The organism is Micrococcales bacterium, from assembly GCA_009784895.1.
Classification (GTDB): Bacteria; Actinomycetota; Actinomycetes; order Actinomycetales; family WQXJ01; genus WQXJ01.
Map to the genome: position 1 here is coordinate 1 of WQXJ01000009.1, position 55,099 is coordinate 55,099.

A 55,099-nucleotide genomic window follows, 5' to 3' on the forward strand; every position below is an offset into this window, starting at 1 on the left:
CCGCCATCGGGCCCATACTTCGCTCCCCGGTCAATGTAGACCTCTGAACAAGGCCCGGCCGGCCCGGCTTGTCCGGTTGACCAGTAGTTGTCCTTGATGCCGCGCCGCTGAATCCGTTCCGGGGCCAGGCCGGCAATTTCGCGCCAAAGCCGGGCGGCTTCGTCGTCGTCCTGAAATACCGTCACCCAGATCTTGTCTGGGTCGAAGCCCAAAAAGCCGTCGCTCTGGCTGCCTGTAACCAACTCCCAGGCGTACTCGATGGCGCCGGCTTTGAAGTAGTCGCCAAAAGAGAAGTTGCCGTTCATCTGGAAGAAGGTGACGTGGCGGGTGGTTTTGCCAACCTCTTCAATATCCCCTGTGCGGACACACTTTTGCACCGAGGTGGCCCTGGGCCACGGCGCTGGCACCTGGCCCAACATATACGGGATGAACGGCACCATGCCCGCCACGGTAAACAGCAGGGACTTGTCTTCGCTGATAAGTGAGGCGGAAGGTACTAGGGCGTGGTCGTGGGCGGCAAAATAGTCCAAGAAGCGCGAACGGATCTGGCTGGTCTGCACGTTATTCCTCCGTTTGGCCGGTTAGCAGAGCGGCCCGCAGCTCAGCCTCCCGCCGCTTGGCCGCCTGGCGAACTTCGCCAACCAAACCGGTGGCGGCTTGGGTCGCCTGGCCCAGGCTTTGGCCCAAACCCTCAGGGCTCAGCGCCTGGGTGGCGCGGCGGACTTGACTGGCTATCAGCACAGCCAGACCGGCGCCAAGACCCAGACCTAGAGCAATCCAAAGGCCGCGGCGCATTTAGCTGTCCTTCTTCCCGCGTTTGGTGAAAGTGGACCGGACCGCATAGGTGAAGGCGGCCAGGCGGATCAGCGGGCCACCAACCGTGGCGCTAAACAGCGCCATCATGGCCGAGACGTTTTGTGTGACTTCGGCTGTGGCTGTGGTGATGGTGTCGACCTTTTCGAGTTGTGAATTGGTCGCCTCAACTGTGGTGGCGGCTTCATCCAAGATTGGCACAGTGTGTTCGGTTAGCTCTTTGACCGATTTGGTGGCCTGTTTGAAGACGCCCCCTAACCGCATTACTGGCACCGCCAGGAAGCCAACTAGGGCCACAAAAGCAATCGCCGCGATCAAACCGGCCACGTCGCCAACGCTCATTGCATCCTCCTTAGCGGGAGTAGTGCTCCACCACTAGTTGCACATCGCAGGTGATTGGAACCTCAGCCCGCTTGGGCCGGCGCACCAGCTGGGTGCGTAAACGCTCAAGGTTGACCTCCAAGTATGGCGGCACCTCGGGAAGGACATCACGGTGGGCGCCAGCGGCGGCCACCATGAAAGGCGTCATCGTCTGCGACTTGGGTTTGATCATCAAGACCTGACCGGGCTTGACCCGAAGGGAGGGACGGTCGACCAGCTTGCCGTCTACCAGCACGTGGCGGTGGGTGACAACCTGGCGGGCTTGGAAGATGGTACGGGCAAAACCGCTGCGCAGCACCAAGGAGTCCAGCCGCATTTCTAGCAGTTCGACCAGGGCTTCACCGGTCAGCCCTGACTCTCTTTTGGCGTCATTGAAGGCCCGTTGGATCTGCTTCTCGCGCAGACCATATTGGGCCCGCAGGCGTTGCTTTTCCCGCAGCCGGACGGCGTAGTCAGACTCGGTCCGGCGCCGGCCGCGACCGTGTTCGCCTGGTGGGTAGGGGCGCTTTTCAAAATACTTGACCGCCTTGGGGGTCAAAGCCAGGCCCAAGGCCCTCGATTGGCGCACTTGGCGGCGGGCTTTGCGCACTGATGTCATCAGGTTCTCCTGTTCGTGTCTCTACGAAGAACATGCGGATATCCGCAAGTTGGGCCAACACTGTTTGGCTAAGGCCCCAGGTGTGCCGTTTGGGCACAACCGGCGGAAATACTACCAGGTGGCAGGCCAGGCTAATTCGTGGCTGGACCGGGCGGCATAGTCGGCACTGAGCGCAGGTGGCCATAGCGGGCGCCAAGGTTGGCGACCTGGGGCGAGGCTGACTGGTTGGCCACCAACCGGCCGCGTTCGCGAACTTGGCTGGCCAAAGCGTCGATTTGCTCTTGGCTGGGCGGAGCGGCCTGCCTATCTGGTGACAGCCTGATGACCTCCCAACCGCGGGGGGCTTTGAGCCGCTCGGCGTGTGCGGCGCAAAGGTCGTAGGCGAAAGGCTCGTCTTTGACGGCTAAAGGGCCAAGCACGGCTGTGGAATCTTGATAGACAAAGGTCAAAGTGGCCACCGGTTCGTTCTGGCACCTCAACCGCTCACATTTGCGCGCCCAATTCACCTGACCAAGATAGCTGGCCTGGTCTGCATTCCCGCGCCAACACGCGGCGGTGGGGTGTTGGTCAATAATCGGCGCCGATGCCGGGACTCGCCCTGGAACCGAACCGGCTATCGAGGCGCAATGCTCCTAGGCTGGCCTTGTGCCAACTGCCGAACCGATCGACCCAGCCGCTGGCCACGGCGAGGCGTCCTTGGGGCGGTCTTCCGCCTTGGGTGATGCTTCAGCCCCACCGCCCCTGCCTGTGCGTCGGGGCCGGCGGCGTGACCGCCGCGGTCGCGGCATCAGAGGACCGCTCCTGGCCCCGGCTCTGCCGGCCGCCAGGAGTCGAACTCAGATCTTTGACGACTACGTCAGGGCAGCGGTGGCTCGTCTGGCTCACCGCTGGGAAAGGCAGCTGCGGGCCATCGAAGTGGCGGTGGAAGAAGTGCCGGCCTCTGGCGGGGCGCCTTGGGAGACCGGCGTAGTTCTGGGGCGGGCCTTTCCAGCGGCCAATGCCATGCCGGCACGTATTGTGCTCTATCGCCGCCCAATTGAGGCCCGCGCCTCAAGTGGCGAAATGGGCGTCGCCGTTTTGGATGTGTTGGTCGAGGAACTGGCCCATTTACTGGGCCGCGACCCAAGCGAAATTGACCCTGGTTATCACCGCGACTAATCCTGCCAAAGCTCAACCTCGCGAACCGAGCGGCTGCGCCAGGCCCGCCAACGCTCTCTGAGGGGCGGGGCCAGGGTTGTTGCCAGGGATTGGCTCCGGGCATTTTTCTTTGACAATGCGCCAGCATTGTCCCAAGAAAAGGCGCGAGACAACGAGCCTGGTCCCAACCCGACCTTTTTTGGCCAGAGCTCAACTTCGCGGCTGTTGGTGCTGATTGGAGGGCGGCTAGTGGGCCGGGTAAACGTCGATATTGACGCCGGCCTCGCGGGTGCCGACCGGCACCAGGACAGTGATCAGTTCGCCGCCCGCGTCCGCCAGAGACATGACCATGGCAATGGCCACTTCGCCGGCGCCTTCGACGGTGTACTCAATCGCTTCGATCTCTTCTGCCGGTCCCAAGCTGGCCGGGTCGACCACCGCCATAGTGCCGGCTTCGAGCTCGATTGTCTTGGCCTGGCCGACAGGGCCATTGGCCCCGACAGCCTCGAGCTTGACCTTTGAGGCTTGTTCGGTGGCCACCGACACCCGGGCTTTGACTCCTGCCATCGGCATAGTCAAATAACCATGGCTACCGCCGGCCTGGGCCGGTGACCAAGCGAACTCTCGAGGTTTGTCTGGCCCGGTGTGGCGCACGGCCAAAGCGCTGGCCACGATTGGTTGGTCAGAAGTGATGGTGACGGCATAGACACCGGCCTCCAGGCCAGCCAGTGAAAGATCGGTTACAGTACCGGCCGCGATCCGGGCTTCGTCCAGGCCGGGTAGCGAGACCGGGCCTTTGGCTCCCCAGAGCACTACCGACACCACCGCCGCCGTTTTGTCCGGGTTCAGCACCCTGACTACGGCCGTGTCGGGATCGGTGTATTTCGACTCGCTGACGCTTACACCGGGCACCACCTGTTGTAGAGCTGGCGCGCTACCGGGCACCACCATGTCTACCCCGGCCGGCGTCAGGGCTTCAATCCGCGAGTGCTGCATCGACACCGCCAGCTCACCGCCGGTGGCGGTGACGCGGACGGCCAGGCGGGAGGCGTCTGGCACTATGCCTTCAAGCAGCACCGCCCGTTGTGACTGTGGCGGCACCACCAGGCCGGAGGTGCCAACGGCGTCGACTGGGCCGGCCCCGTCCCACAAGGCAATATCGGCCGCCACGGCGGTCAGACCCGGGTTGGTTAGTAGCAATCTGGTCGATGAACCGGTCTGGGTTGATCCGCCCACCAGGTAGACCTGAGCCTCGGGCAGGACACAACTCGAACCGGCCAGGGACCGCAGATCCTTGTCGTTGGCATGGATGACGACACCACCAGTGGCATAGGCCAACTCGTCTTCAGCCGAGCGGGCCGTGACCAGAACCGGGTCGGCGCCGGCTGAGTTGCTCAACAGGCCCAGTGGGCCGGCGATACTGTCAGTCTTGGTGCCGTCTATCGTGGACAGCTCACCCCCGGCCGGCCCGGAAACCACGACTCGCAGCACCGAGGTCATTTCAGAAGGGTAGGGGTCAAAGCGAGGGTCATAGGAAACCTCATCAGCCCCCTCGCCTGGCACTTTCAGCTCCGATGGGCAAACAACCATGGCAGCGCCAGGTGGTACGGCCACTGTCGTGGGAACAGGCGCGGCGCTGTCTAGAGCTGGCGCTCGGCGCTGGCCAAAGACCAACAGGCCAACGACTGAGGCCACCAACACCAGCGAGATCAGGGCCGCCAGCCCCACCCGTAGAGCTTTCACGGCGACTCCTGATCGTCTTGGGACTGCCGCCGTAGCGGCAACGCCAGAACCACGGCCAGCGCCAGTGCCAGGCCCTGGATCAGCCACCATGGCACTGCGCTTTGGTGCCAGACCTCGATTGAGCCACTGGCCCCAAGGGGCAATTCAAATGATTGCTGCCAAGCCTTGTCTTCGGCAGGCTGTAGAGCTTTGCCGTTTAGTGTGGCCCGCCAGCCGGCATCACGCCGCTCGGCCAAAACCAAGCGCAAATCGGCGCCGGTGCCGCCGCCTTTGGCCGCCGCCACCTGATCGGCTTGCAGCTCGGCTCTGAGGTGGTCACCGGGGCCGGTCGACAGCCCGACCGACTGATTGGGGCCGGCCACATGCAGTACCGCCACCTGATCGACACCGACTCCTTCTAACGGCAGGTTGCCTGGCGCCACCCGCCACAGGACGACGCTTTCAGTTTCAGTGATGCGGGCCAGCCCTGGAGTCGAATCGACCGCCGCCAGTAGCGCTGGATCGGATTGGACCCGTTCGACCAAAACGAAGCCGATCCCTGACATCGCCAATTGACGAGCCGCCGCACCGGGGTTGCGTGCCACAATCGCGGCTACCAGCTGGTTCAGGCTTTCGGTGGCGGCGTCATCTGGCCTGACAGTGCCCGGGATTGACTCCAGGCGGCGCCCGCCCAGCTGCCCCATGGGGGCGGCCATGTCGATACTGGCACCGCGCACCACCGACCAACTGAAACCCTGTTGGCTCAGGGCCAGAACTAGTGTGCGGGTGGCGTACTCACCCTCGGCTTCGCTGGCCGCAATAGCCGGCAAGGTGGCGTCGCGGCTGCGGTGAACCTCAAATGTGTCACCGCCAAACCAGGCCCAAACCACTACGGCCGAGCCGGCCAGTGGGCCCGCCAGCAGTGCGGCCAAGCCAACTGTGGCCAAGGCCCGGCGCAGGCGGTGGGATTTGGCCCCGGGTTCGCCAACCGCGCCGCTCAAAGCGGCCGCCGCCGCCATCAGCAGACCGAGCAAAACCAACGAGGCCGCGCCGCCACCCCAGGCCATGACAGTCTCTAAGCCCGTCACCGACACCGCCAACTGTTGGCCGGCCACTATCAAACCCAGACCAACTACCACCAGCAGCCAACCGATTCGGCCCGCCCGCCCGGCGGCCCCGGGCCTAACCAGCCCGGCCAAGGCCGCCACCACCACCAGCCCAACCAGCCCCACCGCCAAAGTGGTGACTAGGCCGGATGGGACAAAGCCGGGCAGGGTTGGTTCGGTGATGTAACCCAGCGCTCTAAGGCCCAGATGGCTGGGCTGATACGACACAGCCGCACCTGGATCAGCCAGCAGGCCACGCCATTGGCCTGCGGTGATGGCCTCAAGCAGGAGTGGTCCAAACAGGGCCAGCGCCGGCACCGGCACAAAGACCATCCGCCAATGCCTACCCTTTGGTGCAAATATGGCTACTACCAGAGCTAAGACCGTGCCGGGCAGAAGCAGCATGGGCGTGCCGGCGGCCGCCACGGCAAAGGCCAGGCCCGCCCCGGCCGCAGCCGCCACTGAGCCTGAACCCCAGGCCAACTCAGCCCGCTGGCCCAAGGAGACCTGCCCAGGTAAAGCCGGGCTGGCGGCATCGGACTGCTCGTCAACCACCGGCGGGCGAACGTCTAGGCGGTTGGCGCCCACTGCCCGGGCCACGCCAAGGGCCACATAAGGTAGGGCCGCATGCGTCAGAACCGCGCCCAACCGGCCAGCCTCCAGGCCCTGCCACAGCGCCGGCGAGGCAAAGTAAAACAGCGTCACCATGGCCCTGACCCAGGTCGAACGGCTGACGGCGCCGGCCGCCAACCAGGCACCAAAGGCCGCCACTAACGGCGCCAGCAGGCAGAGCACTTTGATCATCGTGTTACCGTCGCCCAAAGGCAGGCGGAAAATGGCCAAGACTGCGCTCAAAGGGTCGCCCGGCCCGCCCTGACCCAATTCGAATTGAAGCCAACCGCCGCCGGCCATGGACCACAGCTGGCCCGATCCGATCAACTGGGGCCCGGCCGCGCCGCCAACCAGAGTGCCTGGGCCCAGCCAGTGACCCAAGCTAAGCGAAGTCACCAGAACCACTACTAGAGCTAAAGCCGCCCCCATGCGGCGACGTTGGCCGGCCAAATGGCGCAACTCAGCGGCCTCAATATCGGTTGGGGCCAGACGTTGGCGACGCAAATCGGCCTGACTGAGGCGGCGATCACGCCGCTGGCGGCGGGCCTCACCCGAACTGATTTGCAGGTCACGCAGGGCCTCGCGACCGACTTGGCGTTCACGGGCGGCCACCCGCCGGGCCCTGATGACACGAGCCGGGCGGGCGAACACAGACGCCAGGGCCGTCAGTTCGTCTAGAGCCAGACCAAATTCCTTGGCGGCCAGGCGCCAAATCGAGCGCCCAAGGGCGGCCAGCAACCCCGCCAAGGCAATCACTGGCACCGCCCATAACGGCTGGTCGACCAGCTGGGTGTAGATCAGGGCGCGGCGCCGTCCACGGAAGGATCCACGCTGGTCCTTGACCGCGCTCGATTTGTCTCGCTCAGCCCAATAGGAAGCCTGTTCATGCAGCACTACGGCATTGGGAGCCACCACCACCCGTTTGCCGGCCAGGCGGGCCCGGCGGCACAGGTCAAGCCCGTCCCGAAACGGGCCCAGGGCGGGGTCGAAACCTGACAGGCGGACCCATTCCTCTAAGCGCATCAACATGCCGGCTGTGCCAACTCCGAGCACATCCTCGCGGCTGTCGTATTGACCTTGGTCAAGCTCCCCACTTTGACCTGCCGCCACCCGGCGGCCAAAAGGCGTGGTGGTTACCCCAACTTCAATCAAGCGGGTTGGGTCATCCGCCCTGACCTGCTTGGGACCGGCAATGGCCACTGAAGGCGCCCGCTCAAGAGCCCGGACCAGCTCTTGCAGGGCCTCCGGTTCGGGGTAGACATCGTCGTGCAGCAGCCAAACCAATCCGTCAGCCGGCCGGCCCTGCAAGCCGGCCGCTACGGCCTGGCCAAAAGTCCGGGCCTTGGAGGAATGCACCACCGTTAAGACCTTCGGTGGGATACCACAGCGCAGCGCCATTTCGCGTACCGCCGTGTCAGCTTGGGGGCCCGAATCGACCAGCACTACAGCGTCTGGTCGTGCCACCTGTCCGGCCAAAGCCACCAGAACTCGCGGCAGGTATGGCGAACGCCCGCGCGTGACAATGACGGCGGTGATGTTTGGCCGAGCGCGTCTGGCCGCGCTGGCGGCAGGTGCTACCACTTACCTACGAGCGGCGCTGCTTCAGGCGGCGGCGCTCACGTTCGGAATAGCCGCCCCAAATGCCGAAACGCTCGTCGTTGGCCAAGGCATAGTCAAGGCATTCAACGGCCACGTCGCAGCCGGCGCAGACCTTTTTGGCCTCGCGCGTTGACCCGCCCTTTTCAGGGAAAAAGGCCTCCGGATCGGTTTGCGCGCACAGGGCTCGTTGCTGCCATTCCAGCGGCCCTCCGTCACCCTCTTTCAGCAGCACTAGCGGCATGGCCGCTCTTGGATCGATGACGCCTGACTCGAGTGTCAGACTTCCCTCACCTAGCACGTTCCACACGATATTGCTCCTAGCTCGACCCATCGATGCGGGGAATCACACCTATGAAATTACACGCGTGTCATACCCCCCCGTCAAGCCCGTGACGGAATCTGCTTAGGAAAACTGGGTGCGGCCATGACCACACGGCCCTTGCCGCGAAGCTCAATAGGACCGTCGCTAGCCAAGGCAAACAGCGATTGACCTCTAGAAACATGCATGGAACCGGATTTGGTGAAGGCTGTCACGCGGCCAAAGAGGGTCAAAACAATCCGTGGTCCAATTAGGGGACATTGGTAGGTGCCATCCAGCCGGATATCCGCCAGGATGAAGCCTCCACCGGGCGGGTAGAGCATTCGGGCTGGCCCGTCGCGGCTGACTGATGGCCTACATAACCCGCGCCCGGTGATGTCTATAGTCTCGATCACCCCTGAAACATCAACTGGTTTCGAGGTTAATCCAGCCCTCAGGGTGTTGTCGGAGGTGGCCATTAGCTCAATCGCCAAGCCGCGCAAATAGGCGTGGAGGGTCCCAGGGGTGATGCATAGCGCCTCGCCTGGGGCCAAGGAGACGTGGTTCATCAACAAAGCCGCCGCTACTCCCCGATTGCCACCAAATCGCTTGGCCAGTGAACCCACCAGCGCGTAGGCGCCCGGGTCAGTGGCGCCTTGGACCAAATGGTGGCGACAAACCTCGGCCAAGTTCTCAACCAACTCGGCTTTGGTTCCCGCGCCCTTTAGGGCGACCGACAAGGCCGCTGCCAGTCCGGAGCGACCTGGCGCTTGAAGGGCTTTGGCCATGGCGCCCGCCAACGGTGAGGCCTCGGCCAACGGCGCCAGCACGGCCCGCGCCTGTTCCGGTGGCCGCAGCCCGCAAAGAGCCTCAAAGCTGGTCAGGGCGTAAACCATCTCCGGTTTGCCGTTGGGATCCCGGTAGGCCCGCTCAGGCGCATCCAGGGGCACGCCGGCGGCTTGCTCCCGGGCATAGCCGGCCCTGGCTTGTTCGGCCGTGGGATGGACTTGGAGCGAAAGCGGCTTGGCTACCCCTAGGACCTTGAGCAAATAGGGCAGCTCGGTTTGGTCGCTTTGCCCGATGGCGGAAACTGGGTCGCGCGCAATCATGTCGCTGAGAGAGACGCCTTGGTCGTCTTCACCTGCCGCCACCCTGGCCGGGGCCAGCTTATGAGCCCCCAACCAAACCTCGGCCAGCGGCGCGTCACCGGCCGGCAGCCCAAGCAAATCCGGGATGGCCTTGACCGAGCCCCAGTCGTATCTCCTGACGGCGTGGTCTAGCCTCAACACACCCCCAGCCTAGTTGACCAGTTCAAGCCCCAGCTCAGCCTCCGCGCCAGGCCCGGTCACCACCTGGAAGGCGCCAAGGTGAAGCCGGCGGCTAGGCGCTATGCTCACGGGGATGGAACCGGTCCCTACTAGGCCCACGGCGCTGAGCCAAGCCGAGGCAAAAGCGCTGGCAGAGCGCTACAACCTGCGTAAGCTCGGCGCCCGCCCGGCCCTGGGAACCTACTTGCGTCAGCTCTGGCAGCGACGTGATTTCACTTGGGCTCTGGCCACCTCTGATGCCGTTGGAAAAAACCAGGGCTCCTATTTGGGCCAGCTGTGGGGTGTGCTCAAACCGCTGCTACAAGTGGCCGTCTTTTATGTCGTATTCGGTGTTCTGATGCCCAAAGCCACCCGGACCGGCATCGAGGACTTCTTGTCCTACCTGGTGATTGGGACATTCCTATTCGAGTTCGTCGCCTCAGGGCTAAACAACGGCGGGCGGGCCATCGCCTCGAAGACCAAGCTGGTCAGGGCGCTGGAGTTCCCCCGGGCGGTTTTGCCCATCTCGGTCACTATCACCGAACTGATAATGATGTGGCCGGCCATGGCCATCATGGTGGTCATCGTGCTGATTCGTGGTGTCACGCCAAGCTGGAGCTGGTTCGCTTTGATTCCGGCCATCGCCCTGACCTACATTTTTGTCCAAGGCTGCGGTTTCTTCCTGGCCCGGGTGGTCAGCGCGACACCAGATCTGCGCAACCTGGTGCCGATTATCACCCAGTTGCTGCGCTTCGTTTCAGGGGTTTTCTTTTCGATCGAAGGCTTGGCCGCCTCCTTTGGCTTGTGGGGCCAGATCGCCATCCTGCAGCCGTTTGCGCTTTATCTACGACTGGCTCGCTCGGCCATGATGCCATCGGTCAGCGCCACAGCTGGCGAGTGGCTGCTTGGCCTGGCCTACGCCGTGGTCGCCCTGGTTGGCGGTTTCATCTACTTCTGGTTGGCGGAGGCGCGTTATGGCCGAGACTGACCAGGTTAACTTCTCCGAAGACGACGCCGCCTTCGCCGGGGTATCAAGATCCCAGCCAAAGGATCTGGGCCAACCGACCATGGTGGTGGATCACGTCTGCGTGTCATATCGGGTTTTTGGTGGCAAACGTCTAGGCGCCTCGACCGGCTACAAACCGTCGATCTACCGCCGCCTATTCGACCGGGCATCGCGAGCCGTGGGCACGGTCAACCAGATCGAAGCCGTGCGCGGGGTCTCCTTTGTCGCCCGCCAAGGCGAATCGATTGGCATTGTTGGACGCAACGGCGCCGGCAAGTCAACGCTGCTGCGGGCCATGGCCGGCCTAATGCCGTATTCCGATGGCGCGGTCTATGCCAACGGCCAATGTGCCTTACTCGGTGTCAACGCCGCTTTGCTGACCGCCCTGACCGGGGAGCGCAATATCATGCTTGGCGGCCTGGCCCTTGGCCTAAGCCGAGCCCAGGTCAAAGCCAGGATGGATGCCATAGTCGAGTTTGCCGGCATCGGCGAATTCGTTGGCCTGCCCATGAACGCCTACTCTTCGGGCATGGCCGCCCGGCTGCGCTTCGCCATCTCTACGGCCAAAGTGCCAGATATCTTGATGATCGACGAAGCCCTGTCAACAGGCGACGCCGCCTTTCAACGGCGATCACGCGACAAAATCCTTGAAGTCAAGGACCAGGCCGGAACGGTCTTTTTGGTGTCGCATTCGGCCAAGGCCGTCACCTCGATGTGCGAGCGGGCGTTGTGGCTGGACAAAGGCGAACTGGTGATGGACGGACCGGCTGAAGCGGTGGTCGAGGCCTACAGCGAAGGCCAGCTGCCTCCCCCGGCCTGAGCAGCCAAGCGGCCCCTGCTCAGTTCAACTCGACCGCCATACCCCAGGGGAACGGGCAGGTCCAACCGCTGTAGGCTTGGCCCTTGATGCCAATAGCTGCTAAGCCAGAAGACCGGGTCGACCTGTGGTTTCGTCTGGGCCGGTGGGGGCACGATCTTGTTGTCGCCAGCTCCATCGCCGCCGCTCTTCTGATTCTGGCGGCTGTGGTCCGCACACTTACTCCTGGCACCTGGAGCAACAAGCGGTTTGGCTACCCCGGAAGTCTGTGGCCGAGCCTGGTTTTGGCCATTGCTCTGTTGGCCGGAGTGGTCTTTGGCCTACGATGGCTGGCTCGCCGCGAACTGGCACCACGGACATGGTTGCTGGGTGGTGCCATAGGGCTGGCGGCGTTTGGCTCCAAACTGGCCCCGGCGCTTGTAATCAAATCGGTGCCGATAAGCGACTTCCTGGTCCAACTGGACGCTGCCAAGGGCATAGCAGCCGGTGACTGGTCCTTTAACGGCCTTGAGTACTTCCAAGTCTGGGGCTACCAAACCGGATTCAGCCTCTATCAGGCCGTGGTGCTGAAGGCCACCGGGCCCTCCCTGACCGGTCTGCTGGTGATGGGGGCGGTGTTCATGGCTGCCACCAATGTCTTGGTCTTTGTTCTGGCATTTCGGTTGACATCAAACCGATGGGTGGCGCTGGCGGCCGCCGTGGCCTACCTGTTCTATCCCGGGCCGTACACCTTGGCCTCGGTCTTAACCGGCCAGCACCTGAGCACCTGCCTGGTCTATTTCGGCTTGTACCTGGCGATTAAGGCGCTGCAAGATGCCACCGGCTGGTTCCGCCTTTGGTGGGCGGCCGCGGCCGGTCTAGCCCTGGCGCTAGGCGACATGATCCGGCCAATCTCGGTTGTGGCGGTGGTAGCTGTAGTCGTCACCTTTGCCGGAGCCTGGTTGGTCCACCGCCTGGGCTGGCGCGCAGCCATCGCCATTAGCGTGACCCTGCTGGCCGCATACCTCGGCACTCTTCGCGGCGCCGATTTCGTCGCCCGGCAAAGTGGCCTCATACCTACTGGTCTGGGCAATAATTTTCCCGAATGGAAGCTGCTCAATGGCCTTGACCGCGAGGCCGGCGGCCAGTCATCACGAATGGTGTTCGATGCCTTTCGCATTGGCGAGTGGAGCTATCTGGTGGACCATGACGCGGCCAGGTCCATGATTAGGCAAGAACTTCACGACATCCGCCACAACCTACCGAGCTTTGTAAATCGAAAGACAACCGCTTTGTGGGCCCAACAGGAGAAGATGATATTTGCCTTCAAGCCGTACCTCGAAGCCGGCCCACCCTACTCCCTCAAGTGGCAGGAACGGCTCGATCGAATTGCGCTAGTTGAGCGAGGTCACTTCATAGTTGTGATCACCCTGGCAGGGGCCGCCGGGATTGTCACCTGGCGCAAACGACCAGTCGATTCCCCGCAGCTGCTAGTGACGGCCTTCGTCAGCTGCTTCTTCCTGGCCCATTTGCTGGTCGAAGTCCAGGCCCGCTATCGCTACGAGGCCATGCCAGCGATCTTCGCCCTGGCCTCCGTTTCCGTACTGTGGTTGACCAGCGCCCGGCCATCCGGGCCGTTTCGCCGGCGGGCCGGACCGGGGCAAGCTGAGACAGCCCAGGCAAGGCACGCCCGAAGGCAACAATAAGGGCAGCCATCAAATCCTGACTAAAGCCGACGCAGCCGCCAGAAGTCGCCAATCGCCTTCACGCCAATTCGCCAGATTCTGGCCAGGTTGATCGAGTTGACACCGCCTTGACGTGGCTTGAAGGTGATTGGTCGGTAAATCACTCGACGGCCCAATTGGGCTAGGCGAACCGACAGGAGCACGTTAGCCAAGTTGTAGTCCGCAGGGATTTGGGCCACGGCCTGACTTAGCCCGGCCTGGCCCACCAGCCTGAAGGGGCAATTCGGATCCGGGATACGCTGTCGAAAAACGACGGCGACAGCCATCTGAAGCACTTTCGTGACCAAAACCCGAGACATTCCGTCCTGTCGGCCCCGCCTTAGCCCAATGATGGCGTCATACTGATGCCGGTGCCGCCAAAACGGCCAAAACTCCTCCGGTTCAGTCTGACGGTCCGAATCGGTTTGAAAAACGTAGTCAGCTCCGTGATCAAGCGCCCAGTGGTAGCCATAAAGCAAGGTTGCGCCGTGCCCAGAGTTTGGTTTGGTCACGGCTACCAGTTGCTCGTAGCTGCCAGATTCGACAGCCCTGGTCAGCAGCTCGTAGGTATTGTCCAGCGAACCGTCGTCGACCACCAACAGCCTTGAGGCCGAACCAACCTGGCTGACCACCTGGTGCCACTCGGCGATCAGCTCGGTGACGTTGTCGGCCTCGTTGTAGGCAGGAATGACGATGATAAGACGATCAGGCATTGTTATGTTCCCTCGTTGTTCTGAAGGTGATCGCCTTGTTCAAGGCGAATTGGGTCAAACCCACAAACACAATCGAACCGGCTTTGGAGGCAGTCTCGTTTAGTCCAAGCACGGAGACGGTTAAGGTCAGGATCCCACTCGACATGGCCAGGCCGGTCCAACCGACCAGCAAGAATGACAGCGCCCGCCGGCCCAGGCGATCAGTTCGCCGGAAGTTGAGGTAGGCGTTGCAGGCGAAAGATGCCGCCATCCCGAGGTGAACGCTAAGGGTGTTGGCCACCAGCAACGCCATTCCCCAGTGCCTGAATTGGACGAATAAAACCAAGTCCAGGCCCGCGGCGAACACGCCGATAACCCCATAAACAGCGGCCTGGCGAAGCAGGTGCCATGTCAGGACCGACCTAGCCTTCCGCCACAGGCCGCCAGGGTGCATCAGTCCCCTCACTCCTGTCTGTCCGGGCCAAGCCAACACGGCTCAATGTAGTCCTGGACGAGGGCATTATGTTCGAATCTGTGCGACATGTCGAGCTAGGACGTCCAGGCGGGTTGGCGATCCGGCGGGCAAAATCGAGACAGCCGAAACGGCCGACCAGCGCCCACTCGCCTGACAACCGCTGCTGGCCTGGCTCAAGGCAAGTGGGCAGTCACTTTGGCCAACGGCGCCGCGACAGGACTCATCAGCACCGTGATAGCCTGCCAACTCTAAGGACAAGAAGGTGTTGCGCTCCTGATCGAAAGACCTCGCTGCTCTTGGCAGCATCTGACGGAGATAGGTGGGCCGGGCAATGACTGATCTGCTGGTGGTCGGGGCCGGCCCGTTTGGCTTGACCGTGGCCCGCCAATTGGCCGAGGCCGGGCGCCGCGTCGCCCTGATTGACAAACGCAACCACATTGGTGGTAACTGCCATTCCGCTGTTGACGACCAGACCGGGATTGAGGTCCACCCTTTCGGAGCTCATATTTTCCACACTTCTAACCAAAGGGTCTGGGACTACATCCGCCGCTTCACCTCGTTCACTAGCTATCAGCACCGGGTTTGGATCACTCACAACGCCCAGGTCTATCCCATGCCAATCAACCTGGCCACCATCAACCAGTTCTACTCCGCGGCCTACTCCCCCGCCCAGGCCCGGGCCCTGATTCAAGACCAAGTTGCCCAGGCCACCACCGCCAAGTCGCCCACCGGGGCCGGCCAAGCAGCCCAGGGCGGGCTCGACGCCAAAGGCAGGGCCATGCTTGGCCCCGATCTCTACCAGGCTTTCATCAGGGGTTACACCGCAAAACAATGGGACACCGATCCGGCCCTACTCCCCGCCGCCACGATCAGTCGCCTGCCGGTGCGCTACAACTATGATTCGCGCTACTTTTCAGATCCCCATCAGGGCATGCCCACCAACGGCTACTACCGACTGTGGCAGCGCCTAGCCGACCACCACGGCATCGACGTACACCTGGAGACCGACTTTTTCGACCCTTCCAGTCGGTGGTTCCAGGACGCCACGGTTGGTCAGCTGCCCATTGTCTACACCGGCCCGGTTGACCGATTTTTCAGCTATGGCGACGGGGTGCTGGGCTGGCGCACCATTGACCTGGCTTGGGACCATCCGGTTGGCGGGGACTATCAGGGTTGCGCCGTGATGAACTTTGCCGACTTAGACGTGCCCCACACCAGGATCATCGAGTTTCGCCATTTCCATCCCGAACGGGACTACCCCGGTGGTCAGACCGTCATTGCCACTGAGTCCTCTCGCCTGGCCGGACCCAACGATGAACCCTATTACCCAATCGGTTCCCCAGCCGATTCCGACTGCCTGGCTCAGTACCGCCGCCGGGCTGAGGCGCTGAGCCAAGTTCACTTTGGCGGCCGGCTGGGACGCTACCAATACCTCGACATGGACACGACCATTGCCGCCGCCCTGGGGCTAGCTGACCAACTAGCTGCGGCCGGCAATGGCCGGGGCAACACTGCCTAGACGGCAGCTCCATGAACGCCAGCTGGCCAAGCATCCTGGTCATCATCCCGACCTACAACGAGGTCGAATCGCTACCCGGGGTGGTGGCACGGTTGCGCCGGGTCGTGCCGGCAGCCCACATCCTGGTGGCCGACGACGCCTCGCCAGACGGTACCGGCGCTTGGGCCAGCCAGGCCGCCGCCAACGACAACCACATCAATCTGCTCCTCCGCCCGGGCAAACTTGGTCTGGGGGCGGCCTATTTGGCTGGCTTCGATTGGGGTTTGGCCCGCGGCTTCGACATCCTGGTCGAAATGGATGCCGACGCCTCGCATCGCCCCGAACAGCTGCCTGCTCTGCTCCAGGCCGTCGCCGCCGGGGCCGACCTGGCCATTGGCTCGCGTTGGGTCAAAGGCGGTCAGGTGGTCAACTGGCCGCTGCGCCGCCAACTACTATCGCGCGGCGCCAACCTCTACACCGGGCTGTGGCTGGGCCTTGGCATCAAGGACGCCACTGCTGGCTTTCGGGCTTATCGGCGCGAATTACTCGAAAGCCTCGACCTGGCCGGGGTGCAGGCCAAGGGTTACGCCTTCCAAGTTGACATGACAATGCGGGCGGCCGATGCCGGCGCACAAGTGGTCGAGGTGCCGATCAGTTTTGTCGAGCGGCGCGACGGCGATTCCAAGATGAGCCGAGCGATTGTGGCCGAGGCCATGCACCTAGTGACCAAATGGGGTTGGCAGCGCCGCCGGGCTCGTCTAAGCCGGCCCGGACGCCGCCGCCAGGCCTAAAGTAAGGCCGTTTGACCCGACTCGGCACTGGTTAGGGCGGCCTCGGCCACCTCCAAGGTCTTCAGGCCTTCGGCCAGGGTGATGATAGGCGCATCGGCATTGCCCAAAACCGCATCGCGGAAGGCCTCACCTTCGCTGCGCAGTGGTTCGCGCGTAGCCAAGGCGAAGCGAGTCATATCACCTTCGGTGACGCCACGGAATTGGCGCAACTGCTCCCATTCGGTTGGCACCGAACCGTTGGCCCAAAACTCCAAGGTGACGTGGCCTGTGTCGGCCACAAAGGCACCCCGTTCGCCGGTCACAATGGTGGCCCGCTCTTTGATCGGGCTGAGCCAGTTGACAATATGGTTGACCAGCACACCGTTGGCCAACAGGCCGGTGATGGCAACCATGTCTTCGTGTTCGCGGCCGGCCCGGTGGGTGGTCTCAGCCGCGACCCTGATGTAGTCAGAATCCGCCAGCCACTGGGTCGAGTTGATGTCGTGGGTGGCCAAATCTTTGATGACGCCAACATCGCTGATTCGAGCCGGGAACGGCCCTTGGCGGCGGGTGGCCACCTGGCAGACGTCACCGAGCTCGCCGGCGCCAATGCGCTGACGTAGCTCGGCAATGGCCGGGTTGAAGCGTTCGACGTGGCCAACACAGCCCAGCACTCCAGCCTCACCAAAGGCTTGGGTCACCCGCCGGGCCGCCGCGGCTGTAGCCGCCACCGGCTTTTCGACCATTGTGGCCACACCGGCCTGGGCCAGGGCAATGGCAACCTCCTCATGCAGCACTGTCGGTACAGCCACCACAGCCATATCCAGTTTCGCTGCAATCAGGTCTTCGACACTCTTGCCCAAGGCCAAGTCCTGGGCCACACCAAAACGGTCCTCACCGGCATCGGCCACCGCCACCAGGTCAACACCGTCGATCTGTCGCATGATCCGGGCGTGATGCCGCCCCATTGAACCAATGCCAATGACTCCGGCTCGCAAATTGGCCATTACGCACCCGCTTTCATTACGGCGGCCACCGCCGCCACGATCCGGTCCAAGTCGCTTTGGTCTAAGGCCGGGTGGACCGGCAGGGATAGGACCTCGGCCGCGGCCCGGTCGGTTTGCGGCAGGTTGAGTCCTGGGGCAAATCGCTCCAGTGAGGCCAGTTTGTGATTGGGCGTTGGGTAAAACGCCCCGGAACCGACTTTGTGTTCTTCCCTCAGCGCCTGGACAATCCGGTCGCGCTCCCCCGCGTCGACTCGAATGGTGTACTGGTGGTAGACGTGGGTAGCGCCTGGCCTTATGGCCGGGGTTGTAACGCCAGGCAGGTTGGCGCTGAGGAAGGCGGCGTTGGCTTGGCGGGCCGCCGTCCAGGCCGGTAGCTTGCCCAACTGGACCCGGCCCAGGGCAGCTTGAATATCGGTCATCCGCTCGTTGAAGCCAATCAATTCGTTGGCGTACTGCCGCTCCATGCCCTGGTTGCGCAGCAGCTTGACCGTATGGGCGACCTCGTCATTGGCGCAGGCCACGATGCCGCCCTCGCCGGTTGTCATGTTCTTGGTGGCGTAAAGCGAGAACATGGCGAAGGTGCCAAAAGCCCCGCAAGGCACCCCGTTCAGGGTCGAACCGTGGGCTTGGGCGGCGTCTTCGTAGATCTCCAGTCCGGCCTCGTCCGCCAGAGCCATCAGCGCGTCCATATCGGCCGGCTGGCCGTAGAGGTGAACCGGCATGATGCCACGCGTACGTGGTGTGATGGCGGCTTTGACGGCCGCCGGATCGAGGCAGAAGTAGTCCGGTTCAATGTCAGCGAAAACCGGTGTGGCGCCGGCCAGTACCACCGAGTTGGCGGTCGCGGCGAAAGTGAAGGACGGCACAATCACCTCATCGCCCAGTCCTACGCCGGCAGCCACCAGGCCAAGATGCAACCCGGCCGTGCCTGATCCGACAGCCACGCATTGGCGACCGCCCACCAGCTCTTGGCCAAATTCAGTTTCGAAGGCCGCTACCTCGGGCCCTTGGGCAATCATGCCACTTCGTAGCACGCGGTCTACCGCGGCCCGCTCCTCGTCGCCGACGATTGGTTTGGCCGGTGGGATGAAGTCAAAGCTCATGGCTTCAGGCCTCCTTGATAGTGTCTTGCGTTTCGATATAGCGCCGGCCGGTGGCCGGGCATAGCCAATAATCACCTTGTTGGGTCAGCGGCTGGCCGGCCTGGCCAACCCAACCGACCCGCCTGGCCGGCACACCCACAACTAGGGCGTGAGGCGGCACGTCTTTGATCACAACCGCACCGGCCGCCACCATTGACCAGGCGCCAATTCGGACCGGCGCCACGCAGATGGCCCTGGCCCCAATGGCGGCGCCAGTTTCGATGGTCACCCCGACCAAATCCCAGTCATCGCCGGATTTGAGTGAACCGTCGGGGTTAATTGAACGCGGGTAAGTGTCGTTGGTTAGCACAGCCGCCGGACCGATGAAGACGCCATTGGCTAACTCGGCTGGTTCGTAAACCAAGGCGTAGTTCTGGACCTTGCAGTTATCGCCTAAGCGCACACCGGTGCCAATGTAGGCGCCACGGCCAATGACGCAATTTTGGCCCAGTTCCGCTGCCTCGCGGATCTGAGCCAAATGCCAAACTTTCGTCCCGGCCCCAATCGAGGCCCTGGGGTCGACGTCCGCCGAGGCAGCTACTGAGTAATCCACACCGCTCCTATCTGTGCCAGGTGCGCCGCCGGCAGGCGGACCGCCCTACACGTTACCTCAGCGACTGAGCCCACCGCAGGGACGTGGCGGCGGCGCGGCGGTCTTCACAAATCTCTCACGCGCCATCCGCCACCGCGTCACTGTCGCCTCCCAAACCTAAGGTCCGGGCCATCACCGCGGCCGAGCGCCGACCGTCGTGGATGGCCTGAACAAAAGCCCGCCCTTGGGTTGCCAGGCGCCTGGCTTGGTCGCGCTGGGCCAGGATTTGGCCGATGCCGCTGGCCAGGTTGGCCGCTTCGACTTGCCATATCGGTAGGTCAAGGCCGGTTTCTGCCTTGACGCGTTGTCTGACTTGATCATCGACATCGGATATGACCAAGCCACCGCGGGCCATAACCTCGCAGGCGGCCACACCGTAGATGCCCAGGCGGAACTGGTCGGCCACAATATCGGCCCTGCCGTACAGCTCCAACACCTCGGCCGCGGGCAGGCCCGCAGCCTGGATGTACTCAATTTGACCGGCGGCAGCCAGTTGGCGAAAGACCGGTTCTACCAGGTCGGTGCCCTTGACCACGGGATTGGATGGGATGTGAACCACTTTGGGCACGTCCCTGACTAGAGGTTCGGTGTTCGAGGCTTCAGGTAGATCGACTACTACCGGGCACCAGCTGGCTCCGGGCACCGAGTCGAGCAGATCCGGGGTTGAGACCAGCTGGGGCCAGCGGCTGGTCAGCAGGTTGCGGCGATTGCGGCGGGCGGTCGATTCCAATTCGGCCGCCCGGCGCTTGAACGAGGGCAAACCGTATGGGCTGAGTCGGTGGCTGGCAGCGTGGGCTAGGGGCAAGCGAACATCTGAGCCATGCCACATCACGGCCACGGCCAGGCCGGCCGTGGCCAGGGCGGTCGCTTCGCCGGCCGGGTCGTAGCCGAATAGCCGGCCAAATAGCGGTAGACCAGATTCCAGCAGCACTGCCTGATACGAGCGGCGGACCTGGTCGAATTGGTGGCGTTGGAAGGCGATCGATGCCGCATTGATGGCAAACGGAGCCCGGTAGGTGGCCTCAAAGTCGAAGACCTTGGTCACCTCGAAAGCCCAATTGTCACCGCTGGCCAGGCCGTGGCGGCTGAGGGCACCGGCCCAGGCTGTGCCTTGGCCAGCGGCATTGGCCGGTGCGATCAAAACCCGCGGTGGTTGGCCCTGGGGTTTTGGCGCCGGCTTCAACCCGGCCGGCCGGCCCACCGCCAGCCACTTGGCCCGTTCCAATAGGCGATCAGCCTTGCCTGGCAGGTGATGCCGAGCGGATAGCACCTGCGACCAGGCTGCCCGCGCGGCCCCGGTCATCGGTCCTAGACGGCCAGGCTCTCGCCCCATCACCACCGGTCCTTACTTCTATCGATAAGATTCGCCAGGAACAATACCGAAAAGACGAAAGGGGCAGGGCATGACGCAGCCGCATCTGGCTTTCATCGCCTGGGGTTTCCCGCCATCGCGCTCCGGCGGCGCCTATCGCCTCTTGGCCACTGCCAACGCCTTCGCCCAGGCCGGCTGGCAGGTCACGGTCATAACCGTTGACCGCAAGGTCTTCACCGACATCACCATGCCTGATCTGTCACTCGAGGAAAGGATCGACCCGGCCATAGAGGTGGTCCGCACGCCCTTCCCCTGGCCGCTGCGCAACCCGGACCGGTCAAGCTGGTCGCTGATGCACAAACTGGCTCCCAGATTGTGGCGCAAATGGCGGGTGGTTTACGAGTCACGCATTTTCCCCGAGGTTGGCTATTCCGACTGGCTACCAACTTTGAGGCGGGCGCTGCGGCAGGTCAATAAGGCCCGTCCAGTCGATCTGGTGCTGGCCTCAGGCAACCCTTGGGTTGGGTTCGAAGCTGCGGCAGAGTTTGGCCAGGCCAATTTGGTGCCCTACGTTATGGACTACCGCGACGCCTGGACCTTGGATCAGTTTTCCGGCGCCGAACGTTTCCCCCCGACCTCACGTCAAGGTCAAATCGAACAAGACCTGATCGCCGGCGCCGCCCAAATCTGGTTTGTCAATTCCGCCACACTCGAGTGGCATGCCCAGCGCTATCCGGCGGCGGCCGGCACCATGCGTGTCGTCGCTAACGGCTGGGATCCGGAGTTCATGCCCAAACCGGCCCCACCTGAGCCACCAACCCAATCAAAGCCCATGACCTTTGGCTACCTCGGCACCATCTCGATAATGGTGCCGGTCACCTGCATGGTTGAAGCCTGGCGACAGGCCAAGGCTGAAGGACTGCTGCCTAGTAACGCCCGTCTCGAAGTTGGCGGTTACCTCGGCTATTTCGGTGCTGCCCGCACCCGGGTTGAGCATGGCATCGCCGCAGCCATCAAATCCGGCCAAGACGTTGGCGTCGAGTTCATCGGTCCCGTACCCAAAGGCGATGTCGCCGCCTTCTACAGCCGCCTCGATGGACTTGTCCTGGCCATAGACGCCGGCCGCTACGTCACCACCGGCAAGGTCTTTGAGTACATTGCCACAGCCAAGCCGATTGTCTCGGTCCACCCACCTGAGGCAGCCGCCTCTGATGTGCTTGAAGGCTACCCGCTGTGGGCCAAGGCGGCCGAGCTGTCAGTGCCGGCCGTGGCCCAGGCCTTCGGCCAGGCCGCCCAAATGGCCGGTCAACTCACGTCCCAGCAAACCGATGCAGCCAGGGACTTCGCCTGGCAGCTCCGCCGCGCCAAGCAGTTGGCACAACCAATCGAAGAGCTGACCGCCCTGGTCTCCTGACCAGCCCAATCACCGCCAGGTTGAGCTTGGGCATAAGGGCCGCACCTGGCCTAACTGCCTCGCCTAGCGCCGGAAGCGAGCGGCCATCAGCTTTAGGAGCCCGGCTAGTTGATCCATTTGACCTGAGGCTTCAATAACCTCTTGACCTTGGGCTGCGGCGGCCGCCAAAACCCGGCCAAAGGCGGCGGCGTCACTGGACCAACCTTCAAGCACCCTGGCCGCCTCAGCGGCCTCGCCCACAACAGCTCCGGCCCCACTGCGCTCAACCAGTTCGGCTGGACGCTCCAGCGGCGAAGTCAACACCGGCAACCCGCAGGCCAAATACTCGTAGATCTTCGACGGCATAGTCGGGGCAAAGGCTTTGGTGTTCTCTAGTAGCGACAAACCGACCCAGGCTCCTCGCGCCAGGGCCCAGGCTTGGCGCGGCGGCATCCGGCCGTGGAAGCGAAGCCGCGAGGCTAGCGCCAGATGGCTAGCCATGAAGCTGTCAAGGGCCGCCTGGTCGGCCGGGTTGACGGGTCCGATTAGGTCGAAACGCCAAGTCGGCGCGGCCAAGGCCAGCTCAAGCATGGTCATCAAACCGCGCGAGAGACCAATATCTCCGACATAGATAGCCCGCGGTGTGGCCTCAGGTGGTCCGGGCGGTGGCAGCATGGTCAGATCCGGCAGGTTGGGGCTGACCAACCGCCGGTGGGCCCTTGGCATCAGGTGGTCATCGACCACCACGGTTAGATCGGCTCGCCTCGCCGCCCGGGCACCGGCCCGGGCCACGGCTAGGCCCAGGTGCCGGGCCAAACCTTGGGCCCACGATCTGTCTTCGAGCAGAGCGACGTAGTCCTCATGCGATTCGGCCACCCAGGCCAGGCGTCTAGGGCCCAGCACCAGCCGCCTTAGCCCGCAACCCAAAGCTGAATCAGGATCGAGCGAGACTAAAACCCGGCCGCGAGCTCGCCATGGCCACCTCAGCGCTTGGACCAGGCGGCCCAACTGCCCGGCCCGGGGCCAGGTTCGGCACTCCGCTTCTGGCGGGCCGGCATCGGGCAGGCCCAAACCCAGCACTTCGACCCGCTGCCCGGCCCGGTCCAAGGCGGCCACCAGGCGATGCAAGCGGGCGTCGGCCACGTCGTGGCCCGAGGTGACAATCGAAATGTCAGGCCGCGCCGCCATATCGCCTCATAGGTCTTCCAAGGTGAAGGCGTCTTCCCCCACCTTGAGGAATTTGGTGTAAGCCTTGACGCAGGTCTCTGGGTCAGCGTGCAGCATCAGCTTGCCTTTGTGCATCCAGATGCAGTCATCGCACATTTGTTTAACCGAGGCCAAGGCATGGGAGACCAAGAACATCGCCCTGGCTGATTCCATCAGCTCGGTCATCTTCTGGGCCGCCTTGGCCTTGAAGGCCGCATCGCCGGCCGATAGGGCCTCATCGATCATTAAGATATCCGGCTCCATATGAACCCCCACTGAAAACGCCAGCCGGGCGTGCATGCCGCTGGAGTAGGTGATCAGGGGCATATCCATGAACTCACCAATATCAGCAAACTCGGCGATGGCCTCGGCCCGCTCGGCGATTTGGGTGCGGCTTAGCCCCTGGGCCAGACCACCCAGAATGACGTTTTCGCGGCCGGTTAGCTTGGAATTGAAACCCACGCCCAAGGCCAATAGCGAGGAGATACGCCCGCGCACCTCGATCCGGCCTGAGGAGGGTGCCAGAATTCCGGCCACAGCCCTGACCAGGGTTGATTTGCCGGCCCCATTGGCGCCAATAATGCCCAGAGAGGTCCCCACTGGCACTTCCAGAGATAGGTTTTGGATGGCTTTGACCTCGCGTACTGCTCGTTCGCCCCGGCCCAGGCGCATAACCGCCACTTTGAAGGTTGGGACCTTTTCGAAAGTGGTGCGGTAGGTGATCGACAGGTCTTGGATCGAGACCGCCGGTGGTTCGCCTGGCACCGGGACGCGGCGCGGCTTAGATTCGGACAGCGAAATCACGCTCCTTCGCCATAAAGAACAGCGACCCGGACAAGAATGCGAGAGTCGCCCAGGCCAACCCCATCAACCAAAACTTGGCCTCCGGGATGGTGGCGTTCTGCAGCAGTTGGTTCCACCCACCCAGCATTGAGAACAGCGGGTTGCCGATTATTTCGATTTTGCCGTAGACCGAATCGGCCACCCGGTCGACCCCCCAGAGCACCGGGCTTAGGTAGAGCCAGATACGCAGCACATAGGGCAGAAAACTGGCCGTGTCACGGAAGTAGACCTGCAAAGCCGAAACCCAGGCCGCTAGCCCGGCGGCGAACACGACCATGAGGAAAAGAAAAACGACGCACAGCAGCATTTCGAAGCCCCAGGGCTGTCCGGTGAAGAGTCGCAGCAGCAGGTAAACCGGCACAGTTGGGAAGAACCGGTACAGACTGGTCCGCACCGCCGCCAGCGGCATCAACAACCTGGGAAAAGCCATGCGGCTGATCAAAGCGCCACCACCGGTGACCGCACCGGCGCCGGAACCAACTGAACCGGAGACAAAGGAGTAAGCGAACAGTCCGCAGCAAATGTTGCCCAACCGTTGCATCGGATTGGCCCCGCCCCCGGCCAGGACGTTCACCAACAAAAAGTAGACGCAGGCCAGCAGCAGCGGGTTCAAGATCAGCCAGAGCCGGCCCAAGACCGTGTCGGTGCTGGCCGCCCGGATTGACGAACGGGAAAACTCCGCGGCGAAGGGCCAGCGCTGCAGCAGGTCCCTGGCGTATTTCCGGATTGGTGGTAGGCCCGTGCCGTGGGCCTCGTAAACATGCAGTTCGCCGCGCGGATCGGCGTTCTGCCCCGGTTCAGACAACTGAATTTCCCTTCAATCGGCTTGGTACCGCCCGGAAAGGGCCGGAAATAGGATAGCTGGTCAACTGTCCCGGCCGGGTGAACGCACCAGGCCCTCGATAAAGCTGGCCCCCCAGGCCAGGTGCATAGTCGCCATCACCACCGGCAGCCAGGCTTTGGCTTTGGCCTCCAGCCCCCGCCCAGCCAACAGGGCGGCGATTGTCTCGCCCAGGATGAAGTTGCCGGGCAGCGACATGGCTTGGGCGCAGGGCTTGCGCCTAGCCAATCCCAGTAGTCCGATGCCGAGTCCCCCGGCCACTAGGGCGGTGACCAACGGGGGCGCCAAGTACCTAGCCGAGATTGTTTCTGGATGGCGGCGCATGATTTCAGCCCGCCAGCGGCCGGTCGAGTGATACTGACGCACCAGGGCCAGCCAATTCGACCTTGGCCGGTAAGTCACCTTCAGGCTGGGGTCGAACCAGACCAGGCCGCCGGCTTGGATCAGACGGTGGCAGAGTTCCCAGTCTTCGCCCCGTTTGACCGCCTCGTCGTAGCCGCCTACCGCCGCCAGAGGCTGACGCAGGTAGGCGCCGAGGTAAGCCGATTTGGCCGGCCCAGCTTGGCCGCCAGTGTGATAGCTAGCCGCGCCAATACCAACACGAGACGACATGGCCCGGGCGACCGCCTGCTCGAAGGCTGTTGTCCCTTCCGGCACCATCAAACCTCCCACCACCACAGCCCCGGTTGCCTCTAGAGCGGCCACACATCTGGTGACATAGTCCGGCTCGAAGACCGTGTGGCCATCCGCCCTGACCAAGATCCCACCAGTGCCGGCCTGCCAGGCAGTGTTCAACCCCTCTGGGATCGAACCCGATGGGTTGACCTCCAGTTTTATCCGCTCATCGGCGGCGGCAAAGCGCCGGGCGATGGCATCGGTCTGGTCACTCGACGGGCCCAAAGCGATGACCACCTCAAGGTGACCGCTGTAGTCCTGGCCCAAAACCGACTCGATGGCCGCGGCCAGATGAGCCTGCTCGTTTAGCACCGTCAGGAAAACCGAGACGGCCGGAGCCTTCATGGCTGCGGCGCCGCCGCTTGAGCCCGACCGAACCGCTGGGTTAGTGGCCTGGTGATGCACCGCCTGGCGACGATCCTCGTTTTGGCGCGCATTGTTCACCAACCCCCTAGGCCGTTATAAACCGAAGCCAGTTTTGTTTCCTGAGCCTCCCAGGAATACTCTTGGCGCAGCTGCGGATTGTTGGCGGAGCGGGCCAAGGCTTCGTAGTCATCAAGCACCCGTCGAACTGCCGCGGCGATAGACTCCGGCTCCAATGGATCGAAAACGTGTCCAATCCCATACTGGCTGACAAATCGACTCATCTCCGGCAGATCGCTGACGGCCACTGGCAACCCGGCAAAAACGTAGTCAAACAACTTGTTAGGCAGCGCCACCTCATGGTTGACCACGCCACTAATGATGGGATGAAGCCCCACTGTCGCGCTGGAGATAAACGGGATCACCTCTTCAGGCGCGACTGGAGACACCATGTGTAGACGGTCTGAGATTTCCAATTCCGCAGCGGTATCTACTAGCAGTTCCGCATATCCCCCGGTCACATCAGGCACGCCAACCACGGCAAAATGTACCTCCGGCAAGAACGGCAGGGCTTCAACTGCCCGTTTCAAGTTGCGTTTGGACCTGAGTGTGCCGGTGTAAACCAGAAGGGGCGTGTCGCCGCTCAGACCCAGTTCCTGGCGTAGTGACCGTTTCGACCCCCCGTCAACCGAACTGAGCCGCGGGGTATTCAAAACCACGGTTGGACGGGCCGGTAGGGGCAGTCTGTCAATCATCAGGTCAGCAATTGGTTCGCAAACTGTAATGGCGGCGTCGACGTGGGGCGCCGCCTCAAGTTCCATGGCCGAGTAAGCGTTTTGAACATGGATTTTGTAATGCGTCCCGGCGACATATTCGTGCGAGTCGTAGATCAAGGCAACGTGCTTGCCGCGGTCTTTCCAGAACTGCTTCGCGTTCACACCGCCCCAAAGCATTTCAACATCGTGGATGTGGAGGATGTCCGGAGCCAGGCGTTCTAGCCACGGCGTCAAGGTGGCCTCGTAGTCACCTACCATTGGCAGCTCGCGCCGCCAATCCCATTTCTGGCGTTTCCGGTTGAGGTGGGCTTCTTGTCGACGTCTGGTTTTCCGGCGTGTGTACAACAGTCCTGACCGGAATGTGTGCCATGTTTTCAGCCAGCGGAAAAGCAGCCTATTGGGCCGGTCCGTCGGTCTGCGCGCGGCCATTACGGCCAGTCTCCGCTCGGCCTCCCGCCGATCTCCCGATTCGCGGTACCCCAAATAGAACGGCCGCCACAGTTCTTTGTAGAACACCTCTAGTTCTTCGGGACGTTTTAGGGCCAGCAAAAAGTGCATTGGCACGCCGATGGTCTTCACGCCATCAATGTCGCCATATTCAATGTCGGGAACCTCGCGGGCTCCATAAACCAAAGTCACCTTGTACCCGAGCTGTTTGACTGAAGTGGCGGTCTTGCGCACTCTGGCATCACGGGCAATAGGCGCGTGGGATACCATCACGACGTGCTTTGGTTTGGCGCCTGGCTGAGGCCCAGGCCTGGCGCCATTCCCGGCCAGATCGCCGCTCAAGAGACAACTCCTTGGCCAATGACCAGACGGGTAACGCCAGGCCAATTGGCCTGGCTGGTAACTGCTCTGCCATCGAGCAAGGCCTTGATACCCGGCAGATCGGCCGGACCTAAGGCCTTGTATTCCGGATGGTCGGCTTGGATGACCGCTGCGTCAACCGGCTCACCGAGGTGGTAGGCGGTAAAGCCGTATCCGGCCAGTTCCTCATCGGAAAACATTGGGTCGTGCACCAGGGCCGTGGCGCCGGCCTTTTCGAGCAGCTCAACCAGCGAAAACACCCCGCTAAAGGCTGTTTCTTTGACAAGGCCACGGTAGGAGGCGCCCAGCACCACCACCCGCTGGCACTGCAGCGTACCAAGGGCGGCGGCTAGCCGATCCAGTTGTTGGCCGGGCACAGCCATATTGGCCCGCCGGGAGATGTCAACCACAGTGGCGTCAGGATCACAGGCCAGATAAAGCCGCGGGTAGACCGGGATGCAGTGGCCGCCCACCGCAATGCCCGGGCGGTGAATGTGGCTAAAGGGCTGGGAGTTGCAGGCTTCGATGACCTGGTGGATGTCGATGCCGGTGCTCTCGGCGAAGTGGGCGTATTGGTTGGCCAGGGCAATGTTGACGTCCCTGAAAGTGGTCTCCGCCAGCTTGGCCATCTCGGCTGCCTCGGCCGTGCCCAAATCCCAGACGCCGTTGGCCCGGTCCAAATCATCTCTGGGAACAAAGTCCAGCACTGCCCGGTAGAAGGCCACTGCCCGCTCTGCCCCGCGCGGGCTCAAGGCGCCAACTAATTTGGGGTATTGAGCCAGATCCGCAAAGACCCGGCCGGTTAGGACTCGCTCTGGGCTGAAGACCAGGTCAAAGTCAACCCCTTCGCTGAGCCCGGATAGTTCTTCTAGCAGTGGCTTCCAGCGGTTGCGCGTGGTGCCAACTGGCAGCGTGGTTTCGTAGCTGACCAAAGTGCCTTTGGTCAAATGCCGGCCAATGTCGCAGGTGGCGGACTGCATCCAGCCAAAATCCGGTTCCCAGGTGTCGTCGTCAACGAATAGAGGGACTACCACCACCACGGCCTCGGCCTGGGGAATAGCCGCCGCGTAGTCGGTAGTGGCCCTCAAGCGTCCGGCCGGCACCAGCTCAGATAGCCTCTCCTGCAGCTGGGCTTCGCCAGGGAAAGGCTCAAGGCCTCGGTTGACCAGCTCGACCACCTTGGGATTTGCATCGACGCCAATTACTTCGTGGCCTTTGTGGGCGAATTGCACCGCCAAAGGCAGACCGATTTTGCCTAAGGCGACAACAGAAATCCTCAACTTCACTCCCTATTTCCAGCAGTTGCTTGAAGGCTTTAGCCGCGCCAAAGCCGCCACAAGACTACCCGTCTGGGCACGAGGTTCCCCGCAGGCACTACCCATATGGGGCCGGTTAGCGACAGGCTCCAACGGCGTTGGCGGGGCCTGCGCCAAGACCTGACTCGGTAACTTCGTCCTACCGGCCATGTATTGACGGGCATCACGCCGCTGGGCCCGCCTGAGGACCCAAGGCGGTCGCGATGGCGGCTGAGACCCGTGCCGGGTCCTGACCAAATGTCAAGATCTGGTCGGCTGCCAGGGCCGGAGGACCGGCCAAACCAGACACGCCGCCAACAGCCGCCTCAACTAGTCGCTCACGCCGGCGCCCCCGCCAGGACCAGCCCTGTGTCAGCGGTTCGGCCCGGTCATTGAACCGAGCCGTCACACCGCGCGACCCCCGCGCCATCAGCCTCGACATTCCAGCCGCCTTAGGCAGGTGCAGCTTTTCCAGTGGCAGGCAAACCCAGCCCACCAGCGCCATCGGCAAGCGCAAGCCAAAGGCGACAACCCGCCGCGCAAAGTCGAGCCCGGCCAAGGCCCGCCCTTGGCGCGACAGGTCGAGGCACTGAACCCTAGGGTCCTGCTCAATCAGGTCCTGGCTACTGGCGGTGGCCAGCACAACCCGTCGCCCCTGCCAAAGCGCCTGGCGAATAGGCTCTTGGGCAACCTTGGCCGCTTGTTTGGTTAGGGCAATGACAACCAAGTTGTCCCCGCGGCAGGCCGGATAGGGTGTTTGGCCGCCTAGCGCCCGCCGCACCAAGGCGCCAAAACCTGAGGCACCATAGCGCTCCAAGACAGTTTGGCGCACCGCCTGAGCCCGGGCAGCGGAGTTGGCCAAACCAGCGGCCAAAGATTCGACCGCCGCCACCACTAACTTGGCGCCCCCGGCCCCACCTCGAACCGGCACCAACGCCGCCCGGCCCGCCCTAACGGCCGGACCCATGGTCTGCTTGGCCCCTTCGGTTTGGGTTGTTACAACCGGCAGTCCACTGAGCAGACCTTCTAGAGGGGCCAAACCGAAGGTCTCACCCATCGACAGGTGCACCAACAAGTCGGCCTCAGCCATGGCCGCCCCAACGCCCCGCCGGTCCTTGCCTTGGGCGAAGTGGACCCGATGCAACAGGCCGCGCCGGCGCAGCATTGATTTGAGCGCGGCCATTTCGGCACCTTCGCCAACCAGAGTCAGCTCGGCGTTGGGATGAGTCTTGGCGTATCGGGAAAACGCTTCACCCAAGTGCAGCACGCCCTTGGAAGCCAACAGATTGCCGACATACAACCAGCGATCCAACCTGGCCGATTCGTGGGCGACATAACCAAAGTCTTGGCTGCTAAGCGGATTGCCTACCGCCCAGATCCGATCCGACGGGCGACCGATGGCCTGGCGCAAGGTGGCAGCAGTGGACTCCCCTGCCGTCAATACGACTGAAGCCCGCTCCAATACCTGGTTTAGCATCTGGCTAGCCTCGGGGTGGTCGACCAGCTGAGGCACGTAGGAAGCGTGTTCAACCAGTACCAGTCGCTGGCTGGAGTCCAGCACCTGGCAAACGGCCCAGCCGGTCGGCATGGCCACGTGGCACATCACAACGCCAGCCTGCCGAATGACCGCGAGCAGTTCGGGGCTCAACGCATCAAGTTGTGCCCGAGCCACCTCCGCTCTTGGGCGTTGAACGTCAACCGGAACGCGAAGGCGCCACAGTTCGCCTTCGGCCGTGTCGCAACGGGTGATTGACGCGTCATCGTTGGTCGGGGTGTTTTCGAGGTGAATTATTGTGACCTGGCCGGGGTCTAGCTCGGCCGCCTTGATCCACTCGCGGACAAACGAACCGGCATAGGGTTGCTCGGCGGATGGATACCACGGCGTGGCCACCACCATTCCGCCGGTCAGTACAAAAGACCCGCCATCTTGTTCAAACTCGTCTGCCAGACCAAACTCCAAAGCCGGTCTCCTAGCTGGCGTTCGCCAAGCGTCCCAAAAGCCGTTTCGCCACCGCCACCGCTTTGTTTCCGCCTGGCAGTCGTTCCACCAAGGCCTTGCCGCGGGCCAGCAGTACCCACCAAGTAGGCCTTTGGCCACCTGAGCTAGCTCTCCCGCCAAATAGGCTCTGGCCGGCCGCCTTTTGCCCGCGCGGTGAGGCGGCCTGGCCTTCAGCGCGGCTGAGGGCTTGGCCCAGCCGCTCCACCTCGGACTGTAAGCGATCTCTTTCGATCGCCGCCCTTCGCATCTGGAATTGCTGCGCATTCGATGACAGGACCAGTGTGTTCCACAGGTCGAGTTCGTCGCGATTGGTCAAACGGCCCAGGTCCCCGCTGCCGAGGCGATAGGCATCGATCTGGCGCGGCCGGTCCACCACTAATCCCAGGGCCAACAGGCTTTTCGGTTCGAAGCCGCCGTTATTTGACTCCAGCGGCCCGATGGCCAGTAATTCGGCCACTTGCACAGACCGGTTGGCCAGTTGGCCGGCAATCATGCCCGGGGCTAATTCGGCCTTTGTCACCTCCAGCGCAATAATGCACCATGATCCCGGTGTCATATCTGCCACCGTTAGATCCGCCAGGTCAACTAGCCAGAGGCTTGCAGCTTGGTCGCCGTGGGCGCTGGGACCATCAACGGCGCCTGCCACCGTGGCCAGCCATGGTGGGCAATTCGGCCCAATTGCGATGGTAGCGCCGCTGGCCACAAGGCCTGAAACCGTTTCCTTCAAGAGCCTCATGCAGATTCCTCCGCGTCTTGGCCGGCCAGCCAATCCTGCAAGACTTTGGCCGAGTACCTACCATCGTGGAATCGCCGAGCAAAACCTGGTCCGGCCTTGGCCGTAGCCTCGAAACGCTGCGGGTCCTTGGCTACCTGCCAAATGATGTCACCCAGATTGGTTGGGTCGGCACTCAACACCGGCGGATCTTGAGGGTAGCGTCGCCGGACGTGGCCTGGGAGCAACCCGACACTCAACCTGCCCGCGGCCATCGTCTGGTTGGCCAGCGTGGCAACGTTGCCCAATGACACCTGATCCACCACCACATCTATCTCTCGCAACAAGGCGGGCACCAAAGTGTGGTGGATTCCGGCCAGCCGTCGGTATTCGATCACGCCTTCTTGATCGAGGCGCCCAAGGATCTGGTCAACCCAGGTCGTGCCTTTTTTGAAGTCGTCCGAAGGCATATGCAGGACTTTTAGCCGGCCTTCCGGTTCCCAGGCCTGGGCCGGCGCGAAATTGGCTGGATCAATGATGATTGGCAGCCAGGTGGCATCTTCAACAAAGTCGAGCATGTCCAGGGTGGCGACGAACCTCGGAACCCCAAGTTCTCCAGACGCCTCCAGCACGCGAGCGGTCAGTGTCTCATAGACGTTCGTGTCATCTCGGTCCCTATCGGCAAAAGGCGAGAGCGGATACAGCGCAGCGTGTCTGGCCGGCGCTCTGCCAGACGAGCCGTGAATCACCACTGCCACATCTCGCCCAGATGCCAACAGCATCTCCGCTTCCTTACCAGACTGCTGTGGCAAAGTGCTCCAGTCACTGCGGCGGTCCAGGCCCAAGAACGGAATCATGTCCTCAATCAGGACGTGGGTTGCCGGCAGCACCAGGTCCAAGGCTAGGTCGATACGGCCCAGCGGCGTCTCAAAGGCGGCGGCGTCAACAAACACATCGGTAGTGAAACCAGGGTCCGGACGTCTGTCGGCGCGTACTGAGACGTTGCGACCGCTAAATCCAGCGACGTGGTCTTCCACGGCTTTGGCCCAGGCCGCGGCCTGCCCAGCCCAGTTGGCCGGCGCGATCAGCAGTTGTCGATGACCACCGCGAGGCAACCCGACTCGCCCCTGGGCGGCCTCAAGTTCTAGTGGCGACAGCACTTGCTGAGCGGCAACTACACGGTTCTCTTTGACCTCAAGCCACGGCCCGTCCGGTTCAACTTCACGTTGGTCAAGCTCAAGTTGCCAGGCCTGAGCCCGGTCAGCCGGTTGGTCTGCCAACAATCGGTCTGGCGTGTACAGCAGAGGGTAGGCCACCTCGTGGGCGGCCATCCCGTCCCGCAAAAGGCTGACCACGCTGGCGGCACCTCTAACGGAGTCGACGGCCAGCAGCCTGGGGACAGTCATCGAGGCTTGGAGTAGGCGAGCCTGGGCGCCTGGACCAAAAGCCACGGCCACCAGCGCCACCTGCCCGTCGGCAAGGCTGGCCAGATCGGCATTGCTGGCTTGGTCGACTCCGAGCGAGATGCACTCGATGCCATCGATTTCGCCTGGAATTGGGCCACTGGCAGTGCCATCTGCCACAGCACAGATCACAACTGCTAGCGCCATGGCACTTCCTCTTCAAGTTGTTCAATCGCTGTCGCCAGCACTCTGTCACGCCTGAAAGCCTCGGCGTGTTCATGGGCTTGGGCTGTCTCTTGCGGTCTGGGCGCCCTTTCGGCCGCCTGGACAAATGCCCTGGCGATGGCGTCGGGCTGAACGGCACCAGCTTCAAACACCAGGTCCCGCCCTGCCATCACTTGGCGGGCAGAATGGTCCCGGACTGTGGCCGAGACGATTGGCAATCCGGTGGCGATGTACTCATAGATCTTGCTTGAGGTCACCAGGGGCCCACCTTGGACCATGAAGACCAGGGCGTCAGTTTGTCGGTACAGATCCGGCATGGCTGTTCTGCTTATCCGGTCACGATGGTCGATCCCGAATTCCCCCAGTTTTGGGTCAAAGGCCGGGCCGTGTTTGGCTCCAACGAACTCAAGCCGGGATAGGGCCACAACCTCACTGGTTTGCCTGGCCTGTTTCCACCCTTCGGTCAACGCTTCTACCGGGAACCCAGAGGTAATAGTGCCGATGTAACGGAAGGTCAGGCCTTTTCCAGGTTGCCTGACCGGCGGGGTGAGACCGGCCGGCAAGAATTCTCCATCCCAGCCGTTGGGCACCGCCTTAATCTTCTTGGCCTGGTCAGGAAACCGCTTCCGATGTAGGTCCGCCAGCGGCTCATTGACGTACCAGGCCTGGGTGACTTGGCCAAGTATCTGGGCCAATAGCGGCTCGATCTCGGCCGCGTTTGGGTACTCCTCGCCAGTAAAGGTTCTGAACAGCCAGGCGTCACGGTCGTAGAAGAAAGTCGGTAGCCCAAACTCAGCGCCCAGGTGCAGGACCACCGAAAGATCGACCCAGGGGCCGGCGGTGGCTCCAACCAGGTCAAAGCCCTTGGCCCGGTGTAAGTGGCGAGCCGCCGAAGTCAGCACGGAGTAACAGCGGGCGTAATTGGCCACGCCAAACGGTTCAGGGAAGACCTTCGACCATCTTTGTTGACTTGTGGCCAGCCATTTTTTGTGGCGGGCAGCCCAGGTTTCGTGACGCGGCTTTGGGCCAAAGGCGGCCTCCGCCCGAGTCGCCTCCCACCGGGCGATCAGTGGGTCGCTTGGCCCAAGCGGCATTGGCCACCGGTAGACGTTGACCGCCGGGTCAACCATCTTGGTCGATTGCGGGTCGAATTGGCCCGCCAAACCAAGAGTCCACCGGTCGGCTGCCAAAACCGTGACATCGTGGCCCCGCCTGGCGAAGGCGTTGACAGTACCCAATGGCGCCCATGCCCCCGAGCCAGAGAAAGGCGGAAACCCCCAGGCGACAAACAGAATCTTGCGTCTTGGCACAGCGGAAGCTGGTTGCACGCCATGATGATAGCCCATTGCCGCAGTCACCCTGACGGCTGCCTGCGGCGGAAGACCCACCAGCGCAGGGCGGCAAAGTTGGCGGCTGCCACCACCGCCATCGAAGCGATTTTGGCCAGGTAATCCGGCCAGCCAAGCGCCAGGCCCAGGCGCACCAGCGAAGTCGAGATAACCAAGTTGACCGCCACCAGCAGGCAGTAGCGCAGTAACGCACCGGGCACTTTACCGGCGCGGAAGACCATCGACCGGTTGCCGCGGTAGTTGACCACAAAAGCGCAGGCATAGGCAATGACGTTGGCTGCCACGTCGAACAGCCCCAGGCGGTGCAGGGCAAAGAAGACACCGAAATCGACCAGCGCCGATGCCGCGCCCACCGCCAGATAGGCCAGCACCTGGCGGGCATTGGCCCAGCTAGCGGCCTTCACGACGGCGTGGCTTGGATGTCCAGGACCAGTCCTTGGACTAAGAAGTTGATGCCGACAATGGCGCTGCCCACCCCTAACAGCCAGGTGCCGGTGGAGGCCGAGATCCCAGTGGTCAGCGAGTGGATCGTGGTCCAAAGTCCAAAACCCAAACCGAAGACGAAGAAGAACAAACCGGCCAGTAGCAGCAGAGCGATGGGAGAAAAAGACCAAAGAATGTACTTGCGCCAGATCCGGCGCCAGCCACCGGTCAGCAAAGTCCACATGATCCTCGGAGCCACCCTGGTCAAAGACATAGTCGAAGTCTCGTTACCGTAGCGGGCCGGAATATCGACGTCCCTCGCCTTGACATTGGCAGTGTTGAGCCAGATCAGCAGGTCGTTTTCAAAGTCATAGCGTTTGTGGACACGATCCATTGGGATCTTGGACAAGGCTTCGGTGGTGACCGCGGTGTAGCCGTTTTGCGGGTCGACCAGGTTCCAATAGCCGGAGGATGCCTTAGAAAAGAAGGTCAAGACGATGTTGCCAAAGACGCGGTGTTTTGGCATGCCTTCGAAACTGGTCGAGGAGAAAAACCGGTTGGCCTTAGTAAAGCCGTAGCCGTCCTGGGCAATGGGGTCAAGCAGGCTGGGCAAGTGGGCTGGATCCATTTGGCCGTCACCGGCCATTACCACCGAGACATCGGCCGCCAATTCGATAGCCCGGCGGTGGCCGGTCAAAATTGCGCCGCCAACGCCCTGGTTGACCTCGTGATGGATGACCTCGGTGCGGTGGTCGGCGGCGGCCCGGGCCACCTCGTAAGTGTTGTCCGGACTGTGGTCTTCGACCACTAGGACGTGGTCGACCAGATCCGGCATGGTCTCAATCACGCTGGCAATATGGGCCTCTTCACGGTACGCCGGCACCACCGCCGCCACCTTCAGTCCCCTGTACAAAGGTCCAGATTCCCTTTCCTCGCCGCCGCTGCCTGGCTAACACCAGGCAGGCGGCGTTCACCAGCCAAGACGTGGTCAACTTGCGCTGCCTTCGCCCCAGGGAGCGCCTCACCCGGCCCGCTCCTGGGCCAGGCTATCGCACAACTCCTGCGGCCGGCGAAGTACGCTCCAACCGTCGTCAGCATGAAAATGAAGGCCGGCTGAAAGTAACGGGCATCGGTCACCAAAGTGCCATTGACCACGGTGTAGACCAGGCCACCAAACAGCCCGCCCAAGGCCACTTGGGCTTCAATGGCCCGCCAGTGCCGCAGCAGGGCCATTAAGCAGACCAGCACCACGACAAGCAGCGGCAGGTGATACCTCAAAGACCGAGCCGGCTCGGTCATGACCACGACCCAGGTCATCTTGGCCACCGATTTGACCAGCGCGCCAATCCCATTGCCAGACTCGGCCAGCGCTCCGGTCTGGCTGACATTGGGCCAAATCACCAGTTGAGCAGCTTGAACTAGCAGACCAAAACCGCCCACCACCAGTCCTGGCCCGGTGAAGCGGTTGCGCCACGTGCCCCTGGCCAGCCGCTGGCCAAACAGGGCCAGGCCAAAACCGGCCGCCGGTACCAAGATGGCCTGGCGGGTAAAGGCGGAAATCAGCACCAGTCCGGCCAGGCAGGCCAACCAGCCGATAGCCGGATCCTTCATGTAACGCCAGGTCACCACCACCATCAGGGCCGCCCAGAGGCAGGTCAGCGATTCGGTGATAGCCGCCATGGAGAAGTACAACCACAGGCAGCAGCCCAAGGCCAAGATCATCACCGGCAGGGCCAAAGGTCGGCCAAATCGCCGGGCCAGCCACCAGGCCGCGACGGAATAGAAGGCAACTGAGGCCACCACTGCGGTAGCGATCAGACCGGCAGTGCCCCAAAGCTTCACAGCCGGCGTGGCTATCAAGGGGTAGACCACCCGTGGGCGGACCAAATCCCAATCAATCAGGTATTCGGCCGAAAACCAGTGCCCTGAGGCGGCCGCCACCGCATCCGTTAGGTCCGCTCGAGACATGCCACCAAAACGCAGGGCTTGGGCATAGTAGTGCTTCGAGTCCGGCACAAAGAGGGGATAGGTTCTGGCCACGGTCAGGGCCAGCAGCCCGTAGGCGCCGGCCAAAGTCAGCCAATACCAGGTCGAGGCATGCCGAAGGGTCCTCAAAGCCTCCGCCAGGCGCCCACTTGACATCAGCCAAAGTCCCAGCGCCGGCAAAGTCCAGTTCCCAGGGCTAACCGGCGCTTGGCCAGCCCACAGCACCACACCGGCCAGGCCGCCCAGTGTCAAGGCTGACTGGGGCGATGTGATGCAGGCCACCAGGCTGACAACCACCACCACAGCCAGCGCCAGAACGGCCCAATCAGCCTCCACGGCCGCCAAATAGCTCTCCTGGAAGGTTTCGAAGGCGGCCGAGGGCAAGGCGGCCAGGTGCCCAAACCAGAAATCGCAGTTGCCGCTTGCCACCTGCCACAGGTGGACTAGCCCGGCTGACGCCCAGGCCACCATCAGTGGCCATCGCCAGCCGTTTGACCAAGATCTTTGGCTGGCCGCCGCCCACAAGTAGACCCCGGTCAAGGCGCCCAAGCCAATCAGCACGCTCGGCGCCGTCAAGGTGGCCAGGGCTGCGGCCAAACCAACCGCGCCCAACCAGTGTCGCTGGTGGTGGTGCAGCTCCTGATACCGCCAGGCCGCCACCAGCATCAAAGCCGTCAGAGCCGCCGCCAGAGAGCCCGGTCCCAGCCTCACCGAACACAACAGTGGCCCGGCACAGGCCAGTGACAAGACCATCAGGCCCAGGGCCAGCGGCCGGTCGAAACACCTCAGCAGAACCCAAGCGATAAGCCAATAGACCACCAAAGCAGCCAGTAAGGACACCAACAACAACCCCCGGGTGCCAAATAGGCGCACCGGCACGGCACCAAGCAGCGGGTAGAGCGGGTGGGCAGTGACCTCGGGCCTATCTAACAAGGTCTGTGGGTCGGCTGGCCAAAACCCAGCGGCAGAACTGGCCTGCGCCCGGTCCAAGGCTGCCTCGGCGTTGAGGCCACCGACCCGCAGGCTCTGGACCAGCCAGGCGGCTGATTCAGCCGACCTTGTGCCCCGGGCCGCCATCAGCCCCAGCGACGTCACGGTAAACAGGACCCCAAAGGTGCCCCAATACAGCCAGGCGAAAGGCTTCAGGACAAGCCCGGATAGCGTTTTCGAAGCTCTGCCCGCTGCCACCGGACAAACTCTAGTGCAGCCGGTCTTAGGCGGTTAGGAACTGGCCGAGGGACGCGCGGTGCCACAATAGTTGGTCATGAAGACCTATGGCGTGGTCCTGGCCGGGGGCGTGGGCGCCCGGCTGGGCCTAGCGGTACCCAAACAGATGGTCAAAGTGGCAGGCAAAACCATTTTGGAGCACACGGTGGCCACTTTCGCCGCCTCCCCCTTAATCGATGAGGTCATTGTTCTGGTGACGCCGGGCTGGACCGAACAGGTGGCGACCATGCTGGCCGAGCGCTACGCCAAACTTGGCCCAATCCTTGAAGGCGGGGCCACTCGCAATGAGACCACCCGACGGGTGCTCGAAGCCATCGAAGCCGATGAGGCCAAGCTTCTGCTACATGACGCTGTTAGGCCCCTGGTGAATGAGCGCATTATCAAAGCTTGTGTCGAAGAGTTGGACCGCCATGAGGCCGTCGATGTGGTCATTCCGTCTTCTGACACCGTCGTGGTAGTAGACGAGGACGAGATCATCACCCGGATTCCGGATCGCTCCCGGCTGCGCCGCGGCCAAACCCCCCAGGCCTTCAAGCTCTCAACTCTGCGCCAGGCCTACGCCAAGGCGATTGAGGACCCATATTTCCACGCCACCGACGATTGCGGTGTGGTGGTGCGCTACCTGCCAGATGTGCCGGTCAAATGCGTTCTCGGTTCAGAAAACAACATCAAGGTGACCCATCCGGTTGACCTGTTTATTGCCGACAAACTGTTCCAGCTGGCGACCTCGGCCGCGCCGGCCATGTCGCTGGATCAGCTTTCGGAGGCCCTGGCCGGCCAGGTGATTGTGGTACTGGGTGGTTCTTATGGCATTGGCGCGGAAGTCGCCCGGATCGCCAAAGCCGCCGGCGCCAGGGTGGTGGCCCATGGCCGGTCCACCACCGGATTGCACGTTCAAGACATCGAAGCGATCGAGCGCGCGCTGGACCAGGTGGCCCAAGAATACGGCCAGATCGACGCGGTGGTCCTAACCGCCGGCGTACTCAAAACCGGCCCGCTGGCCTTGGTTGATCCAGCTGAGATCACCGAGATGATTGGCGTCAACTATCTGGCCGCCGTCAACGTGGCCCGGGCGGCCTATCGCCACCTGGTCCAGACCAAAGGCCATCTGCTGATGTTCACCTCGTCCTCATACACCAGAGGCCGGGAGAACTACGCCCTGTATTCCTCCTCAAAGGCGGCCGTGGTCAATTTGGTTCAAGCCTTATCAGAGGAATGGTCCGGCCAGAACATCAAGGTCAACGTGGTCAATCCTGAACGAACCGATACGCCCATGCGCCAGCAGGCCTTTGGCCAAGAACCGGCCGGTTCGCTGCTCTCAGCCGAACAGGTCGCCCTGGCCTCACTGTCCACCTTGGCCAGTGAGCTGACCGGCATGGTGGTCGATGTGCGGCGGTCATCCGAACCCGAATAGCCCCGCAGCTATACAACCCGCTGGCCTTTGGCCTCAGGTGGGCCAGCGCTCACCGGCGACCCACCGAGGGCGCTCAATTACACGGTGGCGCGACTGGCCGCTGCCACAATGGAGCCGATGAGTCGACCTCCTGCCACCCCGCAGAACGGCCCGCCTGTCAGGCGTTCGATCAAAGGCGCCGGGCCGGCCGCGCCCTCAGCCGTGCCCGATGCCGGCCCTCCCCCTTCCTTTGCCCCGCGCCAGTCGGTGCCTGGGCGGCCCGAGCCGGCCCAGGCACCGCCACGTACGGCCGGGCCAGGCCGCCCGTTGGATGCCTCTCCCGCCCGGGCCCAAATACCGGCTCAAGCGCCGGCACTGGCCCAGCAAGTTTCCAGCCCAGCTCAGGCTCCGCCCAGAGCAAAAACCCGCTCAAAAAAACGCCGCCACCCGGTTCTGCGCACTTTGGCCATTTTGCTGGTTTTAGCCCTGGCCTGGCCGGTTGGATTGGGCCTGTGGGCCAATTCGCGGCTGAAGCACGTCGACGCTCTAAGTTCGGGGCAGTCCACTTCCGGGCGTACCTACTTGGTGGCCGGCTCGGACGCGCGCGGCTCCGGTGGCGTCAATGACACCACGGAGGGGGCCAGGGCCGATACCATCATGGTGCTGCATGTCGCCCCTAATGGCCAAGCCTCGCTGGTTTCGATCCCACGAGATACCTACGTTAACATCGCCGGTTATGGTGGCAACAAAATCAACGCTGCCTACGCCCTGGGCGGGCCCAAGCTGCTGGTCCAGAGCGTTGAGCAGCTGACCGGCTTCCACGTTGACCACTATGTCGAAGTTGGTTTTGGTTCGGTCACGGAGTTGGTCGAGGCGGTCGGTGGGGTGGAACTGTGTCTGGATCAGGACGTTTCCGACGCCAACTCCAAGTTGGAATGGCAGGCCGGCTGCCACCAGGCCGATGGACCGACCGCACTGGCTTTTTCGCGGATGCGTTACGCCGACCCGTTGGGTGATATTGGCCGGGTCGAGCGTCAGCGACAGGTTGTTAGCCAGGTGATGAAGCGGGCCCTTTCTGCCTCAACCGTGTTGTGGCCGCCTAAGCAAGTTGGCTTCGTTAGAGCCGGCACTGACGCCTTAACGGTCGATGAGTCGATGAACATCGTCTCCATGGGGCGCCTGGCCCTGGACTTCCGTAAGGCGACTGGTCCTGATGGGGCCATGGGCACACCGACAATTGCTTCGACCAATTTCACCCCGGGCGGTATTGGCTCAGCCGTATTACTTGACGAGGCCGGCGCGGCCGAGGACTTCCGCCAAATCGCTGAAGGCACCTGGAAAGGCAATAAACCCAATGCCTGACCTGGGCCAACTGCCGCAGAACTGGCCGCGCCCAAGTAGTATTTTCATTACACTGGCGGCACAGTTCTCTACCAAACCTCTACTTGGCCCGCCGGGCCTGGTCGCATACCGGCCAGCCAAACAGCCTATGCTGGTCGGCGTCTAGACAATCGTGGGAAAGGGCATGCAACCTATGGCTGGACCGCGCCACGCGCGTCCGGTGCCCAATATCGCCTCTCGGCACCGCTTGAAGCTGCGCCGTCACCGCGCGCTCAAGATCACCGTCATGTCCTTGGTGTCTATCCTTCTATTTGGCGGCACGGCCGTCGCCACCCGCCTGTACGACTTGCAGTCGAATATCCGCACCGTTGACATTTCCCACTTGCTGGTCGAATCGGCCAGACCTAGCCACCGGGCCACGACCAAAGGAGACAAATCCCCGGGCGATCCTTTCGCTGGCCAAGCCGTCAATATTTTGCTCTTTGGCGTTGATGACCGCAGCGGCGACAACGCCCGCATCGTCAAGGATGAACAAGACGGGGCGGTCCTGAACGACGTCAACATGATTGTCCACATTTCGGCCGACCGCCAACGCATTGACACAGTTGCATTGCCGCGTGATCTGCTGGTTGACCTACCCGGTTGCATCCAAGTCTCGGGTGATGAGGGTCATCCGATTGGTTATCACGGACAGATTAATGCCGCTTGGGCCCAAGGCACCGGCGGCGGCGAGGGCAACCACGCCCAAGGCATCGCCTGCGTCGTCAAAACCGTCGAAGAGGTAACCGGGGTTCGCCTGGATGGTTGGGTCATGGTCGACTTCTTTGGTTTTGTTTCTATGGTCGATGCCCTGGGCGGGGTGGAAATGTGCATCGAAGAAGACTTCAAAGGCCAGGGTCTGAACGTCGAAATCACCGCCGGTATGCAGACCTTAGACGGACGTACCGCCCTGAGATATGCCCGCACGCGCAAAGGCTGGTCCGGCGAAAAGAGACTTGACGGCTCAGACTTGGAGCGAATTGGCCGTCAACAGCAAATGATCAGCGCCGTCATCCACAAGGTCCTGGCCGAGCGATCGCTTGGGTCTATCCCCAAGGTCAACAATTTCGCCACGGCCTTGACCAAATCGCTGACCGTCTCCGATGATCTGAACTCAATCCGCGAGTTGATTGGCCTGGCCTATTCGCTGCGCAACATCGAAATGGCCAACGTCTCGCTGCTGCAAATGCCAACTGTGCCGGCCTGGTCTGATTCCAACCGGGTCGAACCTGATGACTACGGCTCGTCCAATCCCATGGGTATGACGGCCCAAGAGGTCTTCGAATACCTCGCTACCGACCAGCCCATTCCCGGCACGGTGCCATATAAGCTGATCAACCCCGACCCGCCGGCCGAGGACCAGGAAGGCGACCCGGCCTCGCCGGCGCCGCACGGAACCGCGCCTAAGCCCACACCAGAACAGGGCATTGTCACCGCCTTCGACGCCCCGGTCACCTGCAAGACCGGCTGAGATGCAGGAAGGACTCCCATGCGAGTAGCCAGTGTGGTCGGGGCACGCCCACAGTTCATCAAACTGGCACCGGTGGCCAGGGCGATGGCCGCGGCCGGAATAGACCATGTCATCATTCACACCGGGCAGCATTATGACGAGGCCATGTCCAAAGTCTTTTTCGCCGATCTGGCCATCCCAGCGCCTGACGTCGATTTGGCGGTCGGTTCAGGTTCGCACGGTCAGCAAACTGGCGCCATGCTGGCCGGACTCGAGCAGCAGTTCGACCACCTAAAGCCCAATTGGGTGCTGGTCTACGGCGACACCAATTCGACCCTGGCCGGCGCCTTGGCGGCCGCAAAGTCACACTGGCCGGTGGCGCACCTCGAAGCCGGCCTGCGGTCGTTTAACCGGCTGATGCCGGAAGAACACAACCGGGTGCTAACCGACCATGCCGCTGACCTGCTTCTGGCCCCGACCCAAGTGGCCATGGACCATTTGGCCAATGAAGGGCTGTTGGGCAAGGCGCGTCTGGTCGGTGACGTTATGACCGACGTCTGTTTTGCCGTCCGCGACGCCCTAATCGATCAGGGTCTACCGCAAGGCGGCGACTACCTGGTCTGCACCGTCCACCGGGCTGAGAACACAGATGACCCAGAACGTCTTGACCAGATCGTCTCCCAGCTGGCCGCACTGCCTTTGGAAGTCCGCCTGCTGGTTCACCCCCGCCTACGCGACCGGGCCAAGAGCTATGGCCTTGACCTGGCGACCGGCTCGCTTAGGCCCTCCGGTCCCCTGCCCTACCCCGAAATGGTCAGGGCTGTCTTGGGCAGCTGCGGCGTGGTGACGGACTCAGGCGGGCTGCAAAAGGAGGCCTACCTGCTGGGCCGCGTTTGCACCACGCTTCGCACCGAAACCGAATGGCCTGAGACGCTGCTTGACGGTTGGAATCTGCTGGCTCCTGATCTGGCCAACTTGGCGGACCTGGCCACCAGGCCGCTGCCAAGCGCCGAACGGAGGCAACCCTACGGCGACGGCCAAGCCGCCCAGGCCGTGGTGGCGGAGCTTCAGTCAGCCAGGCCACACCTTGACCAAGCCTGAAGGGATCACCAGTGGCAGCGGGTGCAAGCGGGCATAGCGCCCCACCGCCTTTGGCCAAGGCTCGTCACTCCGACCCGTCTTTGGGAGCTCGGTCTTGGCGCGCTCGGGGCCTTGGCGTTGCCGCTGGTGGCGAACTGGTCCTGGAACGTCAGGCTCTGGGCCGGCACGGCGGGGTCGGTTTTGATTGTCTACGCCATGATCAGTGCCAGGGAGAACGTCGCTTGGCCAGGATACGCGGCGCTGCTGCCTTGCCTTGGCACCCTGGCGTTGGTGATGGCCGGCTCCTACGGGCCCGGCCCCTTGGCCCAGATGCATCCGATCGGCCGCCTGCTTTCGGCCCGGCCAATGGTTTGGTTGGGCGGGATGTCCTATTCCTGGTATTTGTGGCATTGGCCGTTCATAGTCTTCGCCCGCGCCGCCCTGCCCGGCCTGAGCGGCCCGGTTTGCCTGGCCTTCGGCATCGGCTCGCTGTTGCCGGCCTACGTCACTCACAAGCTGGTAGAAAACCCAATTCGCTTTAGGCCCGTCTTTTCCCGCCGGCCGATGGCGGCCCTGGCCGTGGGCGCACTTTGCACCGCAGTAGGGCTTTCGGCTGGGGTGGTGACCAGCCGAGCTAGCCGGCCGGTCCAACACCACCTGGCCGCAACCACATCGCCGGCCGAGGTCTCCACTAGCACCCCCCAACGCGATTGGGACGCCATTTTGGCCACGACCAGCTACCCGACCATTACACCGGACCCCCTGGCAGCCGGGGCCGACCTACCGGCCGCTTACGCCACCGATTGCCGCCAACGCAAGGAAGATGTTGAGCCAAGACCGTGTTTGGCCGGCGACCTGACCTCCTCCAGGACGATTGCCATGGCCGGCGACAGCTACATCGAACAATGGGAGCCGGCCGTTGACCGGGCGGCCAAGGAACTAGGCATCAAAGTAGTGGGCTACTACAAGGCGGCTTGTCCTTTGACCGTGGCTGCCATTGACATCTCGCAGGCCCAGGCCGAGGTCTACCACAACTGCCCCACCTGGTCGCGGGCAGTGGTTGATGAACTAATCGAGCTCCAACCCGACTTGGTCTTGACCTCTCAGTTCAGCTCCCAGGCCCTGAGCGATCCTAACGATCCGGCCTCTGAAGGCAGCCAAGCTGCGATGGAGGCCGGCGTAATGGAACTGTGGCAGCAGCTAAAACGAGCCGGCGTGCCAATCCTGGTACTGGGCCGCAACCCCGCCGGCTTCATTCCTGGTGAGAGCTATCCCACCATTTTCGAATGCGTCGCCCAGAACGCAGAAGACCTGACGAAATGCCAATTCGCGCCCGACACGACCACGGCCGAATGGCAGCAAGCGATGGTCCGGGCCCTTGATGGCGGGGCCACGTATTTCGATTTGAATGACATGATTTGCTCACCGCAGGCTTGCCCCGCGGTAATCGAAGGGGTCTTGGTCTATCGCGGTGGAACCCATATTAACGCCACCTTCGCCGAAACCCTCACCCCACTGATCAAGGCCGAACTGGTCAGACACCTGCGCTGACCGGCCGTGACCTTGCACCAAAACAGGCTGACCGGGCGTGACCTTGCACCAAAACAGGCTGACCGGGCGTGACCTTGCACCAAAACAGGCTGACCGGCCGTGACCTTGCACCAAAACAGGCCGGAGCTTTTGTGACGTTAGGATGACCAGGCCAAACGTATCGCATCAAGGATTCGCACCTGTTTTCATGCGCGGTCGTGGCGGCTTGACCTGCGATAGTACTAGGTCACGGCAGCTGGACCTGCGTTGATGCACGGCCTTGACAGCTCGATCTGCTTCCCCACTGCGTCAGTCAGCTTCGTGGTGGTTGGCCGCCTTCGAGCAGAGCCAGGAAAGCGGCCTCGTCTAGAACGGGTAGGCCCAGCTTTTCAGCCTTAGCCGCCTTTGAGCCGGCCCCCGGACCGGCCACCACCAGGTCGGTCTTGGTTGAAACCGACCCGGCCGCCCGGCCACCCCGCTCCTCAATCGCCTCCTTGGCGACCAGGCGGGTCATTGACTCTAGGCTGCCGGTCAGCACTATGGTCAGCCCGGCCAGGTTCTGCGACACAGCTGTCTGGTCAGTGCCTGGAGCCCCGGCACTGGCCAAGTCACCTGCCACCGGGTCGAGCGCCACCCCACCGGCCCGCCAGCGCCGCACAATGGCTTGGTGCCAGTCAATTGCCAACCAGCCTTTGACCGAGGCCGCTATCACCGGACCTACCCCACTGACCTGGGACAACTCCTCAGCGCTGGCGGCTTCAATGGCGCTCAACGAGCCGAAATGGCCAGACAGGGCCCTGGCGGCGGTTGGCCCAACGTGCCGGATCGATAAAGCCACCAGCAGTCGCCAAAGCGGCCGGGTTTTGGCCTCTTCAAGCTGCCCAAGCAAGGCTTGGCCAACCTCGTCAAGCTCGAATCGTTCAGCCGGTGGCTGGAAAAACGACGCCGCCTGGCTACTGGACCTGCCTGGGACTGCCGGGAGACGGGTTGTGGCCTGGCCGGCCAGTTCGCGCAGTCGTTCGGCTTTACCGGCCTCGGTCATGCGACCAAAATACGGAGTCTGCTGCCACCCGGTGGCGCCGTCGTTGTCAGTGTTGACGCCTCGCCAGGTCCAGGCCCGCATCAGGTCACTGGCCGTTAGGTCAAACAGGCCGGCTTCACTGGCCAGCACCGGCTGGGCGGGCGGGCCCGCGACCCCGTCAGGCCGGTCCAGATCCGGCCTGGTCAAGGCCAAAGCGGCCTTGGCGCCCAACGAGCCAATGTCAAGGGCGTTGCGCGAGGCCAGGTAGGCCAGTCGCTCGGCTACTTGGGCCGGGCAGTGCTGAGCATTGGGACAGCGCAGGTCAACATCGCCTTGGCTGGCCGGCGCTAGGGCTGCGGCGCAATCAGGGCAGTGGCTGGGCATAACAAAACTGTGCTCGGATCCGGTCCGTGCCGCCGCCACTGGCCCAACCACTTCCGGTATGACATCACCAGCCTTTCGCAAAACCACTGTGTCGCCTATCAACACGCCTTTGCGCTCGACCTCACGGGCGTTATGCAAAGTTGCGCTGGAGACGGTCGACCCAGCCACATTGACCGGCTCCATCACGGCGAAAGGCGTCACCCGACCGGTCCGCCCAACTTGGACCTTGATATCAATCAGCTTGGTGTTGACCTCTTGGGCTGGGTATTTGTAGGCAATGGCCCAGCGAGGAGCCCGCGAGGTCGCCCCCAGCTGCCTCTGGGCGGCGAAGGAATCGACTTTGACCACGATCCCGTCAATCTCATAGGCCACCTGCTGACGCTGGGCGGCGAAGTCCTCAACCATTTCCAGGACCGCCTTGCGCTGGTCAAACACCTTGGCCTGGTCCGAGGTGGGCAACCCCCACTGGCCCAGCAGCTGATAGAGCTGGCCTTGAGAGTCAAGCCTGATTTGGCCTGGGCCTTCCCATTGCATCCGCCCGATGCCGTGAACCAGCATTCGTAGGGGCCGCCTGGCCGTGATGTTGGGGTCTTTTTGGCGCAGCGAGCCGGCCGCAGCGTTGCGCGGATTGGCGAACGGTTTGCGTCCGGCCTCGACCAGCTCGGTGTTGAGGTCGGCAAATTCAGCCTTAGGGAAAAATACTTCCCCGCGCAAGTCGAGCCAGTCTGGCGGCCGGTCAGTATCAAGCCGCAGCGGCAGTGTCTCAATCGTCATGGCGTTGGCCGTGACGTCCTCGCCAACCCGGCCATCTCCCCTGGTGGCAGCGCCTATCAGGACCCCGCGGCGGTAGGTCAAAGACAGGGCCAGGCCGTCAACTTTGAGTTCGGTCAGCCAGCTGACCGGCCGGTCTTGACCAATCAGACGGCTAGCCCGATCCATCCAAAGTTCCAGGTCAGCAGTGGAAAACACATTGTCAAGCGACATCATCGCGACGGCGTGGCGGACCGAGGCGAAATCGCCGCTCGGGCTTCCACCGACCTGACGAGTGGGCGAATCTGCTGTCCTTAGCTGCGGAAAGCGTTGCTCCAAAGCCATTAGTTGACGCATCAGATCATCGAACTGCGAGTCGGAGATAGTTGGCGCGTCATCGACGTAATAGGCCCTCTGATGTGCTCTTATGTCCTCCACCAGGCTATCCCAATGCCTCCCGGCGTGGTCGAGATCAGCCTTGGCCTGAAGGTGGCGGTTGCGAGGTGGGGCCTGATCCATGGTCATTATCTTGCTACCTTTGCCCCCCGTTGCGGCCTAGCCCGGCCCGATTCGCGCCTGGCGAACACAATCAAACTCCTCCCTCTCCCTCTAGGTATTACTGCTAATGTGACCTAGTCACTGACAGGTGCCCGTGTTGGGCTGGTCAGACATGTCCTAATACAGCCCCTCAGGGCGCGGCGCGCTCTGGCCAGTCGAGAACGGTACGAAATGAACCTAACAAGCGGCACTGCGGCTCCGCCGGCCCTCCCATCTGCACCTAGCGGCGGTTTCCTTCGCCAACTGATCAAGCTGATCGCCATCGTTCTGACGTTCTGTCTGGTGGCCTTTGGCGTGGTTTGGTTCTTGACGTCCGGTGGCATCACCAGAACCGCTTCCGACACCAAGCTAGTTGAGCTTCTGGTCAAAGCCGATTTCGCCGACCGTGCCTTCTTCACTGAGCAGGAGTTGATTCGCACCAACCACACTGAGCTGGAAGAGGAACAGCTGGATCCTGGCAATCAGGCGGTCAAAGAACTGGCGGCCGCTGCCAACAGCTTTGGCATTGCCAACCTGAAGCTGACCGATTCGGCGGCGGATAAGCAGATCATGGCCCTGCTGACCGATCCGGCCAAGCGTTTGGCCGAATCTCGCGAGGAGATCTGGCGCGGCCACCCGGCTGGCGATGAGTCGGTAGCTACCTACACCAATATGCAGATGGCGATCAGGGATTTGACTGCCAAAGCTCCCGATCTAATCCAAACCGCGGTGCTGGTGCCTAGCGCCAAGCAGTACGCCACGGCAGTGGCCACCGGTGGCAATCCCTGGCCACTGACGGTTCAAACACCCGACAACGACTTTCGCCAAGGAGCCCTAGACACCCTGGTTGAGACGACCCAGAATTCGGCTGACAAAGCCCACACCGCCCCAACTATCTTCATGTGGGTCACAATTGGCCTGGCCGTGCTGGCCGCAGCCGCCTGGGCCTTGCTGCTAATGGGCCGCAAAACCTGGGCCAAGCCAGTGCCCAAGGCGCCCAAGGCCGCTAGAGAACCCAAGGCGCCCAAGGCCGCTAGACAACCCAAAGCGCCCAAGGTCCCAGGTCTGGCCAAGACCGCCAAACAACCACTCGAAGCCGAGGCCGCGGCCCCCAAGGCCCCAATCTTCGCCAAAAAGACCATGGAACCGACTAAGGCCGAGGCCGCACCTGGACCCAAGGTAGATCAGACCCAGGCAGCGCCGGGGCCCATGGTTGAACAGGCCAAGGCGCCCAAGTCTTCGATCTTTGCCAAGAAAACCAAGGAGCCAACCGAGCCCAAGGCTGCACCTGAACCCAAGGTTGAACAGGCCAAGGCGCCCAAGGCTTCGATCTTTGCCAAGAAAACCAAGGAGCCAACCGAGCCCAAGGCCGCGCCTGGACCCAAGGTTGAACAGGCCAAGGCGCCCGAACCCAAACCGGCTGCAGCCACCCAGACCAGGCCTCCAGCCCCAGCCCTTGGCGCCAAGGCAGCTCAAGCCAAGGCCGAGCCCAAAGCGGCGGTCAAGCCGCCCCTGGCCAGCTCTGCGCCCAAGCCACCGGCGCCGGCATCGGCCGGAGACACCACCAAACCTGCGGCTAAGGGCCCCAGCTTTGGTCATAGCCCGGCCACCCGGCCGGCCCCGCGCTTCGGCCAGACCAGCGCCACAGCCGGCCCGGCCGCGCCCAAGGCTGGTGCGACTGCCGCCAAACCGGCCGGTGCCACCCCGCCGCCGGCTCGGCCGCCCTTAGGCGCGCCCAAGCCTGGCAAGACGCCGCCTGAAGGCGACCAAACCCCCAAAAAGGATCCGTCCACTGACACCAAGGCCAAACCCGAAGCTGGCCGCCGCATTCCGTGGCGCACCACCGGGGGCGGGAGCTAACCATGCCGCGACCTGGAGGCGTGTCGCCTGGGAGAGTGCTGGAAAGCACCCTCCGCCTCCACTTTCCCCCCGGTAGCCATCAGGCGGCTTTAGGCCTGGGCCTGGCCGCCAGGCGCTCGGCTAGACCTCAGTGCGAAGCGGCCAAACAGGCTCTGGGCAAGGAGCAGTTCGAGTGACACCGGCCACCCCCAGACGGGGACTGCTAATCGCCACGGTGGCTGTCTTGGCGGTCGGTCTGGCCACGGCAGTAGTCGGGCTGATTGGTGCCTTTGGGGCGCTTGGTTCGGCCAAACTCGACCAGTCAATAGTGGGCGTTTTCCAGCGGGTCGAAGCCGCCAGCGCGTCACTGGCAAACGAGCGTCAACTGACTGACGAACCTGATGCCATTGACGCCACAGACCGTGCCTTTGCCGCACTGGCCAGCCAACTGGCTTCTATCAGCATCACGGACTGGACCTGCGATGCTCAAGAAGGCCAGGTCAACACGGCAGAGGTCCGTCAGTACCCTGAAGACGCCCTGACCGCCGCCCGGGCTAGTGGGCCGGCTGAAGTTGATCAGCTAATTGGTCAGCTTGATGCCATCCCCCAGCTCTGCGTCGGCTCAATCAATGACACTGGGCTTCGCACCACTATCGACTCCTACGCCGCAGCAGTGGCGTCGACTCCGGCAATCGGGGCTCAGGACCTCAGCCAGCGAGACGCAACTTTGACGACGGCCTCGAAAGCAGCCGACTCGCTGGTCAGCACGGCTGACGGCCGGGTCGTGGCGACCGCCATCGCGGTTGGCCTGTTGGCCCTTGGCCTGGCCTTTGGGCTGTGGCGCCTGATCCGTGGCGGCAAGGCTCCGGCCGAGAGCCAGCTGCGCCGGCGCCTAGCCGATGGTTGGCATCGCTTCACCGGGTCAAAAGATGATTACGATCAGATTCCCGAGGTCGAGATCATCGGTCCGCCGGGCCGCGGCGCCGCCAGCTTGCCGGCTATGGCCGCCCCTCGGCCCGCAGATGACCCCGACCAGACCGAGGTAGCTGAACCCGAATTCGAACCGGTGGCTCTCGACGAGCCGGAGGGCCTGCCGGCCTCACCAGTGGCCGGTGTCGAAATGGCTGAGTCCTTCGCCGACCCGGCAACTGCGGCCGAACTCACCCCCAACCCAGCGCCGCCGGCGCCGACGGTTGCGCCACCGCCCCGACCAGTGCCGCCATTGGCGCCCAGGCCCACACCCAGACCACGACTCAAGCCTTTGTACCTTGACCCAATGCCGATGAGCCCTTCGGCCATCAGCGACACAATGCTCGAGCCGGTCGCCGGACTCGATTCGCCAGCCAGCCGGGAGGTTGAGGCGCCTGTCAGAGGTGCCGTCCTGGCCAAATTCGCACCCCGGGTCTCACCGACTCCGGCCCAAGGTCCGGCCCAGCGCACCCTCAAACCCTCCCGGGCGCGCATCGTTGAACCTGGTGGCGCGGCCACCCATCCGGCCACGGCCGGTCTGCGGCCAGACCAGATCAGCCAGCTATTGGCGGCCGAGCAGCCAATCGCCTTGACACAGGCCATGACCGAAGCCCTAGCTCAGGTCAGCCGGCCACACCAGGTTCGCTGGTCACTGCGAACCGAATCCGAGCTGCCAGCCGCTCTGGCGCCACGCCTAGCCCACGTCGTGGCCGAGCTGATCGACGCGGCCACGGCCAAGAACCCAGCCCTGGTGGTGCTTGTCACCGCCAACCAGGCGGGCCCAAATCTCTACGTCACCGTCTCTGACCGCGCCGCAGGCGGCAGCAATGGCCGCTTTGGCCTGGGATCACGTTCAAGAGCCATTCAAGCAGTGGCCGACCGTATGGGCGCTTCGCTGACCTCACGCGCCGGGCCGGGCGGGCGTGGTAGCGACGTCACCGTCTCGTTGCCGCTTCAACCGGAGGCCGAATCTGCGGCGGTGGCATCCCCGGCACCCGCCGCGCCAAGGCAGCCCAGCCCGGCCATCGCGGCGGCACCTCCGCCGGTCGAAGAGACCACTGCGGCCGCACCGACCAGGTCCTGGATTTCGACCAGCCCAACCTACGAACCCGCCCGGCAACGACTGACCCGTCAGGCCCCCTATGAGCCAGCCGCCTCAGTCTCCAGCGCCAAAGCAGCCCGGGTTACGACCACCGATGCCGGATCATCGATCTGGGACGATTCCGCCCACCAGCGGCGGGTCGCCCCACCCCAGTGGGGTCAACCGCAAAGCCCGCTGACCGACCCAACTGCCTACGGTCAAGCCGCACCGGCACCGAAGTCACCTGAGGCCTCACCTTGGGACAGTCACGGCGAGACCGACAGTCATCATCAGACCCCTGCCACCAGCCCAGCCCTAACCAATTGGCCGCCAGTGCGAGCTGTTGAGGTTCCGGCATCGGCCCCTCAAGCTGCCCCACCCGCCCCGGTGGCACCACCAGACGACCCATGGGACCGCCTGGCTCCACCCGGCCGGCGCAACGGCGCGGCCTAAGGGGTTGACGAATGACGCGACCCGAGCCGAGCCGTCACCCGAGCGCCATCGCCATGGTCCTAACCGGCGCTGATGGCATTATCTCGGCTGTCAGCCCGAGCCTTGAGGCTATGACCGGTCGCAGCCGGACCGAGGCGATTGGCTCACCCTTGGCCCTGTTGCTGCATTCGGGGCAACCAAGCGGTCTAAACACAAATCTGATGCCAGCCCTACAAGCCGGCGAAATGACGGTGGCTTATCAGCATTTGGCGGATAACTTGGGTGGTTCGGTTTGGCTGCTGACGGTGAGTGTCGGCATTTCTGAAGGCACTTTGCTGGTCGGTTTCCCACCCAGCCACGAAAAGGCCCAACGCACGGCTGAACGGCTCTACCGCCTGACCACCGACGTTGAGCGCTCGGCCTTAGAGGCAGGTCAGTCGCGCGAGGCCGCCACCGCGCTGGGCGCGGAGAAACTCGACGCCCAACTGGCCGATATGGGCAATGGCAGCTACGCCGAATGGATCCAAAGTGTCCTGCAGGCCGAGGTCGATGACCGTCCAACCCTGGCAGGCTCGCCCCAGGGAGGGCCAATGGACTACGTCTGGGACCGGGCCTTGGATTTGCACACCATCGTGGCCAAACAACAGGCCGGCCAGACCAAGCTGTTTGAGGCCTCGCAGGTTATGGCCTCGGCCGCCCAGAGTGCTGAAAACCAGGCCGAGCCGATGGACCAGACTGGCGCCCAGGTGGTGGCAGCCGCCTCGCAACACCAAGGCGGTAGCGCCACCTTGCTAACAGCCGGCCACCGGGTTAGTGCTGGCGCCCAGGATTCGGCCCTGCGTGTGCGCGCCCTGCAGCAGGTGGTCGAGCGCACCCAGACCCTAATGGCGGCCCAGCGCTTCATGTTGGCCGGCACGTTGGTCCTGACGGAGGCTGTTTTCGCTGCGCTGCGGCCAGCTTGTCTGGCCAGTGGGGCTTCGGGGCGGGTTTTGCCCGATGCCGCCTACCCACCTGCCGTCAAAACTCGCCCGGGTGACAGGGAGCTTGAGTTTGTGGCGCCGCTGGTGGCGGCACTGCGTGAACTGGCACCGCGGTTATCAATGGGCACGGCCCGGATCCAAGCCGGGTTGAACCGGATCACCAAAGAAGCGATCGAGGCCGCCGGGCAACTGCGGACCTTTGACTCCTCACTGGCCTCATGGCGACTGCTGTCCCAGCGTTTTGGTCTACCGACTTGGCTAGTGCCCGACGACCTCGACCCGCAGGGCGCGGCTGCCCGGCTCGACGGCCTGGTTGACCTAGCCCGCGCCGCCTTGGGTCGCGGCGGCTTCACCGACCCAACGCCCATTTCTGAAGCCGCCGCCCAAGTCAGCCGGGCCCTGCGCCAAGTTGCTGGCCCTTTCCGCCGCGGCTAGGGGGTTGGTGAATAATGCGCGCCGAAACGAGGATCGTCACCAGGTGATGCATCGCCAGGCGGAGGTCTGCCCCGCTAGCAGAGCTAACGGGGTACGGCCGACAACGAAGCGAGGCGCCGCCTGGGGGCGACCGCAGCCGGCGGGAATTGTTCACCAGCCCCCTAATCACGTTCGACTAGACCGTGGGCGATGACCAGGTCGCCGCGGTAGAAGACGGCCGATTGCCCGGCCGCCAGGGCGCCGATGGGCTGGTCCAGCGCAACGTTTCCACGGTCTTGTTCCTGCCAGGTCAGGTGACAGGGATAGACCCGGCCATGGGCTCTAACCTGGACTTCGGTTTCGAAGACCGGCCCTGGCTGGGGCACCAGCCAGCTCAACTGAGACAAGCCAAATGACTCCACTGCTAGGTCCTCGGCCAAGCCAACCCGGACCAGGCCACCAGGCACGTCGACCGCGGTGACGTAGCGCGGCCGGCCTGTCGGGTCCGGATCGCCCAGCGCCAAGCCTCGGCGCTGTCCCACTGTGAAACCGTAGGCACCATCGTGATGGCCTACCACTGTGCCAGTTTGGTCTAGAACAACCCCCGCCTGCGCGCCAAGGCGCTGGCGCAAGAAACCTTGGACATCGCCATCGGCAATGAAGCAGATGTCGACTGAATCGGGTTTGGCCGCCGCCGGCAGGCCAAGGCTCCGGGCCTGGGCCCTAACCTCAGCCTTTGAGGTCATGTCGCCTAAGGGAAAGAGGCAACGGCTTAACACCTTGGCTTCCACCGCCGCCAGCACATAGGACTGATCCTTGGCCCGGTCTTTGGACCGGCGCAGCTGGACTTGATCATCCTTTAGGCAAAGCCGGGCATAGTGGCCAGTACAAATGGCATCAAACCCGAGGGCCGTAGCTTTGGTTTGCAGCAACCTGAGCTTAATCAGCCGGTTGCAGCGGACACACGGATTTGGAGTCCGCCCGGCAGCGTATTCGGCCACGAAGCCCTCGACCACTTGCTCTTCAAATTGCTTTGAGGCGTCCCAAACCTGAAAGTCGATACCAAGTATGTCCGCCACGGCCCGAGCCTCGTTGGCCTCATCCACCTGGCCACTGTTTTCGCCGTTGGCCCGGCTTTTGGACGCAGTCCGGTTCAGGGCCAAGTAGGCTCCGGTCACCTGGTGGCCAGCATGAACCATAGCGGCGGCCGCCACCGCCGAATCGACGCCGCCCGAAAGGGCGGCCAGCACCCTCATCGGTTCACTTCCACGAAGATGTTTGCAACTGACTGGCCAGCCGCCGCCTGGCGACCTGGCCTGGTCGGTTTACCAGCCGGTTCCTATTTGGGCGGTTGGCTGCCATTTGCCGCCACCCTTGGCCTGGTAGTACATCAACTTGCCGTCATTAGTCCGGCCAATCAGGTCAGCCATGCCATCGCCGTTCAAATCAGCGGCTGAAATAGTGGTGAAAACACCCCAACCATGACCCACTTGGACAGGCGACAGCCACTTGCCGTCGCCCCTACCACCGTACAAATACAAGTTGCCGTCTTTACGCAAACCGTAGATACCGTTCTTACCAGTCTTATTGGCATCCCCGGCTCCAAACACTTCCCAACTGGTCCAACTAGTCCCAACCTGCGGGTAAGGCGACATGAACCCGCCCTTACCGTTACCGCGGTACATGATCAACTCACCGGTAGGCCTGATGGCCAGCAAATCAGCTTTCTTATCCCCAGACACGTCACCA

At 63.0% G+C, this 55,099-nt stretch carries 46 protein-coding genes; 15 read left to right on the forward strand and 31 right to left on the reverse strand.

What is annotated here, in order from left to right:
* From FWD29_02645 to FWD29_02665, 5 genes are all read right to left on the reverse strand, one after another.
* The coding region (locus tag FWD29_02645; GenBank protein MCL2802846.1) for an alanine--tRNA ligase-related protein at positions 1–560 on the reverse strand (560 nt) is incomplete at its 3' end.
* Position 561: 1 nt separating this feature from the next.
* Positions 562–795 (reverse strand): DUF6167 family protein, encoded by a 234-nt coding sequence (locus tag FWD29_02650; GenBank protein ID MCL2802847.1) that lies wholly within the window; start codon positions 793–795, stop codon positions 562–564.
* A complete protein-coding gene (locus tag FWD29_02655) occupies positions 796–1,155 on the reverse strand; it encodes a DUF948 domain-containing protein (GenBank protein MCL2802848.1) in 360 nt (119 codons plus the stop codon). It lies immediately after the preceding gene.
* A gap of 10 nt (positions 1,156–1,165) precedes the next feature.
* The gene (rpsD, locus tag FWD29_02660) at positions 1,166–1,792 is read right to left on the reverse strand and encodes a 30S ribosomal protein S4 (GenBank protein MCL2802849.1); all 627 of its coding nucleotides are present in this window, start codon (positions 1,790–1,792) and stop codon (positions 1,166–1,168) included.
* A 131-nt stretch (positions 1,793–1,923) separates the two neighbouring features.
* The gene (locus FWD29_02665; GenBank protein MCL2802850.1) at positions 1,924–2,298 is read right to left on the reverse strand and encodes a DUF3499 domain-containing protein; all 375 of its coding nucleotides are present in this window, start codon (positions 2,296–2,298) and stop codon (positions 1,924–1,926) included.
* A 139-nt stretch (positions 2,299–2,437) separates the two neighbouring features.
* Here FWD29_02665 and FWD29_02670 point away from each other — a divergent pair, with 139 nt between their 5' ends.
* The gene (locus FWD29_02670; GenBank protein MCL2802851.1) at positions 2,438–2,950 is read left to right on the forward strand and encodes a metallopeptidase family protein; all 513 of its coding nucleotides are present in this window, start codon (positions 2,438–2,440) and stop codon (positions 2,948–2,950) included.
* 225 nt (positions 2,951–3,175) lie between these two features.
* Here FWD29_02670 and FWD29_02675 read toward each other — a convergent pair whose 3' ends face one another.
* The 4 genes from FWD29_02675 to manA form a co-directional block, all read right to left on the reverse strand.
* Positions 3,176–4,672, reverse strand: a complete 1,497-nt coding sequence (locus tag FWD29_02675) for a DUF5719 family protein (GenBank protein ID MCL2802852.1) — start codon at positions 4,670–4,672, stop codon at positions 3,176–3,178.
* A complete protein-coding gene (locus FWD29_02680) occupies positions 4,669–7,950 on the reverse strand; it encodes a glycosyltransferase family 2 protein (protein ID MCL2802853.1) in 3,282 nt (1,093 codons plus the stop codon). Before FWD29_02680 ends, FWD29_02675 begins: the two co-directional genes overlap by 4 nt.
* Before the next feature lie 4 nt (positions 7,951–7,954).
* Positions 7,955–8,209 (reverse strand): WhiB family transcriptional regulator, encoded by a 255-nt coding sequence (locus FWD29_02685; protein MCL2802854.1) that lies wholly within the window; start codon positions 8,207–8,209, stop codon positions 7,955–7,957.
* Positions 8,210–8,349: 140 nt separating this feature from the next.
* Positions 8,350–9,555: a mannose-6-phosphate isomerase, class I gene (gene manA / locus FWD29_02690; protein ID MCL2802855.1), complete on the reverse strand. Its 1,206-nt coding sequence runs from the start codon at positions 9,553–9,555 to the stop codon at positions 8,350–8,352.
* Between the two features lie 112 nt (positions 9,556–9,667).
* Between manA and FWD29_02695 the strand changes: the two genes are divergently transcribed.
* The 3 genes from FWD29_02695 (at position 9,668) to FWD29_02705 (ending at position 13,081) form a co-directional block, all read left to right on the forward strand.
* Complete coding sequence (locus FWD29_02695; GenBank protein ID MCL2802856.1) at positions 9,668–10,561, forward strand: ABC transporter permease; 894 nt, start codon at positions 9,668–9,670, stop codon at positions 10,559–10,561.
* On the forward strand, positions 10,548–11,399 hold the full coding sequence (locus tag FWD29_02700; GenBank protein ID MCL2802857.1) for an ABC transporter ATP-binding protein: 852 nt from the start codon (positions 10,548–10,550) through the stop codon (positions 11,397–11,399). Before FWD29_02695 ends, FWD29_02700 begins: the two co-directional genes overlap by 14 nt.
* An 83-nt stretch (positions 11,400–11,482) precedes the next feature.
* On the forward strand, positions 11,483–13,081 hold the full coding sequence (locus FWD29_02705; protein MCL2802858.1) for a hypothetical protein: 1,599 nt from the start codon (positions 11,483–11,485) through the stop codon (positions 13,079–13,081).
* Between the two features lie 20 nt (positions 13,082–13,101).
* Here FWD29_02705 and FWD29_02710 read toward each other — a convergent pair whose 3' ends face one another.
* Positions 13,102–13,812, reverse strand: a complete 711-nt coding sequence (locus FWD29_02710) for a glycosyltransferase family 2 protein (protein ID MCL2802859.1) — start codon at positions 13,810–13,812, stop codon at positions 13,102–13,104.
* Positions 13,805–14,245 carry a GtrA family protein gene (locus FWD29_02715; protein ID MCL2802860.1) on the reverse strand — a complete coding sequence of 147 codons (441 nt, stop codon included), beginning with the start codon at positions 14,243–14,245 and terminating at the stop codon, positions 13,805–13,807. The genes FWD29_02710 and FWD29_02715 overlap by 8 nt, the downstream gene beginning before the upstream one ends.
* Before the next feature lie 352 nt (positions 14,246–14,597).
* Between FWD29_02715 and FWD29_02720 the strand changes: the two genes are divergently transcribed.
* Together FWD29_02720 and FWD29_02725 are read left to right on the forward strand one after the other, a co-directional pair.
* Positions 14,598–15,785, forward strand: coding sequence for an FAD-dependent oxidoreductase (locus tag FWD29_02720; GenBank protein MCL2802861.1), 1,188 nt, complete (start codon positions 14,598–14,600; stop codon positions 15,783–15,785).
* A gap of 11 nt (positions 15,786–15,796) precedes the next feature.
* Positions 15,797–16,555 carry a polyprenol monophosphomannose synthase gene (locus FWD29_02725; protein MCL2802862.1) on the forward strand — a complete coding sequence of 253 codons (759 nt, stop codon included), beginning with the start codon at positions 15,797–15,799 and terminating at the stop codon, positions 16,553–16,555.
* Here the strand turns inward: FWD29_02725 and FWD29_02730 are convergent.
* The 4 genes from FWD29_02730 to FWD29_02745 all read right to left on the reverse strand — a co-directional run bounded on the left by FWD29_02730 (position 16,552) and on the right by FWD29_02745 (position 20,578).
* Complete coding sequence (locus FWD29_02730; protein ID MCL2802863.1) at positions 16,552–17,541, reverse strand: Gfo/Idh/MocA family oxidoreductase; 990 nt, start codon at positions 17,539–17,541, stop codon at positions 16,552–16,554. The genes FWD29_02725 and FWD29_02730 overlap by 4 nt on opposite strands.
* Positions 17,541–18,644, reverse strand: coding sequence for a DegT/DnrJ/EryC1/StrS family aminotransferase (locus FWD29_02735; protein MCL2802864.1), 1,104 nt, complete (start codon positions 18,642–18,644; stop codon positions 17,541–17,543). Before FWD29_02735 ends, FWD29_02730 begins: the two co-directional genes overlap by 1 nt.
* 4 nt (positions 18,645–18,648) lie before the next feature.
* Complete coding sequence (locus FWD29_02740; protein MCL2802865.1) at positions 18,649–19,236, reverse strand: acetyltransferase; 588 nt, start codon at positions 19,234–19,236, stop codon at positions 18,649–18,651.
* A 115-nt stretch (positions 19,237–19,351) separates the two neighbouring features.
* Positions 19,352–20,578 carry a hypothetical protein gene (locus tag FWD29_02745; GenBank protein MCL2802866.1) on the reverse strand — a complete coding sequence of 409 codons (1,227 nt, stop codon included), beginning with the start codon at positions 20,576–20,578 and terminating at the stop codon, positions 19,352–19,354.
* Positions 20,579–20,678: 100 nt separating this feature from the next.
* On the opposite strand from FWD29_02745, the gene FWD29_02750 reads away from it, so the two are divergent.
* On the forward strand, positions 20,679–22,001 hold the full coding sequence (locus FWD29_02750) for a glycosyl transferase (protein ID MCL2802867.1): 1,323 nt from the start codon (positions 20,679–20,681) through the stop codon (positions 21,999–22,001).
* Between the two features lie 63 nt (positions 22,002–22,064).
* Here FWD29_02750 and FWD29_02755 read toward each other — a convergent pair whose 3' ends face one another.
* The 13 genes from FWD29_02755 to FWD29_02815 all read right to left on the reverse strand — a co-directional run bounded on the left by FWD29_02755 (position 22,065) and on the right by FWD29_02815 (position 38,071).
* Positions 22,065–23,168 (reverse strand): glycosyltransferase, encoded by a 1,104-nt coding sequence (locus FWD29_02755; GenBank protein ID MCL2802868.1) that lies wholly within the window; start codon positions 23,166–23,168, stop codon positions 22,065–22,067.
* Between the two features lie 6 nt (positions 23,169–23,174).
* A complete protein-coding gene (locus FWD29_02760) occupies positions 23,175–23,990 on the reverse strand; it encodes an ATP-binding cassette domain-containing protein (protein MCL2802869.1) in 816 nt (271 codons plus the stop codon).
* Positions 23,968–24,834 (reverse strand): ABC transporter permease, encoded by an 867-nt coding sequence (locus FWD29_02765; protein MCL2802870.1) that lies wholly within the window; start codon positions 24,832–24,834, stop codon positions 23,968–23,970. The genes FWD29_02760 and FWD29_02765 overlap by 23 nt, the downstream gene beginning before the upstream one ends.
* A 60-nt stretch (positions 24,835–24,894) precedes the next feature.
* A complete protein-coding gene (locus FWD29_02770) occupies positions 24,895–25,989 on the reverse strand; it encodes a glycosyltransferase family 2 protein (GenBank protein ID MCL2802871.1) in 1,095 nt (364 codons plus the stop codon).
* On the reverse strand, positions 25,986–27,473 hold the full coding sequence (locus tag FWD29_02775) for a glycosyltransferase (GenBank protein MCL2802872.1): 1,488 nt from the start codon (positions 27,471–27,473) through the stop codon (positions 25,986–25,988). Before FWD29_02775 ends, FWD29_02770 begins: the two co-directional genes overlap by 4 nt.
* Positions 27,470–28,771 carry a nucleotide sugar dehydrogenase gene (locus tag FWD29_02780; protein MCL2802873.1) on the reverse strand — a complete coding sequence of 434 codons (1,302 nt, stop codon included), beginning with the start codon at positions 28,769–28,771 and terminating at the stop codon, positions 27,470–27,472. Before FWD29_02780 ends, FWD29_02775 begins: the two co-directional genes overlap by 4 nt.
* Before the next feature lie 199 nt (positions 28,772–28,970).
* Positions 28,971–30,746: a glycosyltransferase gene (locus tag FWD29_02785; protein ID MCL2802874.1), complete on the reverse strand. Its 1,776-nt coding sequence runs from the start codon at positions 30,744–30,746 to the stop codon at positions 28,971–28,973.
* A 10-nt stretch (positions 30,747–30,756) separates the two neighbouring features.
* Positions 30,757–31,521, reverse strand: coding sequence for a hypothetical protein (locus FWD29_02790; protein ID MCL2802875.1), 765 nt, complete (start codon positions 31,519–31,521; stop codon positions 30,757–30,759).
* Positions 31,518–33,107, reverse strand: coding sequence for a hypothetical protein (locus FWD29_02795; protein MCL2802876.1), 1,590 nt, complete (start codon positions 33,105–33,107; stop codon positions 31,518–31,520). The genes FWD29_02790 and FWD29_02795 overlap by 4 nt, the downstream gene beginning before the upstream one ends.
* Positions 33,098–34,453 (reverse strand): hypothetical protein, encoded by a 1,356-nt coding sequence (locus tag FWD29_02800; protein ID MCL2802877.1) that lies wholly within the window; start codon positions 34,451–34,453, stop codon positions 33,098–33,100. The genes FWD29_02795 and FWD29_02800 overlap by 10 nt, the downstream gene beginning before the upstream one ends.
* 26 nt (positions 34,454–34,479) lie before the next feature.
* Positions 34,480–34,878, reverse strand: coding sequence for a GtrA family protein (locus tag FWD29_02805; protein ID MCL2802878.1), 399 nt, complete (start codon positions 34,876–34,878; stop codon positions 34,480–34,482).
* Entirely contained in the window at positions 34,875–35,783 is a 909-nt protein-coding gene (locus FWD29_02810) for a glycosyltransferase family 2 protein (protein ID MCL2802879.1), read from the reverse strand. The genes FWD29_02805 and FWD29_02810 overlap by 4 nt, the downstream gene beginning before the upstream one ends.
* A gap of 11 nt (positions 35,784–35,794) precedes the next feature.
* On the reverse strand, positions 35,795–38,071 hold the full coding sequence (locus FWD29_02815; protein MCL2802880.1) for a hypothetical protein: 2,277 nt from the start codon (positions 38,069–38,071) through the stop codon (positions 35,795–35,797).
* 76 nt (positions 38,072–38,147) lie between these two features.
* Here FWD29_02815 and FWD29_02820 point away from each other — a divergent pair, with 76 nt between their 5' ends.
* The 5 genes from FWD29_02820 to FWD29_02840 all read left to right on the forward strand — a co-directional run bounded on the left by FWD29_02820 (position 38,148) and on the right by FWD29_02840 (position 44,964).
* On the forward strand, positions 38,148–39,524 hold the full coding sequence (locus FWD29_02820; GenBank protein MCL2802881.1) for a bifunctional cytidylyltransferase/SDR family oxidoreductase: 1,377 nt from the start codon (positions 38,148–38,150) through the stop codon (positions 39,522–39,524).
* A 117-nt stretch (positions 39,525–39,641) separates the two neighbouring features.
* Entirely contained in the window at positions 39,642–40,865 is a 1,224-nt protein-coding gene (locus FWD29_02825; GenBank protein MCL2802882.1) for an LCP family protein, read from the forward strand.
* Between the two features lie 172 nt (positions 40,866–41,037).
* Entirely contained in the window at positions 41,038–42,354 is a 1,317-nt protein-coding gene (locus FWD29_02830) for an LCP family protein (GenBank protein ID MCL2802883.1), read from the forward strand.
* Between the two features lie 18 nt (positions 42,355–42,372).
* Entirely contained in the window at positions 42,373–43,434 is a 1,062-nt protein-coding gene (gene wecB, locus FWD29_02835) for a UDP-N-acetylglucosamine 2-epimerase (non-hydrolyzing) (GenBank protein ID MCL2802884.1), read from the forward strand.
* Between the two features lie 126 nt (positions 43,435–43,560).
* On the forward strand, positions 43,561–44,964 hold the full coding sequence (locus tag FWD29_02840) for an acyltransferase (protein ID MCL2802885.1): 1,404 nt from the start codon (positions 43,561–43,563) through the stop codon (positions 44,962–44,964).
* Positions 44,965–45,256: 292 nt separating this feature from the next.
* Here FWD29_02840 and ligA read toward each other — a convergent pair whose 3' ends face one another.
* Positions 45,257–47,623, reverse strand: coding sequence for an NAD-dependent DNA ligase LigA (ligA, locus tag FWD29_02845; GenBank protein MCL2802886.1), 2,367 nt, complete (start codon positions 47,621–47,623; stop codon positions 45,257–45,259).
* Positions 47,624–47,827: 204 nt separating this feature from the next.
* On the opposite strand from ligA, the gene FWD29_02850 reads away from it, so the two are divergent.
* The 3 genes from FWD29_02850 to FWD29_02860 all read left to right on the forward strand — a co-directional run bounded on the left by FWD29_02850 (position 47,828) and on the right by FWD29_02860 (position 53,371).
* Positions 47,828–49,495, forward strand: coding sequence for a hypothetical protein (locus FWD29_02850; GenBank protein MCL2802887.1), 1,668 nt, complete (start codon positions 47,828–47,830; stop codon positions 49,493–49,495).
* Positions 49,496–49,667: 172 nt separating this feature from the next.
* Entirely contained in the window at positions 49,668–51,977 is a 2,310-nt protein-coding gene (locus tag FWD29_02855; protein MCL2802888.1) for an ATP-binding protein, read from the forward strand.
* An 11-nt stretch (positions 51,978–51,988) separates the two neighbouring features.
* A complete protein-coding gene (locus FWD29_02860) occupies positions 51,989–53,371 on the forward strand; it encodes a PAS domain-containing protein (protein ID MCL2802889.1) in 1,383 nt (460 codons plus the stop codon).
* A gap of 161 nt (positions 53,372–53,532) precedes the next feature.
* Here the strand turns inward: FWD29_02860 and mnmA are convergent, their stop codons facing one another.
* Together mnmA and FWD29_02870 are read right to left on the reverse strand one after the other, a co-directional pair.
* Positions 53,533–54,606 (reverse strand): tRNA 2-thiouridine(34) synthase MnmA, encoded by a 1,074-nt coding sequence (gene mnmA / locus FWD29_02865; protein ID MCL2802890.1) that lies wholly within the window; start codon positions 54,604–54,606, stop codon positions 53,533–53,535.
* A 69-nt stretch (positions 54,607–54,675) separates the two neighbouring features.
* Positions 54,676–55,099, reverse strand: a 424-nt coding sequence (locus tag FWD29_02870; protein ID MCL2802891.1) for a VCBS repeat-containing protein, incomplete at its 5' end; no start/stop codon positions are given.

Excerpts from the sequence above, each read along its gene's own strand:
- FWD29_02650 (MCL2802847.1), bottom strand. The coding sequence starts at position 795 with ATGCGCCGCGGCCTTTGGATTGCTCTAGGTCTGGGTCTTGGCGCCGGT.
- FWD29_02655 (MCL2802848.1), bottom strand. The coding sequence starts at position 1,155 with ATGAGCGTTGGCGACGTGGCCGGTTTGATCGCGGCGATTGCTTTTGTG.
- rpsD (MCL2802849.1), bottom strand. The coding sequence starts at position 1,792 with ATGACATCAGTGCGCAAAGCCCGCCGCCAAGTGCGCCAATCGAGGGCC.
- FWD29_02685 (MCL2802854.1), bottom strand. The coding sequence starts at position 8,209 with ATGCCGCTAGTGCTGCTGAAAGAGGGTGACGGAGGGCCGCTGGAATGG.
- FWD29_02695 (MCL2802856.1), top strand. The coding sequence starts at position 9,668 with ATGGAACCGGTCCCTACTAGGCCCACGGCGCTGAGCCAAGCCGAGGCA.
- FWD29_02700 (MCL2802857.1), top strand. The coding sequence starts at position 10,548 with ATGGCCGAGACTGACCAGGTTAACTTCTCCGAAGACGACGCCGCCTTC.
- FWD29_02710 (MCL2802859.1), bottom strand. The coding sequence starts at position 13,812 with ATGCCTGATCGTCTTATCATCGTCATTCCTGCCTACAACGAGGCCGAC.
- FWD29_02715 (MCL2802860.1), bottom strand. The coding sequence starts at position 14,245 with ATGCACCCTGGCGGCCTGTGGCGGAAGGCTAGGTCGGTCCTGACATGG.
- FWD29_02720 (MCL2802861.1), top strand. The coding sequence starts at position 14,598 with ATGACTGATCTGCTGGTGGTCGGGGCCGGCCCGTTTGGCTTGACCGTG.
- FWD29_02725 (MCL2802862.1), top strand. The coding sequence starts at position 15,797 with ATGAACGCCAGCTGGCCAAGCATCCTGGTCATCATCCCGACCTACAAC.
- FWD29_02730 (MCL2802863.1), bottom strand. The coding sequence starts at position 17,541 with ATGGCCAATTTGCGAGCCGGAGTCATTGGCATTGGTTCAATGGGGCGG.
- FWD29_02735 (MCL2802864.1), bottom strand. The coding sequence starts at position 18,644 with ATGAGCTTTGACTTCATCCCACCGGCCAAACCAATCGTCGGCGACGAG.
- FWD29_02745 (MCL2802866.1), bottom strand. The coding sequence starts at position 20,578 with ATGACCGGGGCCGCGCGGGCAGCCTGGTCGCAGGTGCTATCCGCTCGG.
- FWD29_02750 (MCL2802867.1), top strand. The coding sequence starts at position 20,679 with ATGACGCAGCCGCATCTGGCTTTCATCGCCTGGGGTTTCCCGCCATCG.
- FWD29_02755 (MCL2802868.1), bottom strand. The coding sequence starts at position 23,168 with ATGGCGGCGCGGCCTGACATTTCGATTGTCACCTCGGGCCACGACGTG.
- FWD29_02790 (MCL2802875.1), bottom strand. The coding sequence starts at position 31,521 with ATGAGGCTCTTGAAGGAAACGGTTTCAGGCCTTGTGGCCAGCGGCGCT.
- FWD29_02795 (MCL2802876.1), bottom strand. The coding sequence starts at position 33,107 with ATGGCGCTAGCAGTTGTGATCTGTGCTGTGGCAGATGGCACTGCCAGT.
- FWD29_02820 (MCL2802881.1), top strand. The coding sequence starts at position 38,148 with ATGAAGACCTATGGCGTGGTCCTGGCCGGGGGCGTGGGCGCCCGGCTG.
- FWD29_02825 (MCL2802882.1), top strand. The coding sequence starts at position 39,642 with ATGAGTCGACCTCCTGCCACCCCGCAGAACGGCCCGCCTGTCAGGCGT.
- FWD29_02830 (MCL2802883.1), top strand. The coding sequence starts at position 41,038 with ATGGCTGGACCGCGCCACGCGCGTCCGGTGCCCAATATCGCCTCTCGG.
- wecB (MCL2802884.1), top strand. The coding sequence starts at position 42,373 with ATGCGAGTAGCCAGTGTGGTCGGGGCACGCCCACAGTTCATCAAACTG.
- ligA (MCL2802886.1), bottom strand. The coding sequence starts at position 47,623 with ATGACCATGGATCAGGCCCCACCTCGCAACCGCCACCTTCAGGCCAAG.
- FWD29_02850 (MCL2802887.1), top strand. The coding sequence starts at position 47,828 with ATGAACCTAACAAGCGGCACTGCGGCTCCGCCGGCCCTCCCATCTGCA.
- FWD29_02860 (MCL2802889.1), top strand. The coding sequence starts at position 51,989 with ATGACGCGACCCGAGCCGAGCCGTCACCCGAGCGCCATCGCCATGGTC.
- mnmA (MCL2802890.1), bottom strand. The coding sequence starts at position 54,606 with ATGAGGGTGCTGGCCGCCCTTTCGGGCGGCGTCGATTCGGCGGTGGCG.